Annotated in this window: 48 protein-coding genes and 6 tRNA genes (2 of these 54 cut by a window edge); 26 read left to right on the plus strand and 28 right to left on the minus strand. The window is 70.5% G+C overall.

Going from position 1 to position 57671, the window contains the following annotated elements; genetic code table 11:
• A protein-coding gene (locus BXA10_RS22325; RefSeq protein WP_139338085.1) for a glycoside hydrolase family 84 protein crosses the window boundary here: on the minus strand, nt 1-1555 show its 5' portion. The gene continues 818 nt to the left of window position 1, outside the view; 1555 of the gene's 2373 nt are visible here — the first part of the coding sequence; it begins with the start codon at nt 1553-1555; its stop codon lies off the left edge, out of view.
• Nucleotides 1556-1752: 197 nt separating this feature from the next.
• Here BXA10_RS22325 and BXA10_RS22330 point away from each other — a divergent pair, with 197 nt between their 5' ends.
• Nucleotides 1753-3945, plus strand: a complete 2193-nt coding sequence (locus BXA10_RS22330) for an FUSC family protein (RefSeq protein WP_076472765.1) — start codon at nt 1753-1755, stop codon at nt 3943-3945.
• On the opposite strand, the gene BXA10_RS22335 is transcribed toward BXA10_RS22330, so the two are convergent.
• From BXA10_RS22335 to BXA10_RS22365, 8 genes are all read right to left on the minus strand, one after another.
• Nucleotides 3887-4486: a TetR/AcrR family transcriptional regulator gene (locus tag BXA10_RS22335; RefSeq protein WP_076472766.1), complete on the minus strand. Its 600-nt coding sequence runs from the start codon at nt 4484-4486 to the stop codon at nt 3887-3889. The genes BXA10_RS22330 and BXA10_RS22335 overlap by 59 nt on opposite strands.
• A complete protein-coding gene (locus BXA10_RS22340) occupies nt 4476-4940 on the minus strand; it encodes an SRPBCC family protein (RefSeq protein ID WP_076472767.1) in 465 nt (154 codons plus the stop codon). Before BXA10_RS22340 ends, BXA10_RS22335 begins: the two co-directional genes overlap by 11 nt.
• Nucleotides 4941-4970: 30 nt before the next feature.
• Nucleotides 4971-5591 (minus strand): L-threonylcarbamoyladenylate synthase, encoded by a 621-nt coding sequence (locus tag BXA10_RS22345; RefSeq protein ID WP_076472768.1) that lies wholly within the window; start codon nt 5589-5591, stop codon nt 4971-4973.
• A 47-nt stretch (nt 5592-5638) separates the two neighbouring features.
• Complete coding sequence (locus BXA10_RS22350; RefSeq protein WP_084753156.1) at nt 5639-6943, minus strand: CynX/NimT family MFS transporter; 1305 nt, start codon at nt 6941-6943, stop codon at nt 5639-5641.
• Between the two features lie 315 nt (nt 6944-7258).
• A complete protein-coding gene (locus BXA10_RS22355) occupies nt 7259-7846 on the minus strand; it encodes a TetR/AcrR family transcriptional regulator (RefSeq protein ID WP_076472769.1) in 588 nt (195 codons plus the stop codon).
• Nucleotides 7847-7916: 70 nt separating this feature from the next.
• Entirely contained in the window at nt 7917-9116 is a 1200-nt protein-coding gene (locus tag BXA10_RS22360) for a cupin domain-containing protein (protein ID WP_076472770.1), read from the minus strand.
• On the minus strand, nt 9113-9247 hold the full coding sequence (locus BXA10_RS32465) for a hypothetical protein (RefSeq protein WP_281251445.1): 135 nt from the start codon (nt 9245-9247) through the stop codon (nt 9113-9115). Before BXA10_RS32465 ends, BXA10_RS22360 begins: the two co-directional genes overlap by 4 nt.
• A gap of 154 nt (nt 9248-9401) precedes the next feature.
• Nucleotides 9402-10313 carry a nucleoside hydrolase gene (locus BXA10_RS22365; protein ID WP_076472771.1) on the minus strand — a complete coding sequence of 304 codons (912 nt, stop codon included), beginning with the start codon at nt 10311-10313 and terminating at the stop codon, nt 9402-9404.
• A gap of 468 nt (nt 10314-10781) precedes the next feature.
• Between BXA10_RS22365 and BXA10_RS22370 the strand changes: the two genes are divergently transcribed.
• Both BXA10_RS22370 and BXA10_RS22375 read left to right on the plus strand, forming a co-directional pair.
• Nucleotides 10782-10991 (plus strand): hypothetical protein, encoded by a 210-nt coding sequence (locus tag BXA10_RS22370; protein WP_076472772.1) that lies wholly within the window; start codon nt 10782-10784, stop codon nt 10989-10991.
• 11 nt (nt 10992-11002) lie between these two features.
• Nucleotides 11003-11884 carry an SDR family NAD(P)-dependent oxidoreductase gene (locus BXA10_RS22375; RefSeq protein WP_076472773.1) on the plus strand — a complete coding sequence of 294 codons (882 nt, stop codon included), beginning with the start codon at nt 11003-11005 and terminating at the stop codon, nt 11882-11884.
• An 83-nt stretch (nt 11885-11967) separates the two neighbouring features.
• On the opposite strand, the gene BXA10_RS22380 is transcribed toward BXA10_RS22375, so the two are convergent.
• Nucleotides 11968-15087, minus strand: coding sequence for an amidohydrolase family protein (locus BXA10_RS22380; protein ID WP_076472774.1), 3120 nt, complete (start codon nt 15085-15087; stop codon nt 11968-11970).
• 242 nt (nt 15088-15329) lie between these two features.
• Between BXA10_RS22380 and BXA10_RS22385 the strand changes: the two genes are divergently transcribed.
• From BXA10_RS22385 to BXA10_RS22450, 15 genes are all read left to right on the plus strand, one after another.
• Nucleotides 15330-16121 carry a hypothetical protein gene (locus BXA10_RS22385; protein ID WP_076472775.1) on the plus strand — a complete coding sequence of 264 codons (792 nt, stop codon included), beginning with the start codon at nt 15330-15332 and terminating at the stop codon, nt 16119-16121.
• A gap of 235 nt (nt 16122-16356) precedes the next feature.
• Complete coding sequence (locus BXA10_RS22390; RefSeq protein WP_076472776.1) at nt 16357-17130, plus strand: maleylpyruvate isomerase family mycothiol-dependent enzyme; 774 nt, start codon at nt 16357-16359, stop codon at nt 17128-17130.
• Nucleotides 17131-17584: 454 nt separating this feature from the next.
• Nucleotides 17585-18982, plus strand: a complete 1398-nt coding sequence (locus BXA10_RS22395) for an FAD-dependent oxidoreductase (protein ID WP_076472777.1) — start codon at nt 17585-17587, stop codon at nt 18980-18982.
• Nucleotides 18983-19099: 117 nt separating this feature from the next.
• Nucleotides 19100-20260: an NAD(P)/FAD-dependent oxidoreductase gene (locus BXA10_RS22400; RefSeq protein WP_076472778.1), complete on the plus strand. Its 1161-nt coding sequence runs from the start codon at nt 19100-19102 to the stop codon at nt 20258-20260.
• Nucleotides 20257-21156, plus strand: a complete 900-nt coding sequence (locus tag BXA10_RS22405; RefSeq protein WP_076472779.1) for an RNA polymerase sigma-70 factor — start codon at nt 20257-20259, stop codon at nt 21154-21156. The genes BXA10_RS22400 and BXA10_RS22405 overlap by 4 nt, the downstream gene beginning before the upstream one ends.
• Before the next feature lie 565 nt (nt 21157-21721).
• A complete protein-coding gene (locus BXA10_RS22410) occupies nt 21722-22384 on the plus strand; it encodes an ABC transporter permease (protein WP_076472780.1) in 663 nt (220 codons plus the stop codon).
• On the plus strand, nt 22384-23580 hold the full coding sequence (locus BXA10_RS22415; RefSeq protein ID WP_076472828.1) for a betaine/proline/choline family ABC transporter ATP-binding protein: 1197 nt from the start codon (nt 22384-22386) through the stop codon (nt 23578-23580). Before BXA10_RS22410 ends, BXA10_RS22415 begins: the two co-directional genes overlap by 1 nt.
• Nucleotide 23581: 1 nt before the next feature.
• Nucleotides 23582-24382 (plus strand): ABC transporter permease, encoded by an 801-nt coding sequence (locus BXA10_RS22420; protein WP_076472781.1) that lies wholly within the window; start codon nt 23582-23584, stop codon nt 24380-24382.
• 44 nt (nt 24383-24426) lie between these two features.
• The gene (locus tag BXA10_RS22425) at nt 24427-25398 is read left to right on the plus strand and encodes a glycine betaine ABC transporter substrate-binding protein (protein WP_175649273.1); all 972 of its coding nucleotides are present in this window, start codon (nt 24427-24429) and stop codon (nt 25396-25398) included.
• A 492-nt stretch (nt 25399-25890) separates the two neighbouring features.
• Nucleotides 25891-25962, plus strand: a tRNA-Gln gene (locus BXA10_RS22430).
• Nucleotides 25963-26003: 41 nt separating this feature from the next.
• Nucleotides 26004-26095, plus strand: a tRNA-Ser gene (locus tag BXA10_RS22435).
• Nucleotide 26096: 1 nt separating this feature from the next.
• Nucleotides 26097-26169 (plus strand) — tRNA-Arg (locus BXA10_RS22440).
• A 38-nt stretch (nt 26170-26207) separates the two neighbouring features.
• A tRNA-Pro gene (locus BXA10_RS22445) sits at nt 26208-26281 on the plus strand.
• A gap of 5 nt (nt 26282-26286) precedes the next feature.
• Nucleotides 26287-26373, plus strand: a tRNA-Ser gene (locus tag BXA10_RS31605).
• A 38-nt stretch (nt 26374-26411) separates the two neighbouring features.
• A tRNA-Cys gene (locus BXA10_RS22450) sits at nt 26412-26486 on the plus strand.
• Between the two features lie 120 nt (nt 26487-26606).
• Here the strand turns inward: BXA10_RS22450 and BXA10_RS22455 are convergent.
• The 5 genes from BXA10_RS22455 to BXA10_RS22475 form a co-directional block, all read right to left on the minus strand.
• Nucleotides 26607-27521, minus strand: coding sequence for a serine hydrolase (locus tag BXA10_RS22455; protein WP_076472782.1), 915 nt, complete (start codon nt 27519-27521; stop codon nt 26607-26609).
• 409 nt (nt 27522-27930) lie between these two features.
• Nucleotides 27931-28551, minus strand: coding sequence for a hypothetical protein (locus BXA10_RS22460; RefSeq protein ID WP_076472783.1), 621 nt, complete (start codon nt 28549-28551; stop codon nt 27931-27933).
• Between the two features lie 232 nt (nt 28552-28783).
• Nucleotides 28784-29788: an alpha/beta hydrolase gene (locus tag BXA10_RS22465; RefSeq protein WP_076472784.1), complete on the minus strand. Its 1005-nt coding sequence runs from the start codon at nt 29786-29788 to the stop codon at nt 28784-28786.
• A gap of 14 nt (nt 29789-29802) precedes the next feature.
• Nucleotides 29803-31032 (minus strand): SGNH/GDSL hydrolase family protein, encoded by a 1230-nt coding sequence (locus tag BXA10_RS22470; RefSeq protein WP_076472785.1) that lies wholly within the window; start codon nt 31030-31032, stop codon nt 29803-29805.
• 189 nt (nt 31033-31221) lie between these two features.
• On the minus strand, nt 31222-32562 hold the full coding sequence (locus tag BXA10_RS22475) for a nicotinate phosphoribosyltransferase (RefSeq protein ID WP_076472786.1): 1341 nt from the start codon (nt 32560-32562) through the stop codon (nt 31222-31224).
• Between the two features lie 260 nt (nt 32563-32822).
• On the opposite strand from BXA10_RS22475, the gene BXA10_RS22480 reads away from it, so the two are divergent.
• A complete protein-coding gene (locus BXA10_RS22480; protein ID WP_084753157.1) occupies nt 32823-34049 on the plus strand; it encodes a PucR family transcriptional regulator in 1227 nt (408 codons plus the stop codon).
• A gap of 17 nt (nt 34050-34066) precedes the next feature.
• On the opposite strand, the gene BXA10_RS31610 is transcribed toward BXA10_RS22480, so the two are convergent.
• The 3 genes from BXA10_RS31610 to BXA10_RS22490 all read right to left on the minus strand — a co-directional run bounded on the left by BXA10_RS31610 (nt 34067) and on the right by BXA10_RS22490 (nt 35046).
• Nucleotides 34067-34240 carry a hypothetical protein gene (locus BXA10_RS31610; RefSeq protein WP_175649274.1) on the minus strand — a complete coding sequence of 58 codons (174 nt, stop codon included), beginning with the start codon at nt 34238-34240 and terminating at the stop codon, nt 34067-34069.
• A gap of 165 nt (nt 34241-34405) precedes the next feature.
• Nucleotides 34406-34612, minus strand: coding sequence for a helix-turn-helix domain-containing protein (locus BXA10_RS22485; RefSeq protein ID WP_076472788.1), 207 nt, complete (start codon nt 34610-34612; stop codon nt 34406-34408).
• Nucleotides 34612-35046 carry a DUF2975 domain-containing protein gene (locus BXA10_RS22490; RefSeq protein ID WP_245828371.1) on the minus strand — a complete coding sequence of 145 codons (435 nt, stop codon included), beginning with the start codon at nt 35044-35046 and terminating at the stop codon, nt 34612-34614. The genes BXA10_RS22485 and BXA10_RS22490 overlap by 1 nt, the downstream gene beginning before the upstream one ends.
• Before the next feature lie 336 nt (nt 35047-35382).
• Between BXA10_RS22490 and BXA10_RS22495 the strand changes: the two genes are divergently transcribed.
• Nucleotides 35383-36561, plus strand: coding sequence for a Cmx/CmrA family chloramphenicol efflux MFS transporter (locus tag BXA10_RS22495; RefSeq protein ID WP_076472790.1), 1179 nt, complete (start codon nt 35383-35385; stop codon nt 36559-36561).
• Nucleotides 36562-36703: 142 nt separating this feature from the next.
• Here BXA10_RS22495 and BXA10_RS22500 read toward each other — a convergent pair whose 3' ends face one another.
• The 3 genes from BXA10_RS22500 to BXA10_RS22510 all read right to left on the minus strand — a co-directional run bounded on the left by BXA10_RS22500 (nt 36704) and on the right by BXA10_RS22510 (nt 40013).
• A complete protein-coding gene (locus tag BXA10_RS22500; RefSeq protein ID WP_076472791.1) occupies nt 36704-36934 on the minus strand; it encodes a DUF2188 domain-containing protein in 231 nt (76 codons plus the stop codon).
• Nucleotides 36935-37085: 151 nt separating this feature from the next.
• Entirely contained in the window at nt 37086-37871 is a 786-nt protein-coding gene (locus BXA10_RS22505; protein ID WP_076472792.1) for a formylglycine-generating enzyme family protein, read from the minus strand.
• A gap of 225 nt (nt 37872-38096) precedes the next feature.
• The gene (locus tag BXA10_RS22510; RefSeq protein ID WP_076472793.1) at nt 38097-40013 is read right to left on the minus strand and encodes a Xaa-Pro dipeptidyl-peptidase; all 1917 of its coding nucleotides are present in this window, start codon (nt 40011-40013) and stop codon (nt 38097-38099) included.
• Nucleotides 40014-40420: 407 nt separating this feature from the next.
• Here BXA10_RS22510 and BXA10_RS22515 point away from each other — a divergent pair, with 407 nt between their 5' ends.
• Genes BXA10_RS22515 through BXA10_RS22535 form a run of 5 tightly spaced genes read left to right on the plus strand, consistent with a single transcriptional unit; the run spans nt 40421 to nt 44919 of the window.
• On the plus strand, nt 40421-41254 hold the full coding sequence (locus BXA10_RS22515) for a carbohydrate ABC transporter permease (RefSeq protein WP_175649275.1): 834 nt from the start codon (nt 40421-40423) through the stop codon (nt 41252-41254).
• Nucleotides 41251-42543 (plus strand): ABC transporter substrate-binding protein, encoded by a 1293-nt coding sequence (locus BXA10_RS22520; protein ID WP_076472795.1) that lies wholly within the window; start codon nt 41251-41253, stop codon nt 42541-42543. Before BXA10_RS22515 ends, BXA10_RS22520 begins: the two co-directional genes overlap by 4 nt.
• Nucleotides 42536-43546 (plus strand): ABC transporter ATP-binding protein, encoded by a 1011-nt coding sequence (locus tag BXA10_RS22525; protein WP_076472796.1) that lies wholly within the window; start codon nt 42536-42538, stop codon nt 43544-43546. The genes BXA10_RS22520 and BXA10_RS22525 overlap by 8 nt, the downstream gene beginning before the upstream one ends.
• On the plus strand, nt 43543-44424 hold the full coding sequence (locus BXA10_RS22530) for a carbohydrate ABC transporter permease (protein ID WP_084753159.1): 882 nt from the start codon (nt 43543-43545) through the stop codon (nt 44422-44424). Before BXA10_RS22525 ends, BXA10_RS22530 begins: the two co-directional genes overlap by 4 nt.
• 18 nt (nt 44425-44442) lie before the next feature.
• The gene (locus tag BXA10_RS22535; RefSeq protein ID WP_139338088.1) at nt 44443-44919 is read left to right on the plus strand and encodes a hypothetical protein; all 477 of its coding nucleotides are present in this window, start codon (nt 44443-44445) and stop codon (nt 44917-44919) included.
• A 27-nt stretch (nt 44920-44946) separates the two neighbouring features.
• On the opposite strand, the gene BXA10_RS22540 is transcribed toward BXA10_RS22535, so the two are convergent.
• On the minus strand, nt 44947-45918 hold the full coding sequence (locus BXA10_RS22540; RefSeq protein WP_245828373.1) for a hypothetical protein: 972 nt from the start codon (nt 45916-45918) through the stop codon (nt 44947-44949).
• Nucleotides 45912-46073 carry a hypothetical protein gene (locus tag BXA10_RS31615; RefSeq protein WP_175649276.1) on the minus strand — a complete coding sequence of 54 codons (162 nt, stop codon included), beginning with the start codon at nt 46071-46073 and terminating at the stop codon, nt 45912-45914. The genes BXA10_RS22540 and BXA10_RS31615 overlap by 7 nt, the downstream gene beginning before the upstream one ends.
• 588 nt (nt 46074-46661) lie before the next feature.
• On the opposite strand from BXA10_RS31615, the gene BXA10_RS22545 reads away from it, so the two are divergent.
• Nucleotides 46662-49013: a WD40/YVTN/BNR-like repeat-containing protein gene (locus BXA10_RS22545; protein WP_076472798.1), complete on the plus strand. Its 2352-nt coding sequence runs from the start codon at nt 46662-46664 to the stop codon at nt 49011-49013.
• 84 nt (nt 49014-49097) lie between these two features.
• Here the strand turns inward: BXA10_RS22545 and BXA10_RS22550 are convergent, their stop codons facing one another.
• From BXA10_RS22550 to BXA10_RS22570, 5 genes are all read right to left on the minus strand, one after another.
• Nucleotides 49098-52493, minus strand: a complete 3396-nt coding sequence (locus BXA10_RS22550; RefSeq protein WP_139338089.1) for a S8 family serine peptidase — start codon at nt 52491-52493, stop codon at nt 49098-49100.
• Nucleotides 52494-52796: 303 nt separating this feature from the next.
• A complete protein-coding gene (locus BXA10_RS22555; RefSeq protein ID WP_076472799.1) occupies nt 52797-55229 on the minus strand; it encodes a M14 family metallopeptidase in 2433 nt (810 codons plus the stop codon).
• Nucleotides 55230-55538: 309 nt separating this feature from the next.
• Nucleotides 55539-56441, minus strand: coding sequence for a DUF4231 domain-containing protein (locus tag BXA10_RS22560; RefSeq protein ID WP_076472800.1), 903 nt, complete (start codon nt 56439-56441; stop codon nt 55539-55541).
• Nucleotides 56442-56785: 344 nt separating this feature from the next.
• Nucleotides 56786-57343, minus strand: a complete 558-nt coding sequence (locus BXA10_RS22565; RefSeq protein ID WP_076472801.1) for a hypothetical protein — start codon at nt 57341-57343, stop codon at nt 56786-56788.
• 51 nt (nt 57344-57394) lie between these two features.
• Nucleotides 57395-57671, minus strand: the final stretch of a protein-coding gene (locus BXA10_RS22570) for a ThuA domain-containing protein (protein ID WP_076472802.1). Its footprint extends 3692 nt past the window's final position; only the last 277 of its 3969 coding nucleotides appear in the window; its start codon lies beyond the right edge, outside the window — the gene reads right to left on this strand; it ends in the stop codon at nt 57395-57397.

The raw sequence follows: 57671 nt of genomic DNA on the forward strand, positions 1-57671 counted from the left end.
CCAGGACCGGCGCCTGCGGCTGCCACGGGGCGCCGAAGCTCGGCGCCAGGTGGTTGAGGTCGCCGAAGACGAGCAGGGCCTGGGTGGCTGCGGGGTCGCCACCGCTGAGGTGGCGCATCGCCTCCCGCCAGTTCCGTGCCGGGTCGTAGTCGCGGTCGTTCCAGGTGAAGTCGGCGAAGCCGAAGATGGCGATCTTGCTCGCCGCGGCCTGGTTCATCGGATTCGACACGATGCCGGCCAGGTGCTCGGACAGCCCCGCTTCGCGCTTGTCGTACGGCGCCAGCAGCAGCCGGCCGCTGGTGTTGCCGTAGTCGTTGACCGGGTAGTTGTCCCACACGAACACCTTGCGGCCGAAGAGCTGCGAGACCTGCTCGGCCTGGCTGATGGTGATGCTGGGCGGTACGACGGCGGTGCCGGTCCACATCACGACGACCTCGGGATCGAGGTAGGCACGCCAGGACTGCTTGTACGACGTCTCGGTCAGGTCGCCGTACTGCGTCGGAACCGTCTGCAGCGCCTGCGTGCCCTCGTGGGTGTCGACGAAGGCGTCCTGCACGTAGCTCAGCAGTTCGGCCTGGGCCCGACCGACGCTGCCCTGGTTGGCGGCGCCGTAGCGGGCGCTGTCCTCCGGACAGTTGAAACGTAGCGAGATGTCGTCCAGCGGGATGGAGTAGGCGCGCACTCCGATGTCGTACATCGACTGGAACTTGGCGAGCAGGGCGGAACGGTCGGCCGCACCGCTGTAACAGATCGTGTTGCCGGGCGACAACGCGAACGTGAAGCGGACGTGGTGGGCGGCCGCCTGATCGACCAGCTCGCTCAGCTCGGCCAGCTTCGTCGCCGGGTACGCCTCGCGCCACCGCTCCCGGTGGTACGGGTCGTCCTTCGGCGCGTAGATGTAGGTGTTCGCCTTGACCGCCCCGTAGAACGCGAGCTGGTTCAGCCGCTCATGGTGACTCCAGGGCTGACCGTAGAAGCCCTCGATCGTGCCCCGCAGTGGCATGGCCGGGTAGTCCCGCACCGTGGCGCCGGCGATCCGCCAGCCGCCGTCGGGGCTGGGCACGAAGAGCTGCCGCAGAGTCTGCACGGCGTAGTACTGCCCGGCGGCGTCCGCGCCGCCGAGAGCGACCCGGCCGAGCGGCGCACCGGACCGGGTGACGTTCAGCGCGTACGCCTCAGCGTGCTCGGGTACGGCGCTCTGCAACGCGGCCGCGACGTCCGCGCGGTCCGCCGGGCCGAGCCGGATCGACAGCGGCGCCCGGCCGGACGGCTCGGCCACCAGGTCGACCCGGTCGGCGCCATGGCTGCGGAGCAGGTCGACGAGAAGCTGCCGCGCGGGATCGTCGGTACCCGAACCGACGACGAGTTCGACCCGGCCGGGGACGACGACGTCCGGGCCGGACCGGCTGATCTGCTGCGGCACGGGGGTGATCTGGGGTAGCGGGCCGGCCGGCGGCGCGCCGGTGACCGGTGCCGGCACGGCGAGCAGCGCGCCGGTCAGCGTGGCGGTGGCGACGCCGGCCAGCCGACGCGACAGGCGGGGGTGCGTCCTCACTGTCACCTCCGCCGCGCGTCGGTACGGAAGGGAGCAGGGCGGGCACGGTGATCATCAATGTCCATATCGGCAACCTACCGCTCGGAGAGCGGGGCGGCACGACCTCCGTGGGCGGGATTTGCACCGAACGCCGACCCCGCCACGGCTGCGGGATGGACAATTGGCCGGGACTGAGGTGCGTGCGACGGAGGTCCAGGGTGCTCGGAACCGGCCTCCTGGCCTGGGTGCATCACCGTGACCCGGGGTACGTCGTCCTACGGCGTGCCGCCCGGCTGACCCTCGTCGCGTCCATCGGCTTCTACGGCGGCCGCTACGGTGCGGGTGACCCGACCCTGGCCACGTACGCGCTCTTCGGCGCCGTCTCCATGGGCGCCTTCACCCAACTGCCGGGCCCGCCCGGTGAGCGCGCCCGGATCCTGCTCCTGGCGCTACCGGCGGCCTGGGTACTGATCTCCGTGGGCACCGTGCTGGCGGGTAACGTCTGGGCGGCATCGGGTGGGATGCTGGTCATCGGCTTCACCGTGGCGTTCGCCGGCACCGGTGGGCCGCGCCTGGCCGGCCTGGTCGGCGCGTTGCAACTGTTCTACATACTCGCCTCCTTCCCCCCGTACCAGCCGGACACCCTGCCGCAGCGGCTGATCGGCGTGACGCTCGCGGTGGTGCTGCTCGCCATCGCCGAGGTGCTGCTCTGGCCGGATCCGGTTCCCGTCTCGTACCGCCAGCGGGTCACTCATGCTGTGAACCGCCTGGCGGCGCTGCTCGACGGGACCACGCGGCTGCTCTCCGGCACCGGAGGCGACCCGCGCGAGCGGACGGCGTGGCAGGAACAGGCCGCAGAATCGGTGGCCCGGCTCAGACTGGCGGAGTTTCCGTCGGCGGAGCGGCCGACCGGTTCCGCCCTACGCGACCGTGGGCTGCGGGGGTGCGAGGCGGCGCTGCGGGGGATGGTCGTCAAGGTGCGGCGGATCCTGACGGAAGCCCCGGCGCAGCCGCCGGCCAGTCTGCCGACAGCGCGGCTGCTTCGGGCGTGCACCGACGCGACCCGGGCCGCGGGCGTGACCCTGCAGCGCGGGGGGCCGCCGGCGTCCCTCGACGACCTGGACGCCGCGGTCGGCGTGTCCGAGCGGGCGTTCCCCACGACCTCGGCGGACCTGCCGCGGCTGTGCCTGGACGCCGGGGCACTGGGCCTCGCCGACCAGGTGCGTATCCTGGCCCTCTGCGCCCGAGCCGCCGTCGGCATCCCGACCTCGGACGAGCATCCTGCGGTGGCCGCCTACCAGGGGGTGGTCGGCAGCGTGCGGCAGCGCGGGTGGCGCCTGTACTGGCGGCAGTTCGGGGCGCACCTGACGTTCCGCTCCGCCCTGTTCCAGACGGCGCTGCGACTCGCCGTGGCGCTGGCCGCCGCCCGGGTGATCGCCGGCGTGCTGCCTCTGCAGCACGGCTTCTGGGTGCTGCTGGCGACGCTCACCGTGCTGCGCACCTCGGCCGTGGACACCCGCACGGCGCTGCGGCCGGCCGTGCTGGGCACCATCGCCGGCGCGCTCGCCAGCGGCGCATTGATGCTCTTCGTCAACGGATCGATCGTCTACGTCGTCGCGCTGCCGGTGACCATGGTGCTGGCGTTCACCCTCGGCCGGCTACTGGGTCCGTCCTGGGCGCAGGCGCTGTTCACCCTGCTGCTCACGTTCGTCTTCGCTCAGCTCGCGCCCGCGGGCCCCCAACTCGCCGAGGCCCGCCTCGTGAACGTCCTGGTCGGTGCGGCTGTCGGAATCCTCGCCGGCGTGCTCGTGTGGCCCCGTGGCGCCCGCCACGACCTGCGGAGGAACACCGCCAGTTACCTGCGGGCGATCGGGGACCTGGTCGAACAGGCCGTCGAGGGGACGCTCGGCGGTCCGCGACCGGTTGGCGCGCTCAGCCGGGCCATCCGGGCGGCGGCGCTCGCCGACGCCTCCTACGCCCAGTACCACGGCGAACGACACGATCCGCACTCCGGCGGGGTGGACTGGCAGGCCGTCATCGCCGTGGGGCACCACGCGCTGCACGGCCTACCGGCGACGCTGTTCCGGAATCCACCCGGCTGCCTGGCCGACTGGCCGGAGACGGCCGCGCATCTGCACGGCGTCGCCGTCCAGGTGCGATCGGCGTTCGACGAGATCGCCGACCAGATCGCCCGCGGCGACGTGCCGCACTCCGCGCTCGTCCCGACCCGTTGCGTGGACGAGCTGAACCGCGTCCGTCCGTTGCTCGACGAACGCGGCGCAAGCCAACAGATCCGGCACCTCGTCGAGGTGAACTTCCTGCTCGCCAACCTCGGTGATCACATCGCGCAGGTCAGTTCGTCCGACCGTCCTCAGCCGGGACGGAGTTCGTCGCCGGAGGGGGCGAGGTGATGATCCGCGCGAACAGCTCGGCTGCCGCGTCGGCTGTCTCCCGGTCGCCGGTGATGAGCAGGTCGAGCAGGAGGCCGCGGGTCGCGGCCAGGGCGAGCCGGGCCCGAAGACGGGCTTCCGTCTCGTCGAACCCGAGCCGGCCGAACACCTCCTCGACCGGTCCGGCCCAGGCGGCGATCACCGAGGCACGGAACGGCTCGCCCCAGGACCGGTCGTAGAGCGCCTGCGCGTAGATCTCGAAGAAGAGCCGTTCCGCCGGTGCCAGATCGGGGTCGGCCAGGCGTCGCCAGAAGCTGCGGCTGACCTCGGTCGGATCATCCGATCCGGTCGCGAGCGTGCTGAGCGTCTGCCGCTGCTCCGCCTCGATCCGCCCGACGACCTGGGCGAGCAGGCCCTCCCGGCTGCCGAAGTGGTAGAGCAGCATGCGGTGACTGGTGCCCGCACCGGCGGCGATCTCCCGAAGGCTGAGCCGGCTGAAGCCCCCCTCCTTCAGGAAGGCGACGCACCGGTCGAGCAGCGCGACGCGCGGGTCAGCGGCCATCCGCCGTCGCCGTGTCGCCCGCTTCCGGAGCGTCACGCGACTCGGCGGCGGCCTTGAGGCCGGCCGCCTCCAGTCGCACGTACCGCCGGGTCTTCGCCGAGATCAGCAACGCGACCAGCCTGGCGAGTGGACCGGTCTGCCGGATGCCGATGCTGATCCGGGTCGCCCCGCCCGCCTCGCTCTCCAGCCGGTGGTACGCGACGGTACGCACGCCGGGCGCGTGCGCCTCCCAGACGTACGACTCCCCCTCGCGTACCTCGCGCACCTGCCAGATGTTGACCGGGAGGCCGGGCTGCCGGATGCGGAAACGGTTACCCACGGCGAGCGCCGGACCATCGAGCGGTTCGACGGACGTCATCGACGCCGTCCAGCGTGGATATGCGGTCACGTCCGCGAGCGCGGCCCAGGCACGGCCGCGTCCGGCCGTCGTGACGACAGTCTCCGCGTAATCCATGTACCGGATGGTACATCGACGCATCTGCCTCTATTCGAAGCGGGAGGTGTCTCCTGCCCCATGGCGCAGGATCTCCGGCTCGTCCTCGGACAGGTCGATCACGGTGGTCGGTTCCTTGCCGCACTCGCCGGCGTCGAGCACCGCGTCGACGAGATGGTCGAGCCGTTCCTTGATCTCCCAGCCCTGGGTCATCGGCTCGTCGTCGCCGGGCAGGATCAACGTGCTCGACACCAGCGGCTCGCCGAGTTCGGCCAGGAGCGCCTGGGTGACCGCGTGGTCCGGCACGCGCACGCCGACGGTGCGCTTGCGGGGATGCAGCATCCGACGCGGCACCTCCCGGGTGGCCGGCAGGATGAACGTGTAGCTGCCGGGAGTCGACGCCTTCACGAGGCGGAAGACCGAGTTGCTGACCTTGACGAACTGGCCGAGCTGCGCGAAGTCCCGGCACACCAGGGTGAAGTGGTGGCGCTCGTCGAGCTGCCGGATCTGGCGGATCCGGTCGAGGCCGTCCTGGTTGCCGAGCCGGCAACCGAGGGCGTAGCAGGAGTCGGTGGGGTAGGCGATTAGGCCACCGCCGCGGACCAGGTCGACGACCTGGCCGATGGCCCGGGGCTGCGGGTTGTCCGGATGCACGTCGTAGTACCTCGCCATGCGTCGAGACTAGTGCGCCAGGAAAGCCCGCAGCCCACGCGCCGCCGTCAGCTTGCGGTGACCTCGCGGGAGGCGTACCGGTTTCGGGCCGAGCCGAGCCCGGAGGCGATCGTGGGCACGCCGAGGGCGACCAGCACCGCCAGCGGAACCACCCAGCTGCCGGTGGCGTCGTGCAGCGCACCGATAGCGAAGGGGCCGACGGCCGCGAGGATGTACCCGGAGCACTGCGCCATGCTCGACAGTTGTGCGGCGTGCCGGGCGTCCGGCGCGCGCAGCACGATGAACATCACCGACAGGCTCAGACCGGCGCCCTGCCCCACACCCAGCAACGCCATCCACAGATAGGTGTTCGCTCCCGGCTCCACCAGGAGGCCGGCAAAAGCGACCATGGTCAGCAGGGCGCTCAGCAGCACCAGCACGCCGGGATGGAACCAACGGTGGGCCAGCATCGGGGTGAACAACGCTCCGACGATGGCGGCCAGGCTGGAGAAGGAGAGCATCCAGCCGGCCGTACCGGACGACATCCCCGTGCCGGTGAGAACCGTCGGCAGCCACGCCGCCGCGGAATAGAAGACCAGCGACTGGGCCGCGAAGTAGAACGCCACGAACCACGCCACGGGATGCGTCCAGAGCCCGCGTACCACCTGGTCACTGACGTCGCCACCGGGCGACCGGGACATACCCGCGCGCTCGCCCGCGGTCCGGTGCCGCAGCTGCGGCAGCCACACGAGCACAGCCAGCACGGCGAGGACACCCCACATCGCCAGGGCCGACCGCCAGCCGAAGTGCAGGGCGTTCTGGATCGGCAGGGTCACGCCGGCCGCGAGCGCCGCGCCGAGGAACAGCGACATGGTGTAGATGCCCGACATGAGGGCGACCCGGGACCGGAACTCCTGCTTGATCACGCCGGGGAGCAGCACGTTGGCCACGGCGATCGCCGCGCCGACGACCAGGGTGCCGATCAGCAGCATGCTCGTGGGATGCAGCAGCCGCAGGACGGTTCCGGCGGCCAGCAGCACCATCATGACCAGAAGTACGGGGTTCACCCCGAACCGGCGTCCGATGCGGGGCGCGAACGGGGCCAGCAGCCCGAAACAGAGCAGGGGAAGGGTGGTGAGCAGACCGGCCATCCCGGTCGACATGCCGGTGTCGGCACGCATGGCGTCGAGCAGCGGCGAGACCGCCACCACCCCGGGACGGAGGTTCATGGCGAGCAGCACCAGACCGACGGCGAGCAGAGCCGCCGATCGTGTGCGGACCGGCCGGCGGCGGCCGGCCGGGAGATCGGCCGGCGGCGCCGCCGAAGTGAGCGGTGCGCCGTGCTCCACGGCCACTGGTGGATCGATGGACATTCGGGTTCTCCTCGAGCAGTGGCTGCCGGCCTACGCGCCGGACAGTGATTTGGTCTCCGTGAATCGCCATGGCGGACGGGTCCCGCGCCGCAGCGCCTTTGCCGACCGGCGTGCCGTTTCCGGGCACGACGAAGCGCGGCGCGTCCAGGAAGACATCGGGACGTGCCGAAGCGAGCGGACGCGCGGGTGCGCGCCAGCTGGTTGTCAGGTGTGCCGGCGGGAGTCGCCGCCGAGTGGAAGGTCGATCAGCCGCCGACCGCGGCTCAGCGCCGGCGTCCCTGATCTCGGCGCGTCACCACGGCTGCGGCGGCCGACTCACCCGGCACTGGGCGCGGCGGCCTTGAGCAGCGCCAGGGCGCCCCGCACGGCACGTTCGTACGGCACGACCGACTGCTCCGCCCGGGCCAGGGCGTACCCGCCCTGCACCACCGCCGCGAGGGTGTCGGCCGTCTCCTCGGCGTCGAGTTCCGGGGCGAACTCGCCGGCCGCCCTGCCCTCTTCGATCACGTCGACGAGGAACTTGTGCAGGAGCGCGAAGGTCTCCCGGACCGGCTCGCGGAGCTGGTCGTTGACGACCACCTCCGGGTCGGCGACCAGCCGGCCCACCCGGCACCCGCGGAGCGCGTCGCGCTCCCGCAACAGGTACGCGGCGATCCGGTCGAACGCCGTCCCCTCGCCGGTGAGGACGGACCTCAGCTCCTCCTGCATCAACGCGGCGCTGTGTCGCTCGGCGGCCAGAACCAGGTCCCCTTTGCCCTGGAAGTGGTGGTACATGCTGCCCTGTCCGACTCCGGACCGGCGCAGGATCGCCGCCGGGCTGACACCCACGTACCCGCGCTCCCAGAGCAGCTCGGAGGTTCCCTCGATCAGACGCTCACGCGCGTCGTCCTGTTGTCTGGCCACCCCACCACCATACCTACTAGTACGTATGGCAACCAGGTGACGTACCTCGCGGCTGGGTTTCCGCTTCGCTCTACCCCGCGAACCTCTTGATCGACGGCGGCTCGTTGACGTCCGGGCCGAAGAACTTGAAGACCACCAGGTCGGTGTCGCCGGTGTTCTCCACCGTGTGCGGGGCCGCCGCCACCGCGTGACTCACCAGCAACTCGTCCCGGTCGGCGTCGCCGCCGCGCACGTCGAGCCCGCAATACCGCCCGGCACCCGACCAGACCAGGATCGAGTACACCCCGTTCTCGGTCGCCGTGTGCTGTCCCCCGGGCGGCACGACGAGCTTCTTCCCGCTGAACTTCGGGGTGTTGTAGAAGATCCACCACTCGGCGCCGCCGCCGTCGGTGGCGATCGGCTGCGGGCTCAGGTGGTTGTTCTCGTAGAAATACGGGTCGCCGTTGAGCTCCCACTCCACGAAGTTGAGCGGGAAGCGTTCGCCATGCGCCTCGCGGTCGGCCGGGCGTACGTCGTGGAAGAGCAGTTCCTTGGAGATGATCCGGCCGGCGTTGAGCGCCTGGAACATCGCGAAGACGTCCGAGTCCTCCTGCAGCTCCACGGTGAGCGCCGTACCCGGCCCGTGCAGCACCCCGGAGGGCACCTGGAACCCCTCGTCCGGCACCTGCAACTCGGCACGTGAATGCCGCAGAATCAGGTCGCTGTCCCAGTCGACCAGGTACGGCAGGAGCACGTCGTACGCGCCCTCACGGACGATCCACGGATGCACCCCGAAGAACGTCTCCGGGTGCGGGCCGGCGTCGACACCGGACGGGAAGTAGTACGCCTCGTCCTTCGACCGGCGGCCCAGCAGCTCGGCGAACCGTTGCGGCGGATGGATGTGGTACGGAATCCGCGCGCCGTAGTCGAGCAGCTTCGCCAGCCGCCCGAGACCCTGCGGATGGCTCGCCGCGTACGCCTCCCCCATGATCGCACCGGGGTCGGCCGCCACGGCATCCCGCAACGTCATCCGGGGCCGGCCCGACGAGTCGACGACCCGGCTGAGCCCCTCGTCGTCCGGGCCGATCCGGTTGTCCGCCTTCGTCGTCGAGCCCAGCCACCGCTCGCAGAGGAAGCCCCGCTCCCCCAGGTCGTACGCGTCCTCGGGCAGACCGAACCGCCGGCCGGGCGGCACCAGGTCCCGCGCCACGAACGCCGGCGCGAGCCGCAGCACTCCCCCACCGTCGTTCAGCAACTCCTCGACCAGTTGGCGGGGCGACGAGACGCTCATCCCCTGGGTCCACTCATCAAGGCGCCCTGGATGAACCGGCGCTGGAACACCGGGAACGCGACGATCATGGGAAGCGCGGCGACGGCCGAGCCGACCATCGGCAGGTTCCAGGACGTCCGATTCTTGAGCACGAACAATGCTAGGCCGAGCGGCGCGGTGCATTCGTCGGAACGGGCGAGGACGATCAGCGGCCAACCGATCGATGCGGTACCTCACCCCAGGCATCGCGCCGGCTCACCTCGGCAGCGCCCGGCTCGCCCTACGCGTGCTTCACCCGTCTGACGCTCAGCGGCGATCGACCCGGGCGCCGTGCGGCGCGGCGTCGAGGATCGTCAGGTAGTGGTCGAGGAAGGCCTCCGGGCGCACCCCGACCGCCACCTCGTGCGGCCCCCGCCCGCCCTGCTCCGCGGCCCGCCACGTCGTAACTCCCGCCGCCGGCCAGGCCGCAGGGTCGACCGTCACCTCGCCGGAGGCGAACACGCACAGCTCCGGGTCGAACAGCGTCGCCGCAGCCAGCGGATCGTGGAACGTGACCTCGCGACGCTCGGCGAACCACGACGCGGCCATGTCCGCTACCGGACGCAACAGCGGGGTGGTGCAGTGCTCCAGGAACGCGTCGGCCTCCATCCGCACCCGAGTCGTCACGTCGAGACCGAGCGAGCGGTGCACCGGCACCCGGGCCGCGTACACGCGCGCCGCCGCGTGCGGGTCGCAGCGGATGTTCCACTCCGGGCCCGGCACCGTGGTGAACGCCCCGCCCATCAGCACCAGCGACCCCAGCAACGACGGGATCTCCGGGTCCACAGCGAAGAGCAACGCGACGTTCGTCAGCGGGCCGATCGCCAGCAACGTGACCTCACCCGGCCGCGCCCGGATCGTCCGCCGCAGGAACTCCACCGCCTCACCCGCCGGAAACGACGACTCGTGGTCCCACCTGGGCAGGGCGGTCGCCTGCGGCGGTGGACCCTGCACCGGCGGACCGGCCAGCGGCTCGGCGGCCCCCGGATAGATCGGCACCGTACGCCCCGCGGCCCGGCACAGCACGCTCGCGAGAGCGGCGCGGCGCGCCGGCTCGGCGGTCACCGTGGTGATGCCGAGCAGTTCGCAACGCGGCTGCGCGAGCAGGTACGCAAGGCAGGCGGCATCGTCGATGTCGTTGCCGATGTCGGTGTCCAACAGGACCGGAGTGCTCTCCATGGCGGGTCGATTATCCAAACGGACGGGCCGGAGGCAGCGGGACTCAGCCCGGTCTGCGCGGCCCGCGCGGCCAATGTACGGCCCGCTGCGACGAGTGGACGGTTCCCCACGATGAGTGGCACACCGGTCCGCGCCCTTCGCGGCAGGTGTCCGACGTATCGGTGGCGTGAAAAACCGGTCCCGGCGCGTACCGAGGGCGTCAAGATCCTTGCTCACGGCCGGGCAGCCGAGGTGTGCTCGTGACGTCGGGGCAATCGAACCCCGACAGGGTGAAAGGACGACGTCGGTCCCCTCGAAACGGCGAATCTCTCGAACTGTTCAAGGCGGGTCGGTGCGGTCCAGACAGCGCAACGACACCGCCTCGGCGGAGCGCAGGTCCGCCACCCGTCCCTTTCAGCCTCCACGCGGCAGGTCCCCGCCGGTTCGGCCGGGACCTGCCGCGGCCCCATCCGGCAGAAAGCAACGACTGTGTACGACATCATCGAATCGGGCATTACCGCCGCCGATCCCGCCGGGTACGTCGAGGCCACCGTCCGGCCCGACGGACGCCTCGCGGCCCTGCGGATCGACCCCCGCGCCACGTACGACCTCACCGCTGCCGAGCTGGCCGGTGCCTGCATCGAGGCGATCCAGCACGCCTGCTCGGCGCTGCCCGATACCAGCCATCACCCGCGCTGAGGCGAGAGACCATGCCCACCATCACCGCCGACCCCGTACCCACCGTCACCGCGCTACCCGAGCGGAGTCGCAGCCCGCTACGGCACCCGCCCCGCCGCAGGACAGCGTTCGTCACCGGCGCCGCCGAGGGCATCGGCTACGCCGTCGCCGCACGGCTGACCGCCATGGGATGGCGGGTGCTGCTGCACGCCCGTACCGCCGCCGAGGGCGCGGTGGCCGTCGACCGGCTGATCAGTCAGGGCGCCGACCCGGAACGGCTACGGCCGATCGCGGCCGACTTCACCCGGTTGGCCGAGGTTCGCGACCTCGCCGACCAGGTCACGTCCCCACTGGACCTGCTGGTCAACAACGCCGCCGTCGCCGGTGACACCCGGCGCGTGCAGACGGCCGACGGCCACGAGCTGACCTGGCAGGTCGACTATCTCGCCCCGTACCTGTTGACCCGGTTGTTGCTGCCCGCACTGACCGCGGCCGACGGGCCCCGGGTGGTCAACCTCTCGTCGAGCCTGCACCGGATGGGAAACCTGCCCTGGGACGACCTCGACCGCGCCGGGCGCTACTCACCGGTCGCGGCCTACGCCCAGGCGAAGCTGGCCCTCACCGTGTTCGGCGCCGAACTGGCCGAACGCGTCGACGGGCTGACCGCAGTGAACGTGCACCCCGGCGTGGTGCGGACTTCCCTGACCCACCTCTACAGCCGCAGCGGCGCCCCCGTCGAGGACGGCGCGTTGGCGGTGCTGCGCGCAGCGGTCAGTGACACCGTCAACGGCGGCTACTACGAGGGCACACTGCGGGCCGTCCCGGCCCCGATCGTCGGCGACCGCTCCTGCGCGCGGCGACTCTGGCGGCTCAGCGACCGGTTGGTCGGTCTGGACCTGCTCAGCCACGCCTGACTCCTCGCCCGGCGCCCGCTACCCGCGCCGCCGGACCCCGGAAGCACACGGGGCCCGGCGGCAGAGCGGGTGCGGCTGAGTCGTCAGCCTTCGGCGCAGCACGAATGGCGACCCGCTTCGACGTAGTGCGGGTCGTGCCACCAGTACCGGGCGTTGTCCGGGTGCGCGGGCAGCGGCGGCAGTACCCTGCTCACCGCGGCGGCCGGCACCGCACGTTCGCCCGCGAACGGCGCGAGCAGGTCGTCCACGCGGTGCAGCACCCCGTTGGTCATGGTCTGCCGCACGTTGGCGGCCTGGTCGATGTCGGTGAGCGGATCACCGCCGAGCACCACCAGGTCCGCGTAGCTGCCGGGCGCGAGCCGCCCGATCGGCTCCTCCAGGAACTCCCCGGGCGCCCGGGTCGCGGTCGTCAACGCCTCGTACGGGGTGAGCCCGTACTTCACCATCGCCCGCAGGTTGAGGTGCAGGCTGACCGCGTTGAACGCGATAGGCGAGTCGGTGCCGGTGAGCACCAGCCCGCCACCGCGGATCATCGCCGCCGCCTGGGCGACCTGCCGGGCCAGGTTCTGCCGGTTGGCCGTCTGGTCCGTGGTCTGCGCGGCGACGGCCGCGGCCTGCAACGCGGCGTACTGCCAGGACGGGTAGAGGGTGCGCACCCGCCGGTCGGTGACCAGCGAGGTGTCCTCACGCAGCAGCGTGTTCGCCCCGAACAGGGTCGGTGTGCGGGCCGCCCGCGAGATGTTGAAGATGTCGATGACGTCCTGGTATCCGGCGCCGATCGCGGTGACGGTGCGGGAGTAACCGAACCGGTTCGTCGCGCCGGTGTGCTCCATGCCGTCGCTGCCGAACGCGAACGCCGGGTAGTGGTAGTGCGAAGTGGAGTGCACACCCCGCCGGTGCGACCACGCGATCACCGCCCGCTGCCAGACGACCGGCAGCCGGACGTACGCCTTCATCAGGTCGTAGTCCAGCGCCTCGGCCCGCTCCAGCTCCAATTCCAACTGCCGCTCGTCGAAGGTCGGGCGCATGAAGTTGTAGTAGATCCGCGACCCGTCGACGGCCTCACCGGTGCCGAAGTACCGCGGGCCGATCCGGGCGCCGGACTGGATCGACTCCCGCTCCTCCACCATGTGATAGGCGGGGCTGCCGGGCGATCGGGTGGTGGTCACGCCGAGGGAGAGCCAGAGGCGGTTCTGCCGAGCGCCGTAGGCGTAGCCCTGCATCTCCCGATGATGGTGCATGTCGACCAGACCCGGGATCACCACCCCGTCGCGGGCGTCGACGATCCGCCCGTCCCGGCCCGGCCGGGACCGCTCGACCGCGGCGATCCGATGCCCCTCGACCACCACGTCGACGTCCGCGCGCAGCCGCCGGCTGACGCCGTCCCACAGGTGTCCGGCCCGGATCACCGTACGTCCGCGCGGCCGACTGTTGGCCCAGCTCAGACCGACCGGGACGGTGCGTGGTGCGCCGCCGTCGGCCGACACCAGCCGCAGCCGCCCATTGTTCAGGTACAGCAGCTGGGCGGAGTCGCCGCTCCAGCTGGGCGCGTCGGTCACCTCGTGGGTCACCTGGCGGGGCGTGCCGGCGAAGGTGCCGTCCGGGTGGACGTCGACCACCCAGAGGACGCTTGCCACCACGAACGCCATCCGCCGGCCGTCGGGCGACCAGACCGGCCCGTCGTCCCCTCGGGTCTGAATGGACCGGTGCGGCATCGGATCGACGTAGCGGGCGGCGCCGGAGATCCGGTCGACCAGCAGGATCTTGCTGAGCCCCTCCCGGTAGCGGGCCGAATAGGGTACGACGGCGGCGAGGGCGATGACCCGCCCGTCGGCCGACCAGGTGGGGCGGCCGGGTTCGAAGGTAGCGCCGAAGACCGGCTGCACCTGCCCCGACGCCACCTCGACGGTGTAGAGGGCGCCGTTCTGGTCGAGGAACGCCAGGTGGGTGCTCTGCGGCGACCAGGTCCCGGACAGCGCCGCGGCGTCCGGCAGGTCGGTCAGCTGTCGCTCCGCGCCGGTCCGCAGGTCACGCAGCCAGATGTCCAGCTTTCCGCCCCGGTCGGTGGAGTACGACAGGTACCGCCCGTCGGGTGACCACGCCGGGTCGCACTTCCACCACTGGTCGCGGGTGAGCGGGCGGGGCGACTGACCGATCGTCAGCAGGTAGACGTCGTTGAGCGCCCGGAATGCCACCTGCCGACCGTCCGGGGAGAGCACCGGGCTGCCGATGCCCACCACCGGTCTGCGGGTGGTCGAGTCGAAGTCCCGCCGCCGCTTGCGGTAGCGGGGCGTGGCGACGGTCACCGGGGCGACGAAGCCGATGTCGTGGTGGCGGTCGTTGTCGAGCCGGCGGCGCCGGATCCGGCCGTCCGCCGTGTAGACGAACTCGCGCCCCGAGCGCCAGGAGACCCGGAACGGGTAGGCGTCCTCGCCGGTGACCAGCGGCGCGTCGTTCCGCCACAGTTCGCTGCGGCCGTCGAGCAGCCGGTGGTAGACCAGGTCACGGCCGTCCGGGGTCCACGCCGGGCTGTGCAGAACGGCAGCGGTCGGGGCGGTGACCGCGGTGGTCCGGGCACCGCTGGTGAGGTCGACCACGTCGATTCGGGTGTTCGCGACCACGAACGCGATGCGGGTTCCGTCCGGCGACCAGGCCGGCTCGTACTCCTCCAGCTGACTGTCGGCGACGACCCGGGTCTGCCCGGTGTCCAGGTCGAGCAGGTGGATTCCGTAGCTGCCGGACCGGTCGGAGGAGAAGGCGATGCGTCGCCCGTCCGGGGAGAAGCGGGGCTCCCGGTGGTCGTACGGGCCGCGGGTGAGCTGCCGCAGCCCGGAGCCGTCCGGGCGGATCAGCCACAGGTTGAAGTTGCCGTCGCGATAGGACTGGAAGGTGATCGTCGAGCTGTCCGGCGCCCACTCCGGCTGGGCGATGTCGAACAGGTCGCTCGTGAGCCGGCGCGCCGGACCGCCCGACGCTGGTAACACCCACAACACGCTGACCAGGTCCATCGCGATCATCCGGCCGTCCGGGGAGAGCTGGGCAGCCACGTCGGTGCCCTGCCGCAGCGTGACCCGCCGCTCCCGATCCTCGGTCTCGTGGCGCTGCCCCGCCCGCGCCGACGTCGCGACCGCGATCCCGCTCCCCGCCAGTGCCGCCGCGCCGGCCGTTCCCGCCAGCAGATCCCGCCTCCGTACGCCCGTCATGATGCCTCCCCGTCGAAGCTTCGATCGAACATCTCCGATCCTTATGGCCGGGCGGAAGGCGACGCAGCTCCCAGCGGTCGGCGAGCGGTAAGCGGACAGGCACGAGCGGTGACCGGTCGGCTCTGACCGTTCAGCGGCACGCGACCGAGGTGGGACTGCTCGGGTGTCCGTCGGCACAGCCTGAACCGTTCACCGGCGCCGGCCGTGCTGATCACGAAGCCAGTTCCGAGATGGAGTCACCGATGTCGCAGCCAGTCGATCCGCACCAGAGCCCGTACTCCGCGCCGATTCCCGCGCCCGGCAGCCCGGCACAGTTCCCGGCCGCGACCGGTGCTCCGGCGAATGGACGGGTCTACCCGAGCCGGAAACCGTGGCTCCGGATCGGTCTGATCACCGTAGCCGCGGTGGTGGCGCTGTGCGCCGCGGTGGTCGGCCTTTCGTTCGCCATCGCTCCGAACGGGACCGCCGGCTCGTCCGGCGGCGCGACGAAGCAGGCGGCGGGACCGCAGAGCAATGCGTCGGCCACGGCAGGTGCCCCCGGAGTCGGTGGCGCGGAAGCCTCCGCACCCGCCGGCTCGGCAGCTCCCGGCGGCGCCGGGACCATCACCGTGGTGGCTCCCGCGACGCTGGGCGGCCAGCCGCGGATCGACACCACCGGCAGCGGCGTGACCACCGACCCGGCAGAACCCGAAGTGACCGCGGCCGCGCAGGGCGCCTACGGCGACACCGCCACTGAGGACATCACCTTCTTCACCGCGTTCGCCTCGACCAGCGAGACACCGGAGGCTCGGCTCGACCTGCTCACCTCGGAACTGAGCAAGAAGTTCAGCGCCCAGAACTTCGTCGAGGCGGACCCCGGACCGCTGGGCGGGCTGGGCCGATGCAGCGACGGGCTGTTCAACGGAGTGCTGGCCGGGGTCTGCGTCTGGTCCGACGCGGGCAGCAGCGGGGCGTTCATCCGTACGCGGCAGAGCGCGCAGGTCTTCGCACCGGACTTCCCGGCGCTGCGGGCGGAGGTCGAGCAGCGGTCGTGAGCCTGCCTGGCACCGGGATGGGGAGCCACTGGTGCCACGGGCAGGACCCGCGTCGTGTGGCAGGGGCCGCAATGAACGGAGAGGCCGGCGTCCGACGGAAGCCGGCCTCTCGCGTCGCAGAAGGCGCGCGGCTCGTCGCGCCGACCAGCGCCAGAAGTTTTCCTTATGGCCGCACTCGGTGATCCCTCTGACCCTGGGGAAAGACATCCCCGCCATCCCGTCGTTGCAATGCAGCATGAACACCGCGACCTGGCTCGACGCCTTGAACACCAGCTCCGAACGGCTCCTCAAGACCGTCCGCGACCTGCCCGACGACGTTCTCGCCCGGCCGTCCTTCGCCGACCGCTGGAGCGTCGCACAGGTGCTGTCCCATCTCGGCAGCGGCGCCGAGATCTCCACCATGCTGGTGCAGCGCGGAATCGACGGCGACACCACCACACCGACCGTTGACGACGTCCGGCCGATCTGGCAACGCTGGGACGCGCTGTCCGCCCCCGCCCAGCGGGAGGCCTGGCTCGGCGCCGACCGACGCCACCGGGCACTGCTGGCGTCGCTCGACGCCCAGCAGCTCGAAGCGGTCCGGGTGCCGTACTTCGCCGGCCTGCTCAGCCTTCCCACCTACCTCGGGTACCGGCTGTCCGAGCAGTCGGTCCACGCGTGGGACATCGAGGTCGCTCTCGACCCCGCCGCGACGATCCCGGCGGCTGAGGTCGAGCTGCTCTGGGACCGCCTGGATCTCGTCGCCACCCGGTTCCGGGACGCGGACGTCCTTCAGCGCCTCGCCCCGAAGCAGCTCGCGCTCGGACTGCCGGACCGGACCCGGACGCTCGACCTGCACGACGAGCTGCACCTGATCGACAGCGCGCCGCAGAACCCGGCCGCCACCGTGACCGGTACGGCCGAGGCACTCCTGCGGCTGATCTACGGCCGCAACCGGCCCGAGGACGGCGTCAATGTGACCGGCGACGTGGTTCTCGACGACCTGCGCCGGCTCTTCCCCGGCTTCTAGGGCGTGTGTCGAAGCCTTCGGTCGAGCCGAGGCGGAGTCCAGGCGGCGGTCCGGCAAGTCGGGGATTCGTCCGGATACCGGTGTTGTATCCGGACGAAGCGCCGACGCCGCCGGTCGTCGTCTGGGCGCGCCGCAGGCCGGCCAGGGACTTCGACACACGCCCTCGGGCCGCCGTCCCGCCGGCACGGGTGAACCCGCCGGCGGGACGCCGCCTCTTCATCCTCCTTATGGGTGCCATAAGTGCGGCCGATACCCGGCCACCGGGCTTGCCGACTACCGTGAGCCGGGCCATCTGACCGGGTGGCGGCGGGGCAACGCGTCGACATGACGCCCGAGGCCCGGTCGAGCGCCTCCCCACGTGCCGGCGGGGCCGTGCATGCCCAAGATCGGCCCGCGTACGACCTCGTGTCGGGTCCGCCGCTGATCGACATCGCACTTCTCAGGAGCCGCAGCCATGGGTAGCACGAGCAGCACGTTGAAGGCCGACGTCCTCATCATCGGTTTCGGCAAGGGCGGCAAGACCGCGGCGGCCACGTTGGGCCGGTCCGGCAAACGAGTCGTGCTGGTGGAGCAGTCGGAGCGCATGTACGGCGGCACCTGCCCGAACGTGGGGTGCGTACCGACGAAGGGACTCGTGCACCGGTCCCAGCGGCGCCGCCCCGAGGATCCGGCGCAGGACTGGTACGCACGGTCCGTCCAGGAGGTCCAGGAGACCCGGGAGATGATGCGGCGCGGCAACTTCGACACGTTGAGCAGCATCGACACGGTAACCGTGATCACCGGTCGCGCCACCTTCGCCGACCCGCACACGGTCACCGTCGTCACTCGCGACGAGCAGCTCACCGTCACCGCCGACACCATTCTGATCAACACCGGGTCCGAACCGGTCGTCCCCGACATCCCCGGCCTCGCCACGAGCAGGTACCTCGTGTCCAGCACCGAGCTGATCGAGACGGCCACCCTGCCGGAACGGCTCGCGATCCTCGGCGGCGGTTACCTGGGTATCGAGTTCGCCGCCATCTACCGCCGGTTCGGTGCGCAGGTCACCATGCTGGAGCGCAGCGACCGGATCTTCGCTCGTGAGGACGACGACGTCGCCGCGGTGGCCACGCACATCCTGGTCGACGAGGGCATCCACATCGTCACGGCGGCGCGGGTGATGGAGGTGCGCGACGGCGGCAGCGCCACCACGATCGTGTACGACAAGGACGGCGAGCAGCACACCGTCGAGGTCGACGCCATCCTGGCCGCCGCCGGCCGCGCACCGGCGACCCGTGACCTCCACCTCGAAGCCGCCGGTGTCCGTACCACCCGGGCCGGGGCGGTCGAGGTCGACGAGCACCTGCGGACGAGCCAACCCCACATCTTCGCCCTGGGCGACGTACGAGGCGGGCCGCAGTTCACCTACCTGTCGCTCGACGACAGCCGAGTCGTCCTCGACCAGCTCACCGGCGAGGGCCTCCGATCGACGGCCGACCGGATCGTCCCCCGCACCCTGTTCATGACCCCGCCGCTGGCGAGTGTGGGCCTGACCGAGCGGGAGGCCCGGGAGGCGGGACACCGGGTGAAGATCGCACGGGAGGCCGTCGCGGAGATCGTGGCGATGCCGCGCGCGTACGCCGTCGAGGAGACCCGCGGGGTCATGAAGTTCGTGATCGACGCCGACACGGATCAGATCCTCGGCGCCGCCCTACTGAGCATCGACGCGCAGGAACTCATCAACACGGTCGCGCTCGCCATGCGGCACGGCATCACGGCGGCCGAACTTCGCGACGCCGTCTACACCCACCCGAGTTCGACCGAGGCGTTCAACGAGGTGCTGGCCACCATCGTGCGTACCGACGAGCCGTAGAACCTCCCTGGCCCAGCGGCCAGCACCGACCCAGATGTGATCCAGGTCACCCGGGCTCACGATCCAGCCCCACTGCCCCGTCCCGTGTTCGTCGTCAACACGAAAGAGGGCAGACAGATGCACAAGATCGTGATCCTCGGCGCCGGGTACGCGGGCCTCACCGCGGCGGTCAGCCTCGCCGGGCGCACCCGGCGCCGCGAGGACATCCAGATCACCATCGTCAACGCCGAGGAGCGGTTCACCGAACGGTTGCGGCTGCATCAGACCGCATCGGGGCAGCGCCTGGCCGACCTGCGCATCCCGGAACTGCTGGCCGACACCCGGGTGGAGTTCGTCCGCGGCTGGGTGACCGGCATCGACGTCAGCGCCCGCCGCGTCCGGATCGACGACGAGCGGGATCTCGAGTACGACCGGCTCGTCTACGCGCTGGGTGCCACCGCCGACACCGACGCCGTACCCGGGGTCGACGAACACGCGCACACGCTCGACAGCGCCCACAACGCCGAGATGCTGGCGCGAAGGCTGGCGAGCCTCGGCAGCGGCACCGTGGCGGTGTGCGGAAGCGGGTTGACCGGGGTCGAGGCCGCGGCCGAGATCGCTGAGCAGCACCCCGGCCTCGACGTGGTGCTGCTCGGCAAGCGGGAACCAGGGTCGACGATGGGTCCGAAGGCCAGGGCGTACCTCCACATCGCTCTCGCCCGACTCGGTGTACGCGTCGTCAGCGGCGTGGAGGTCGTCAAGGTGCGCCCCGGATCGGTGGATCTCGTCGACGGGGCGAGCATCGCGGCAGACATCGTGCTCTGGACCAGCGGCGTGCGGGTCCCGCCGTTGGCCGCCGCGGCAGGCCTGCGGGTGGACGACACGGGTCGCGCCGTCACCGACCCGGCCCTGCGGTCGGTGTCCCATCCGCAGGTCTACGTCATCGGCGATGCCGCCGCTATCCAACAGGGCTACGGCGTCATGCACGGCACCTGCCAGAGTGGCATGCCGACCGGCGTTCACGCGGCGACGTCGATCATGCGGGAGCTCGACGGCAAGCAGCCCCGGCCCTTCCGGTTCGGGTACGTGCACACCCCGGTCAGCCTCGGCCGCCGTGACGCGGTGATCCAGTTCACCCGTCCCGACGACAGTCCCAAGCGGTTCTTCCTGAGTGGCCGCCCGGCCGTCTGGTACAAGGAGACGGTGAGTTACGCACCGTGGCCGTCGTTCCAGCGGCTGAGTGCATTCCCCGCCATGGGATCCTTCGCCTGGCGCCGGGGCGGGCGGTTCACCCGGTGACGGACGAGCCTAACGACGCCTTCGACGAACACCGGAGGCTGCTGTTCCACGTCGCGTACCGCATCCTCGGCAGCGTGACCGACGCCGAGGATGCGGTGCAGGACACCTGGCTGAAATGGTCGGCGGCCGACCGCTCGCGGGTGGCGGACCCGAAGTCGTACCTGGTGCGGATCGTGTCGAACCTGGCGATGGACCGATTGCGTTCGGCGCGGGCCCGACGCGAGACATACGTCGGTCCGTGGCTGCCCGAGCCGATCCTGACAAGTGGCGACACGGCCGACGCGGTGGCCAACGCCGACGCGCTGTCGATGGGGCTGCTGGTGGTGCTGGAGACGCTGACCCCGCTCGAGCGCGCGGTCTTCGTGCTCAAGGAGGCCTTCGGCTTCACCTATGCCGAGATCGCCCACGCGGTCGAGCGTTCCGAGGAGACGGTCCGGCAGGCCGCCCACCGCGCCCGTGGGCATGTGCAGGCCCGGCGGCCGCGTTTCCAGGCCGATCACAACCGGCAGCGGGCGGTCACCGAGCGCTTCCTCACCGCCGCCATGGGCGGCGACATCAACACGTTGATGCAACTGCTCGCGCCCGATGTGACGCTGTGGACCGACGGTGGCGGCAAGGTACGGCAGGCGATGCGCCCGATCATCGGCGCGGACCGGGTGGCGACCTGGTTCGCGGGCATCGCCGCCCGGCCCTACCAGGGCATCGAACCCGCCGACATGATCGTCGAGCTGGTCGAGCTCAACGGGCAGGCGGGGATGGTGTTCCGCGGCGCCGGCAGGGTCATCGCCACGCTCTCCCTCGATTTGGACGACGAGGGCACCGTCACCGGCGTTCACAACGTCGCCAATCCCGACAAGCTCCGCGCCGTCGCCACCGGAACAGTCCACCACTTCTAGCCATGTCTGCACGGGGCCGCACCCGTGCGGTCGGCCGGCGACGGTGACCGTGGCTTGCCGGCGGTGCGGCCCTGTCGCAGCCGGTGTCGACTCGGCTTGGCCTGCTTCATTCCCCATTCCGGATCACGTCACATTCCTGGCGCCGGCGGCGGGCCGACCGGTGGCACTCCGCGCCTTCCCGATCGCACGATCAGGGGCTTTTCGCAATGACCAGGGCCACTGTCGACAACCGTTGCCTGTCGGATGTAAAGGACCGACCAACTGCTATCGGTTGTCCGTTTCCCGCACCACGAGGGAGCATTTGAGCAACTCGATCCGGCCGTTCAGACATGCCTGGACCTGCTCTACAGCCGACCCGTAGAACGAGGTCGCGGAGCTACCACCGCCCGCTGCACAGGTTCTCGACGCTACACCGGGACCCCGCGGACGGCAATTGGCATGGTCCCTTCACGAGGGTTCAGCGGCACCAAACGGGGCAGCTGACAGCAGTTGCGCGACGGGAATCCCGACACCGGCGAGGGGCCCTCGTCAAACGTGAAACACCATCCGTTAGGGTGGCTTGCCAATGACCTTCCTCGACTACATCTCCGGCGTGCCCGCATATCTGGAACGAGAGTGGTCTGACCTGCTCGAGCTGACCTTCGAGCATTTGCTTGTGGTGCTCGTCACGATCGTCTTGGCGACTGTGATCGCGCTCGGGTTAGGCCTGGCGACTTATCGCAATCAGAGCGGAGCCAGAGCAGTACTCACGGTGACCGGCACGTTCCTGACCGTCCCATCGTTCGCCCTGTTCGGACTGTTCATTCCGATCTTCGGTCTCGGGGCGGTGCCCACGGTCGTCGCGTTGGTGCTGTATGCACTGCTGCCCATCGCACGCAACACGATCACCGGGCTGCGTTCCATCGATCCGGCTGTCGTCGAATCGGCACAGGGAATGGGACTCTCCCGCCGCCAGCGGCTGCTCCGCGTCGAGCTACCGCTCGCCTGGCCGATCATCATGACCGGCGTACGCGTGTCGACCCTGATGATCGTTGGGATCGCCGCCATCGCGGCCATCGTCAACGGGCCGGGCCTCGGCGGACCGATCTTCCAGGGGCTCTCGGCGATCGGCACCCAACGCGGGTTCAACCTCGCCTTCAGCGGAACCCTCTTCGTGGCGGTGCTGGCGCTGCTGCTGGACGGCGTCCTCGGCATGCTCTCCAAGTTGACGACATCGAAGGGGCTGTGATGCCTGCGCATGAACAAGAGACCGCTACCGCGGCGTCAATCCGCCTCGAGTCGCTGACCAAGCGCTATGCGGGTCAGGCCGAACCGGCCGTGGACAACATCACAATGGACATACCGGCAGGCGAGATCGTGGTTCTCGTCGGACCTTCTGGCTGCGGCAAGACCACCAGCCTGAAGATGATCAACCGGATCATCGAACCGACCTCCGGACGCATCTTCATCGACGGCGAGGACGTGACCCACGTCAACGCCGACCAGCTGCGCCGCCGGATCGGCTACGTCATCCAACAGATCGGCCTGTTCCCGCACATGACGATCGCCGAGAACATCGGCATGGTGCCCAGGCTGCTCGGATGGAACCGGGCCCGGATCTCCGAGCGGGTCGACGAACTGCTGGACCTGGTAGGCATGGAGCCGTCGGCCTACCGCGCGCGGTACCCGAAGGAACTGTCCGGCGGCCAGCGCCAACGGGTCGGGGTCGCGCGGGCGATGAGCGCCGACCCTCCGCTGCTGCTGATGGACGAGCCGTTCGGCGCCATCGACCCGATCACCCGCGAACGCCTCCAGAACGAGTTCCTCCGCCTGCAGAGCAACATTCGGAAGACCATCGTCTTCGTCACCCACGACATCGACGAGGCGATCAAGCTCGGCGACCGGATCGCGATCCTCACGAAGGGATCGAAGATCGCGCAGTACGACACTCCCGAGGCGATCCTGACGGCTCCCGCCAACGACTTCGTCGCGGACTTCATCGGCTCGGGGGCGTCGCTCAAGCGCCTGAGCCTCAGCCGGGTCCGAGACGTGGAGCTCAACCAGTGGGCAGTCGGCCGGCTCGACGACGACCGGGCACAGCTGCGGCAGTCCCTCACGGAAAGTGATCACGGGTCACTGCTGCTGCTCGACGAGGACCAGCGGCCGGTTCGCTGGGTCACCGGCCACGATCTGACCCGCTCGGGTGAATCCCTCGACCGGGTGGGGCTTCCCGCGACGGCCACTGTGGAACCCCACGCCACACTGCACGACGCGCTGAACGAGATGGTCACCTCGCGGGTCGGGTGCGCGATCGTCGTCGACGACCAGCGGCGGTACCAGGGCATCGTCGACATGCGTACGGTGATGCGGGCCATCGACGAGATGCGGGAGAGTTCCCAGGCCCGCGACCGGCACGCAGCGGTCCAGCCGATGGAGGCCGGTTAAGGTGGCCATCCCAGCATTCGGAGTCAGGACCCGCGAGGCCGCGCCCGACGCCGACGATGTACTCGCCGAACTCGGCGGACCGTCCCGGTTCTGGCGCCGGCTGGGCACCCCGGCCCTCCTCGCCGCCGCCTGCGTGGCCCTGTACCTCTACGTGCGAAACCAGGATCTCGACCGGATCTCCCAGGCGAGTCTCAACGCCGACACGATCCGCGCGAAGCTGATCGAGCATGTGGAGCTCACCTTCGTCTCGACACTGATCGTCGTCCTCCTGGCGGTACCCCTGGGGGTGATGCTGACCCGGCCGGCGGTCCGTAGGTTCTCCCCGGTGGTGCTCGCCGTCGCCAACATCGGACAGGCGATACCGTCGATCGGGGTCCTGGTGCTGATGGCGATCACCGTCGGCATCGGCTTCGACCAGGCCGTCTATGCGCTGGTCATCTACGCCGCGCTGCCGGTCCTCCGTAACACCATCGTCGGCCTGAACCAGGTCGATCGCATGCTCGTCGAGGCGGGCCGGGGAATCGGCCTGAGCGGCTGGCAGGTGCTCCGCCGCGTCGAGTTACCGCTGAGCGTGCCGGTCCTGCTCGCCGGCATCCGTACGGCACTCATCATCAACGTCGGCACCGCCACCCTGGCGACCTTCGTCGGTGCCGGCGGCCTCGGATTCCTTATCGACCAGGGGATCCGCTTCGACCGGATGCCCGTTCTCGTCACCGGAAGTGTCCTCACCGCGGTTCTGGCGCTGCTCCTTGACTGGGTGGCCGGCATGGTCGAGGACGCTCTTCGCCCCAAGGGGCTATGACCTCCGCGGCTACATCCCGAGCCGCCAGATATCAGAGGAGGAACATGAGGAACACGAAGAAGCGCGGCCGTTGGCCGGTACTCACCGGCGCGCTGACGCTGGTGATGCTCGTCGCCGCGTGCGGCAGCGACGGCAACGACGATGTCGCGGGCAGCGGCAGCATCGGTGAGAAGTTCGACCTTTCCGGCGCGACAGTCACCGTCGGCTCCAAGGAGTTCACCGAGCAACTCATCCTCGGAAACCTGACCAAGCTCGCGCTCACCGCCGCCGGCGCCAAGGTGGACGACCAGATCGGGTTGCAGGGAAGCACGACCGTCCGCGCCGCGCTGACCTCCGGCGAGATCGACCTCTACTGGGAGTACCTCGGCACCGGCTGGGTCACCTACCTGCAGAAGGAGAAGGGCATCCCCGGGGCCAAGGCGCAGTTCGAGGCGGTCCGCGACGCCGACGCCGCAAACGGTGTCACCTGGCTCGACCCGGCGCCGTTCAACGACACCTACGCGATCGCGGCGAGCAAGGAGACCGCGGAGCGGCTCGGCGTCACCTCGATCTCCGACATCGCCGCGCTGGTCGCCAGCAACCCCGCCGACGCCACCTTCTGCGTCGGCGGCGAGTTCTCCACCCGTCCGGACGGCCTGCCCGGCCTCGAGAAGGCGTACGGCTTCAAGCTCGCGCCGGCAAACGTCTCCAACGTGCAGGACGCCCTCGTCTACAACCAGGTCGACAAGGGCGAATGCGCTTTCGGCTCGATCACCTCCACCGACGGCCGGGTGGCTTCGCTCGGTCTCACCGTGTTGACCGACGACAAGCAGTTCTTCCCGCCCTTCAACGGATCGATGAACGTCCGGACCGACGTACTGAAGGAGCACCCCGAGATCAAGGAGATCTTCGCGCCGATCGCCGCGGAGCTCGACGACACAACCATGGTCGGACTCAACGCGAAGGTCGATGTGGACGGTGAGGATCCGGCGGACGTCGCGAAGGACTGGCTGACGGAGAAGGGCTACATCGGCTGAAAGCCGAGCCCCGCCGCGGTTCGGGTGCCTTCGGACACGCGAACGATCAAGGCCGTGACCCGTGGAACCGCGGGTCACGGCCTTGATCGTTTTTCTGGCCGAAACGGACGCTCCCGGTTTCCGTACCTGGTGCCCATCACCTCGCCGTGCACAGCGCACCGCCGGAGGTAAATGAATTGCCGGCGCGATCACCCCGCGCCTACCGTCTACGTCAACCGATCAGCAAGGAGTAACCGGTCATGATGCGCCAGCCGAGCCCCGCGCCGCAGCCGCGTTCATCGCTGCGCGGCGGACGGTGCCCAGCCGTCACCGCCTCCTCTGTTCCCAGCCGCCGATGCCGGTGGAGTGGCTGACCGCTTTCGAACGCGCGCAGCCGCCCACCCAGCGAAGGGACCGGGCGGCTTTTTCGTACCCGGAGATGGTCACTGACAACTCCACAGCGGATGGCAAGGGAAATCTGGCCGGCGGTCTTCCACACCCGCCGCCGCCCCTTCCCGGATGGTCTAGTCGGCATGACGCCGCCCTCTGGTGGCGGAGAGCTGGGTTCGAATCCTGGTCCGGGAGCTGCTCCACCCTCGACGCCGGAGACGGTACGAGGACATCATGAAGGGTTGGCCGAGTCTGGTTTATGGCGCCGCGTTGCTAACGCGGAGCGGGTTCGACCCCGCCGGGAGTTCGAATCTCCCACCCTTCGCCAAGCCCCCGTAGCTCAGTGGAGAGAGCGCTTGACTACGAATCAAGAGGCCGGACGTTCGAACCGTCCTGGGGGCGCTACGTATCTCCGGCTGTCGTCGAGACGGCCGCTCGGGCGGGTAGTGGCGCAGTTTGGCAGCGCGCTTGCTTTGGGAGCAAGAGACCGCAGGTTCGAATCCTGTCTACCCGACTTCAGGTGAGGCCACCCGATCTGGTGCCGGGCGCCGTCTCGAAAACGGTCTGGGCCGAAAGGCCGTGTGGGTTCGAATCCCACCCTCACCGCGCATGACACTCGACGATCCGACCGAGCCATGCCGCAGGATCGCGTGCCCGAGTGGTCAGGGCTTCGCCTGCAAAGCGAATGAACGTCGGTTCGAATCCGACCGCGATCTCCAGGTCCTGCCTTCCGCTGTGGCGGCTTGCCGGTGTCCCGGCCGGTCGGGATCGCGATGAGCCTCGCGGCGCTGGTGATCGCCCTCGTCGGGGTGGGCTGGTTCGCCCTGCGCCGGGACTGATCAAGCAGTCGGCGCGGTGGGGATCTTTCGCAGTTCGTCGAGGGTGTACTTGGCCACGGCCTCGACCTTCCGGATGCCTGCCGCCTGCGTCCTGTGGTGGTTGGAGAGCACGGCCACGAGCCAGTCGTGTCCCGGTTCGACGAGCCGCCCGATCGTGTTGACCTGCCACAGCCCGCCGTCGGCGCTGATCGTGTCCCACCCGTTCTTGACGTAGACCTCGGTGGTCCCCGGATCGGCGGCCGCGGGAACTCCCCAGTCCTGGTCCTCCTCGACCTGGCTCATCAGGTCGAAGAGGTAGGCCCGACCGTCCTCGTCCAGTGGGCCGTCCGCGTAGGTGAGCGAGGTGAGCAGACGGATCTGGTCGGCCACGGTGGTGGTGGTCATCCCCCACGACGCCTTGGGGTTGGTCTCCTTCATGCCGAAGGTCCTGTTCGCCGTGGTCAACCCCGACTCTCCGCCGATCCGGTGGTACAACGCGGTCGCGGCGTCGTTGTCGCTCGCTGTGATCATCTTCTTGGCGTTGCGCCGGTCGCTGTCCGTGATCTTCTGGTTCCTCAGTTGCGCCCGCACCAGCAGGGCCGCCAGGATGTCGACCTTGACGATGCTGGCCGTCTGGAATCGGGCGTCGCCGACGGTGACGGCGATGTCGGACTCCCGATCTTTCACTGCCACCGCGACCTGGCCGTTCCCGACTCGCTGCACGTACGCCTCGATCTTCACCCGAGCTGCGGCCAGGTAGTCGGGTGTGGGACTGGGCGTTCGCGCGGCGGAAGCTGCTCGGCCTTCCGGGTCGGACGCCGACTCGCCGCCACTGGTCAGGCGCCAGACGGCGCTCGCCCCGGCCGCGCCGCCGCCCGTGATGGCCAGCACCGCCGCGGCCAGCAGTCCGCGACGTGACGGTCCGCGCCCGCTCATTCGGCGCGCTCCGCCAGCGCGTCGCCGAGGACTCCCGCGCGCCCCATCCGGCGTGGGACGTACCGATGGGCCGGGGCGGATGACCGCTGGTCGTTCGCCGGCCGGGTTCTTGGAGTGTTCATCAGGGTCCCCAATCGCGTGGCGCCGGGAACGGCGCAGTCGTGAAATGGAGACGGCAGGGCAGGAGGTTGCACATCGTGACTTACCTAACCTGGCGAGGACTACGTGCTCCGGAAGGCAGGACGAAGGCAGCCTGGGCGCGGTCCAGTAACCGGCAGGCGCATCGGCGGACACGTCGACGACCGATGAGCGGGCGCTCACTCACCGACCGCCATACGTTAAATCTATCCCGGTTTGTCCTATTTATCGGGCACTGCCGGGAAATCCTGCGGATCCCGCGGGCACGCGGTCAGGGACGGCCGCTCGGGTGCGGCAGCGTCGCGCCGGGGTACAGGATGAGCGGCTCGTACGGCGAGATGCGCTGCCGCCGGTAGAAGGCGTTGGTGGGCGGCAGCGCGAGCAGCACGAGGGCGACCAGCAGCGCGGGGGAAGCCACGTACCCGGAGACTGCGCCCACGGGTTCGGCCCACCCGGGCATGAGCCGGCCGGCGAGCGCGTGGACGCTGTCCCAGTCGGTGCCGTCCAGAGCGCTGACGCCGTCGTCGGACGGCAGCAGGTTCAGTACGAGCCAGAAACCGGCGAACACCAACGTCACCGCGCCGAGTATCCAGGTGACGATCCGTGTCCAGTTCCAACCGCCGAGATTCGCCAGCGCCAGGGCCAGGAAGGCGAGGGCGGAGAGCGCCACGACCAGGCCCACGGCCATGAGGAAGACCATCGGCAGGGCGGCGAAGCCACTCGGAGTGCCCACCCTCTCGTGCGCCCTGAGGTAGGCGCCCTGCACCGCCGCTTCCGCTGCCGCCTGGGCGAGTCGAGCCAGGCCACTGAGCGCCAGCATCAGGCTGGACCCGATGACGACCGGAGGTACCCGGCGGCGAGTGACATCGGTCGCGGCGATCCCCGTGCTCATGTTCGTGAATGCTAGACCGGAGCACTCCCCCACCGGACGGCCGGACGGCCGCCAGGTGCCGCCCGGCGGCCGAGCGACGACGCCGGGCGTCCGGGACGTCGACGGAGGACAAGCACCGGCGACCAGGACCGAGAGGCCGGGCAGAACACCCAGTCGCATTCACGTGCCGTGTCGGCCGTGCATGGGCGATGCCCGCCGCTGACCGGCCGGTCGGCGGCGGGCATCGCCCGCACTACTCGACGGAGTGGCCCGCCACGCCGCGTCCCGTCTTCAACGCGTCCAACAGCATCGGCAGCGCCCGGTGCAGCTCGCGCTGCCAGTACGGCCAGCTGTGCGTGCCGGGACCGTAGAAGTCGGTCTCGACGGAGACGCCGGCCTCGCGGAGCCGGTCGACGGTGTCGACGTTCTCCTGGTAGATGAGCGCCTCGAGGCTGTTCGTCACACCAGGCGGGTCGAACGGTCCGCCCGCCGTGCCGTCACCGCTGGCCACGAAGAGCGCCGTGTGGCGCAGCCGCTTCGCGAGATGGTACGGATCGTGCGCCTCCCAGATCCGCCGCTGTGCCACCGGGTCGCCCCAGAGGTCGTACGGGTCGAGCCCGGTGCGCCCGAAGAACGGCAACCAGTACGAGGCGTCCTTCAGCGGGTGCAGCACACCACTGAACGACGCCGCCGCCCGGAACATCCCCGGGTTGCGGGCCGCGTACGACAGTGCGCCGAATCCGCCCATCGACAGTCCGGCCACCGCCCGCTTCGGGCCGGCGCCGTATCCCCGCTCGATGATCTGGCGTACCTCACGAAGGTGGAACGTCTCCCACGCCGGGGCGTCACCCCGGCCGCCGTTCCACCAGTCGCTGTACCAGCCGGCGGCACCGGCCTCCGGCATGACGACGAGGACGTCCCGAAGTTCGGGGATGCTCGCGACGTCGGTCGAGCGGGTCCAGCTCAGGTACGAGTCGCAGCAGCCGTGCAGCAGGTAGAGCACGGGCCATTTGTCGCCGCGGCTGCGCTGTTCCCAACCGTCGGGGGTGAGCAGCCGCACGTTCGCCGTCGTGTCGAGGGCCGGCGACTGGATCGTGAGGTCGACCAGGCGCGGACCGACGACGGTCTCCTGCGCCACGTACGCCCCGTCGGCGGCTCGGATGGGCACGGGAGCCGCGAGGGCGGCCTGTGGGGCGGTGAGCCCGCCCAACACGAGCCCGACCGCGAGAGCGGCGCGGAGCGCCGATGATCTCTTCATGTCGTTTCCCGCTCTCAGCAGACGTCGCGCGGGTTCACGGCTCGCGCCATGGCCGTGAAGCCGACGTCGCCGGGGTGCAGGTGGTCTCCCGAGTCGTACGCGGGGTTGATCCGGCCGGGGTGCGCCGGGTCACGGGTCACGGCGTCGAAGTCGACCACCGCGTCGAACTCGCCGGAGGTACGGATCCACTGGTTGACTGCCTGCCGATCGGCCTCGCCGGCATCGCTGTAGTAGCCGGCGCCCTCGTACGGCGTGATCGTGGCGCCCACGGCACGGATACCCGCCTGGTGCGCCCTCGCGATGAACTGCCGGTACACCGCGATGAGCTGCTCCGGTTCGAGGGCACCGCGGCTGTTGCCGATGTCGTTGATGCCCTCCAGCAGCACGACCGAACGGACGCCGGCCTGCCCGAGCACGTCACGGTCGAACCTCGCGAGGGCGGAGTCGCCGGCCGAGCCCGCGTTGGCCAGCAACCGGTTGCCGCTGATACCGGCGTTCAGTACGCCGCACCGCCGGGCCTCGGGTCCCTGCACCAGCCGGTCGGCCACCTGGTCCGGGTAGCGCAGGTTCGCGTCGACGGTCGAGATGACCCCGTCGGTGATGGAGTCGCCGAAGAAGATCACCGATCCGGCCGCCCGCGAGACGACGTCCACGCCGGAGAGGAAGTACCGCGCGGTGTCCAGCCGGGTGTACGCGCCGCCGGCGTCCGAAGTGGCGTCGCCCGTGGCGCGGAAGGAGGTGGCGTAGCCGGCCGGGTGCCAGGTCGTCGGACCGGTCGGGCCGGGGAGATAGGTGCTCACGACCAGGTCGGAGTCTGCGGCAACCTTGATCGGCAGAGGGTCGGACCACCATTCGGCTCCAGCGGGGATCGTCACCGAACGATCGCCGTCGAACGTCACCGGGCGCAGGTCACTCCCGTCGACCTGCGGTGTTCCCGATCCGCCGGTACGTGGGGCCACCGTGACGGCGCCGACGGTCAGGGGCGTGGTTCCGTAGACGTTGCTGATGCGTACGCGGATGCTGTCGCCGCCGATCGACAGGTGCGCCACCTGCCGCAGCGTGGTGTCCGTGAAGCCGGTCGCCGACGTGCCGGTGGTCCTCGGTTCGGCCACCGCCGCCATCCAGCTGCCGATCCAGTCGGCCCGGCCGGGGGGCTGCGCCGTGGCGCTCGCGGGCAGCAGACCGATCGCCGTGGTAAGCGCTGCGGCGACGGCCAGACGTACTCGTAGACGTTTCGATGTCACGCTCAGCTCCTCGTCCCGAGTTCCTGATGGGGTGGCCGGCCGGCGCGGGTGATGAAATCACGTTCCGTGATCATCCGACAGCGCATCGACGATGATCGGTGAAGTTGGCGCGACGAACGGGCGGCCCGGTGAGCTGAACGGCGAGTGTGACTGCGACCAGCGGTAATCGACGCGTGCCGATCGACTGGGTCAGTTTCCGCCGGCCCGGCCCGCCCGCGCGGCCACCTGCTCGTGCAGCGCCGCCAGCGCCGGGCTGACCGTCGCGGTCAGCGGCTCCGGCTCCGCCAGTCGCCGCGCCGGCTCGGGCAACCAGGCGAGTTCGGCGTCGAAGCGGCGGCGGGCGGCCCGTACCGCCTCCACGGGGTCGGCCGGATCGAGCCGGCGACCGTCGCGCATCACCTGAACGAGCAGCGGCTCCCGATCGGCCGGTACCGGCTCGTCGCGCAACCCGACCACGTCACCGGCGGCGCCGGCCGGGTCCCGGAACACCTGCTTCGGAGCGGGCAGTGTGGCCTTGCCGGGGGAGAGCTTCAGCACCGGCCGGTCGCCGATGCAGACCAGCTTGTACGCGCTGTCCAACGACGGCGCGTCGTACGCCACGCCCATCTTCGTCCCCACCCCGTACCCGTCGATGGGTGCGCCCGCCTCGACGAGCCCGGCGATGACGTGCTCGTCGAGGCTGCCGCTCGCCACGATCTGGGCCCGGGGCAGCCCCGCCTCGTCGAGGATCGCCCGGGTCTGCCGGGCCAGCGCGGCGAGGTCGCCGGAGTCGAGCCGCACACCGAGCGGCCCGGTCAACCCCAGTTCCCTGACCACGTCGACGACGGCCCACACTCCGGCCGGCGTGTCGTACGTGTCCACCAGGAAGATCGGGTTGACCGGGAAGTCGGTGGCGAACGCCCGGAACGCGGACCGTTCGTCCGGAAACGCCTCCACATAGGAGTGCGCCATCGTGCCGGACGGGACGAGCCCGTAACGGTGCGCCGCCTCGACGTCGCTGGTCGCCGCGAAGCCGGCGATGGCCGACGCCCGGGCGACGCCGGCACCGGCCTCGATCCCGTGCGTACGCCGGAACGCGAAGTCGATCAGTTGGGCGTCGCCGGCGGCGATGCGGCAGCGGGCGGCCTTGCTGGCGATCGTGGTGTGGAAGGTGATCAGGTTGAGTACGCCGGTCTCCACCAGCTGCGCCTCCGCGATCGGCGCGGTGACCTCGAGCAGCGGCTCGTCGGCGAACACCACCCGGCCCTCCGGTACGGCCCAGACGTCACCGGTGAACCGAATGGTCGACAGCGCGGTCAGCGTCGACTGGTCGAAGCCGCCGACGTCGCGCAGGTAGCTGAGGTCGTCGGCGTCGAACGCGAACTGCTCCAGGAACGTCAGCGCCTCGGCCAGCCCGGCCGCCACCAGGAAGCCGCGCCGCGGCGGTAGGCGGCGGGCGAAGAGGCTGAACGTCGCCCGCTCGGTCATGCCGCGCCGCAGGTAGCTGCCGGCCATCCGCAACTCGTACAGGTCGGTGCGCAGCCCGCTCATGTCGCCTCCTCAACCACGGCACCACTGTGGTGGACGCGGCGCCGGGATGTGTGGGAAACGGGAGAACCCGGACGGCGCCGGCCCGATCGGCGGGCGGCTCGCCCAGCTACGGGCCGGTAGGCGGTTGTCCCCGTCGATGGCGACCAGCATGATCGTTCTGTGCGGCCTTGGCGCGGCCGGGCCACGAGGCTCGGTAGGTCGCACCGGTGGGTACTTGTCCACCGAGAGTGGTCCAGCGAGGGGGTGACCGGAGGGATCCCATGCAGGATGAGTTGCAACGTCTCGTCGACGCGCTCGCCGCGTACGCGGGGCGACCCGCGCTGATCGAGGACCGGCGCCAACGGGTGGTGGTCTACAGCGAACACACCGGCCCGATGGACGACGTGCGTCGCGCCTCGATCCTTCGCCGGCAGACCACCCCGGAGGTGATGGCCTGGTTCCGCAACGTCGGCATCATGGACGCCCGCGAGCCGGTGCGCACACCAGCCTCCAGGGAACTGGACCTGCTGCCCCGGATCTGCGTGCCGATCCGCCACCAGGACCTGCTGCTCGGCTTCGTCTGGTTCATCGACCCGGACGGCACGATGGCCGACGCGGACATCGCTGCCACCGGACTGATGAGCGAGCTGTCACTGGCGCTCTACCGGGAGAATCTGCTCGGCGAGCTGGCCTCGCAGCGGGAGACCGAGGCGGCGCGCACGCTGCTCTCCGACAACGAGCCGACCCGAGTCCGGTCGGTACGCGCCCTGCGCGAGGCCGGCATGATCGCCGACGGGTCGGCCACCGCGTTGGTGGCGCAGCTCGTCCCTCCCGACGAGGAGCCGCTCGACGAGCTCGCCCGGCTCGCCCTGGAGCAGGCGCTGGTCACCACCCGCCGCTGGGTCGGCACCCGGGAGGCGCTGCACCTGGTCCGCGACGACCACGGGGTGCTGCTGCTCGCCGGCGGCCGGGGCGGCGGACGGCCCTCCCCCGAGGTCGCGGCGAAACTTCTCGACGACAACCTGCGGCACACGACCCGCGGCCTCGGCTCGGTGGAACGTGCCGTCGTCGGCATCGGGCAGACGCGCTCCGGCCTGGCCGAGGCCTTCGGGTCGTACGGTGAGGCGCTGCAGGCCGCCCGGGTCGGCGTACGACTTCCCGCCCTCGGAGCGCTGGTCTCCTGGTCGGGTCTGGGCGTCTACCGGGTGCTCTCCAGGTTGGAGGGGCGGCACCTCGACATGGCCGACGTGCACCCGGGCCTCGAACGGTTGCTGCGAGAGCAGCCGAACCCGGTGCTGTTGCGGACCCTGGAGCGCTACCTCGACCTGGCCGGCAACGCCCACGCCACCGCCGAGCAGCTCCGGCTGCACCGGACCACCCTCTACTACCGCCTACAGCGGATCGAGGAGCTCGCCGAGACCGATCTGAAGGACGGCAACGAGCGGCTCTGCCTGCACCTGGCGCTCAAGCTGGGCCGGCTGACCGGCGCGTACCGCCCGGAGGACTGACGGCGTGCTCCTGCTGTTCACCGGCGCCGTCGGCGGAGGACCGTCCGTACGCCGAACACGATCGTGGCGATCACGAGCGCGGCGCCCAGGGCCTGCAGGCCCGGCGAGTCGTCGGCCTCACCGAACACGACGCCGGCGACACCGAGCGCGATGGCGAGGATCGCGGCGGCGCCGACGACGAAATACCTCATCGGATCTCCTTCCGGCGGACGAGCCCGCAGCCCGCAGCCCGCAGCCCGCAGCCCGCGGTGATCATGAAGTTTTGGTCGCCCGGCACGGCGTGTCGTGACCACAACTTCATGATCAGCGGGACCGGGCGTGGGGCGCAGAGACGGTCGGCATCCTCGGCAGGACGGTCATTCCTCGACCCACTCGAGCAGGTCACCGGGTTGGCAGTCGAGCACCCGGCACATGGCTTCGAGCGTGCTGAACCGGACGGCCTTGGCGCGGCCGTTCTTCAGCACCGCTACGTTCGCGGGCGTCAACCCGACACGTTCGGCGAACTCACCGACGCTCATCTTGCGTTTGGCCAGCTGGACGTCGATGCGCACGACGATCGGCATCAGATCACCGCTTCCATGTCGGTACGCAGCGTGGTGGCCTGGCGCAGCAGCGCACGCATCACCACGATCAGCAGCCCGAACACCGCGACGCCGATCAACAGCAGGAACAGCAGGAGTGGTGCGCCGGGATCGTCCGCCCTGAACCCGACGTAGAGGAACACGCCCAGCAGCACCACCCACGCGGCGGCGATGGCCCACACGATGGCGTCCACCCAGGCGAGGGACGCCTGGGTGAAGATCTTGTCCTTCTTGACCATGGTGAGCAGCTTCCAGGTGGCCACGATCACCACCTGGACGCAGAGCACCCAGAAGATCGTGATGGCGGTCAACGGCCACCTGAGGTAGGCGTCTTGCGGCGATTCCTTGGCCATGTGGGCGAACTGCCCGGGCAGCGACATGGTCTGGAACAGGACCAGGATCCCGAACAGCAACACGAGGAAGACTCTGAGAGCGGCTACCGCTCGACGTTCCGTAACCATGTATCGACTATCGCTCGCAACCTATCGAAAGTCAATAGGTTCGGGATGCGACGGCGAGACCACGGACGGAATTCGGTTGCGCGATGACCGGCGGGTCTGAGTAACGTCTGCGGCATGTCGAGCCCCGAGGCGTCCAAGGCGGGGGCTTTCGGTCACCCCGTCAGCCCCCTGAACCACTGAGTTCCAGCGCCGCTCCCCAGCAGCCCACGCTGCGTGGGGCAGTCGCGCACCCCCGGACGCTGACCGCGGTGACGAGACGTCTCCTCGTTCTCCCTCACCTCGGAGCACTCGATGCCTCTGCCGCTGTACCTGCTTGCCGTGGCGATCTTCGCCATGGGCACCTCGGAATTCATGCTCGCCGGCCTGGTGCCGGACATCGCCACAAGCCTCGATGTGCCGGTCGGAGCCACCGGGTTACTGATCACGGCATTCGCCACCGGAATGATCGTCGGCGCGCCACTGACTGCGGCCCTCGCGCGCCGCTGGCCGGCCCGGGCCAGCCTGCTCGGCTTCGTGCTGGTCTTTGCCGTCGCCCACGTCGCGGGCGCACTCACCACGAGTTTCGCGGTACTGCTCGGCACCCGGGCACTCGCCGCCCTGGCCAACGCGGGCTTTCTCGCTGTCGCACTGAGCACTGCGGCCGCGCTCGTCGCATCCGATCAGAAGGGGCGCGCGCTGGCGGTGCTGCTCTCGGGTACGACGGTGGCGACCATCGCCGGAGTCCCCGGCGGCGCGGCGCTCGGCACGGTTCTCGGCTGGCGGGCAACCTTCTGGGCGGTCGCTCTGCTCTGCCTTCCCGCTGCCGTCGGCGTCGTGAAGGGCATTCCCGCCCGGGTCGGGCCGCCGCCTCGCGACAGTCCGGTCCGGTCGTCGCTACGCGACGAGATCGCCCAGCTCGCGATGCCCAGACTGCTCCTGGTCATGCTGCTCGGCGCCCTCGTCAACGCCGCCACCTTCGCCACATTCACCTTCCTGGCACCGATCGTGACCAACACCGCCCGCCTGAGCCAGCTGTGGGTCCCGGTCGTGCTGGTGCTCTTCGGTGTCGGCTCCCTCGTCGGCGTCACCCTCGCGGGACGGCTCTCCGATCGGCGTCCCGGCATCGTGGTCGCCGTCGGCGGCCCGCTGCTGTCACTCGGCTGGGTCGCGTTGGCGGTTTTGGCCACCCGGCCGGTGGCGCTTCTCCCCCTCGTGTTCGTGCAGGGCGCACTCTCCTTCGCGTTGGGCAGCACCCTCATCGCCAGGGTGCTGCACGAGGCAGCAGGCGCCCCCACCATGGGAGGGTCGTACGCGACCGCGGCGCTCAACGTCGGTGCCGCCGGCGGTCCCGTCGTTGCGGCAGCGACCCTGGAGGCCGGAGCCGGCGACCTCGGCCCGGTCTGGGTCAGCGGTCTCCTGGTCACGGCCGCACTGCTCATCGCCCTGCCGCTGCGGCCGGTCATCGCACTCCGCTTCCGGGCGATCCGATGACCACGCGGAAGCCTGCGGGGCGCCGGGCGAGCGACCAGCACCCACCCAGCTAGGTACCTGGACACACCTTCTGCCGATCGGCCACGGTCAGCGGTGGCGTCCGGAGGTCCGGACGCCACCGAACCGTGAGCGGCACCGGCGGTCAGCCCTCGATCTCGCGCGGGTCGCGGCTGCGGGGATAGGTGTTCTTCTCGCCGATGGTGCCGTCCTGCTTCTTGATGACGTGCTCGGCGTCGCGCTGAACGGCGGTCTGCCGGCCCGCGGCCTCCGCTTCCGCTTTGGTGCCGTGGGTGCTGCTCGCGCGCTGGTTGCCCTCGGGACGGTTCTTCCACTGCCCGTCCTCGTGGTACGTCTCGATGTCACCCTTCGACATGATCCGTGGCCTCCCTGATTCGCATGGTCGGTCACGAATATCTGCCCGGGGCGTACCCCCTCAAACGTCCGTCACTTCATCACGAGGTCACGCAGCGCCCGCAGCGCCGCCTGGTCGCTGACCTTGGCGTGGATATTCTTGTCGGGACCGATCAGGACGATGTACGGACATCTGTGATCGCCGCCCGGCTCGGCAGCGGGGCGACCGGGCGAACCGCCGTGAACTGGGCGTGCTCGTACCGGGTGGCAGAGAGCAGCAGCAGCCACTCGTCGCAGCCTTGCCACGGATAGAGGTCCGCCGCTCCGCCACGTACGGTCCGGGGCCCGTCGCCGGTGCGTGGCCGCGCGTCCGCCGGCGCCCCCGTGAACCCGGGGATCCACACGTCGGCGCAGAGCTCGCCCGCCGACCCCATCGCCGCCAGCCCGAACGCATTCTCCCCTGCGGCCGTCCGCGTCTCGTCGCCGAAGTCGTCGAGCAGCTGGTCCTCGCCCGGTTTCCCGTCACCGCGAAAGGTCAAGGTGGTGGTGCCGGCCCGCGCCGCGTACTCCCACTGCGCCTCGCTGGGCAGCCGAAACGGCAACGACTCGAGCAGATCGTCCAGGTCGTCCTCGAGCCGGGCGGTGGCCGTTTCCGTCTCGGCGTACGGGTCCTCGTACTCAGGCAGCCAATGCCGGACCTGCGCCACTGTCAACGGGTGCCGGGCGATCAGGAACGGCTCGACCCGCACCTCGCGTACCGGCTGCGAGTCACAGGCTCCGGCAAGGAACGGCTCGATGGTGTCCTCGACCCCACCACTGCGTTCGATGGCACGTACCGCGTCCAGTTCCGCGTCGGACAGGCCCATCCGGAACATGCCGCCCGGAACCTTCCGGAACACCACACCCGACGGTGTGTGCCGCCATGCCGGGCGCCCCGACACGGTCTCCTCGATCCACATGGCGCGGAACGCTAGCAGCCAGGCCTGACAGCGGTCGGGTGACCGCCTCGGTCATGCCGAGCGGGAGACGAATCCTGCCCGTTTTCCCGGCGGGGTCACTCGCCGTCAGCACGATCGGCCGGGCCGGGAAGCTCGGGACAACGGCGCGGATCGGGTACCCGAACCGGCGCGGGCGGGGCGACCTCGTCGCCCCGCCCGCTCGTCACTCGGCCTGATGTACCGATGTCACAGGCCGGCCTTCTCGGCCGCCTTCCGGCCGCCGACCACCGGCAGCTCGATCCGGCTGCTGTCGAAGTGGACGGTGATCTCGGCCTGGTTCTGCTTCGCCCGGCTGCTGTAGCCGGAGTAGGAACCGAGCAGCACCACACCGATCTGGTTGCCGGCGTCGAAGACGTAGTCCTCCGGCAGCAGCGGCACGTCCACGGCGTTCTTCTCACCCGGCACCAGCGGCGTCGAGGTGGACAGCGAGTCGATGTTCAGCCCGTCCAGGATGCCCTTCGTGACGAGAGCCTGCGGATCGGTGGCCACGTTCTTGGCGGTCTCCCGGTAGCAGGCGTCCTCGGCGTACCCGCCCCAGGTGGCCTGCTCGCCCCAGCAGTCCTCCTCGGTAAGCGTCCGGATGCCGTCGCCGGCGGTGCCGAAGCGGGTCTTGGTGCCGTAGTCGACGAGCAGACCGGCGAAGCTGGTGTCCTCGCCGTTCACCGACGCCTTGATCCGCACGACGGGGGTGCCGGAGATGTGCAGCGGCGCCCGCAGCGGCTCGGACAGGAACACCAGCCGGTTGGCCGTGTTCGCCTGCGGGTCCGACGGGTGCCGGATCGCGTTGGTCTGGCTCATCGACGGCGTGTCCTGGAAGGTGCGGGACTCCTTGCGGCCGGGCTGCGGACGGACCGAGAGGGCACCCGCGGCACCCTCGGCGCCGGGCCGCAGGAACACCTCGGTCTTCTGGGCGGTGGGAACCGGCCAGTCGCGGTAGGTCTCCCAGACGTCCGGAGCCCGCTCGATGTCGGCCCGGGGCTCCTTCATGATGTCGTTCTTGACGTCGTACAGCCAGAAGTCGAACCAGCGGTGCAGGGTGTCGACCCACTCGCCACGGCGGAAGTCGAACGGGTCGACGTGTCCGGTACCGGTCATCCAGAGCTTGCGGGGCACGTTGTGCTCGGCGAGGGCGTCCCACCACTTGCTGAAGTGGTCCGCACGGACGTTGTCGTCGTTGATCCCGTGCACGACGAAGACGCTGGCGCGTACCCGGTCGGCGTGCGGAACGTAGTCGCGCTCGGCCCAGAAGTCGCTGTAGTCGCCGGTGGTGTCGTCGCTCGCCACGCCCATCTGCTCACGCACCGGCGCGCAGTACGCCCGCCGCTCCGGGTTCGTGACGGTGTTGGCGAGACTGCCCGAGTAGTTGTTGCCGCGGGTGATCAGGCCGTTGCTGCGCGAGTAGTCGTACCAGCTGGAGATGCCGGAGATCGGCACGATCGTGGACAGCCCCTCCACGCCGGTGGCGGCGGCCGCGTTGGCCAGGGTGCCGTCGTACGACTTGCCGATCATGCCGGTACGGCCGTTGTGCCAGTCGGCCACAACCTCGTCGCCGGCGGCGTTGGTGCCCTTCCTACGACCGTTGAGCCAGTCGATGGCCGTCGGCGCGCTGATGTTGTCGGCGGTTCCGCCGGTGACCGGGCAGCCGGTCGAGTGGTTGGTCCCGATCATGTCGAGCAGGACCACCGCGTAGCCGCGCGGGACGAAGTAGTTGTCGTAGAAGAGCGGCCACTTGTCGTTGAGGCCGTCCCCGTCGACGTCTTCCTTGCACTCGCTCTCGTTGCCCCGGCAGACGGTCGAGTAGTACGGGCTCGCGTCCATGATGACCGGTACGCGGAGGCCCTCGTCGCTGGCCTTGGGACGGATGATGTCCATGGCGACGACGTCGCGCTTGCCGTCGCTGTCGGTGTCGACGTCGGAGGTGACGAATACCCGTTCGCGGATCGCGTCGGCGTACCCGAACACCGGTTGGGTGACTCCGTCCTGGACAACCGGCCGGAGACGTTCCGCGGACGGCTTCGCCGTCGCGGCAGCCGCCGGCAGGCCCACGGCGACGGTCAGCCCGACCACCACCGACGCCCGCCACCAGCTCCTCGTGGTTCGCATGGTGCTCCTCCCCTTGTCCGGCACCGGCGCCGTCCCAGCCGTCCCGGGCAGGGGCGGCGGGCCGCCGGTGCGGCTGCATCGAACCCTAGAAATCCAGCCGGGACCGGTCATCGGACAGGTGCGGGAGTTGATCGTCTTCACCTCCTACGTCTGTCGTAGACGTTCGCTACGGACCGTGACCGGCCGCCGCCACGCCGTCCCCACATCTCCGGGCAGCCGGCCTGCAACAGGCGTAGGACCACCCGGCCCCTGATTCCAACAGGTGCCCGATGACGCAAACGGCGTACGGCCATAGGTTCGGCCGCAGCAGCACGCCGAACGGCCGGCCCGGCAGGGCCACCGTCGGCGGGACCCGAACGAGGCACGCCGATCGGCGAGAAGGGCGGGACGTGCGGCCCGAAGGCACCGTGATTCCCCGATTCATCGGGCGGTTCGTGGTGCCGGCACTGTTCGCGACACTCTTCGCCGCTCCGCTGTGGTTCATGGTGGCCGGCTCGCTCCGGCCCGCCGGAGAGCCACCGCCGCGAACGCTGGAGTTGCTGCCGCCGGACCCGAGCCTGGCCGCGTACGCCCGGCTGCCGGAGCTGATCCCCCTGTTCCGTTACCTGGCGAACTCGGCGCTGGTCGTCGCGATCGCCGTACCGGTGACCGTGGTCGTCGCGTCGCTGACCGGCTTCGGGCTACGACTGCTCACCCCGACCGCCCGTCGCCGCGCCGTTCTCGGCCTGCTGGCGGTGCTGCTCGTACCGGTCACCGCCGTCTGGGCCACCCGCTTCGAACTGTTCCGGCTCGCCGGCGTCGTCGACACGTACGTGCCGCTGCTCGCCCCGGCGCTACTCGCCGGCAGCCCGTTCCTCGTGCTGCTGTACGCGTGGGCGTTCGGCGGCGTACCGGACAGCCAGCTCGGCGCCGCCCGGCTCGAAGGGGCCGGCTGGTTGACGATCTGGCGGCGCGTGGCGCTGCCGCAGGTGCGTCCGGCGACGCTCGCGGTGGCCGTGCTCGCCTTCACGTTCCACTGGTCCAACCTGATCGACCCGCTGCTGTACCTGCACAGCGGCGACCGCTACACGTACCCGCTGGGCCTGCAGTTCCTGCGGCTGCTGAACCCGACCGACTGGCCGCTGCTGATGGCCGGTTGCGTCGTGGCGACCGCGCCGTGCGTGGTGGTGTTCCTGCTGGCCCAGCGGATCCTGCTGAACGACGATCCGCTGGCCGCACTCAGATCTGGAGGTCGTAGGTGAGCCGATTCCGACGGTACGCCGCCCTGGTCACCGCCGCTCTGCTGCTCGGCGTCACCGCCTGCGACAGCGGCGGCGAAGCAACCGACGACGACGGGATCACCGTCGTGCTCTTCGGCGACGCCGAGGAGATCGCCGGTTACCGGAGCATGATCGACGCGTTCGCCGAAACCAACCCCGACGTCCCCGTCACGCTCTCCCCGGTCGCCACCCAGGACGAACTGATGGCCCGGCTGACCACCTCGTTCGCCGGCGGCCAACCACCCGACGTGTTCCTGCTGAACTACCGCCGGTACGGCCAGTTCGCCGCCCAGCAGGCGATCGAGCCGGCCCAGTCGTACCTCGACCGCAGCACCACCCTCAAGGAGAGCGACTTCAGCCCGCGGGCGCTGGACGCCTTCCGCTACGACGGGAAGGCCCTGACCTGCCTGCCGCAGAACATGTCCTCGCTCGTCGTCTACTACAACGCCGACCTCTTCGCCAAGGCCGGCGTGCCGCTACCGAAGGCGGGCTGGACCTGGGACGACTTCCTCGCCGCGGCCCGCGCCCTCACCGGCGACGGGAGGTACGGCGTCGGCGTCGAGCCGTCCATCCCCCGGCTCGCGCCGTTCGTCTGGTCCAACCGCGGCGACCTCGTCGACGACCCGGCCCGGCCGACCGCGCTGACCCTCACCGGGAACCCGGCCGCCCGCAAGGCCGTCGACTGGTTCCTCGACCTGCAACTGAAGCACCACGTCGTACCGCCTGACGCCGAGGAGCAGAGCGAGTCGAGTGAAGCCCGGTTCCTGCGCGGCACGCTCGGCATGTACCTCAACAGCCGGGTCGCCGTACCCACGCTGCGTACCATCGACGGCTTCACCTGGGACGCGGCGCCGCTGCCGGTCGCGCCCGGCGGGGTGCCCGCGTCGATCCTGCACAGCGACGCCTACTGCATGAGTGCCGGCGCGCCCGACCACGACCGGGCGTGGCGGTTCATCGAGTTCGCGATGGGTGAGCAAGGGCAGCAGATCCTCGCGGGCTCCGGCCGTACCGTGCCGTCCCGCCTCGACGTGGCCAACTCCCCCACCTTCCTCGACCCGCAGGAGCCACCGCGGTCGTCCCGGGTCTACCTCGACGCCGAACCGCACCTGCGCGCCACCCCCCGCACCGGCACCTGGTCCCGCGTCGAACGGGAGGCGGGCGCCCTGCTCGAGGAGGTCTTCTACGGCCGGGTCGACCGCGAGGAGGGGCTGCGGACCCTGGAGGAGAAGATCAACCCGCTCTTCAACCTGCCGGTGGGCGCGGGTGGGTGAGCACGGCGCCATCCGGCTCGAGTCGCTGACCAGATCGTACGGACGAGTGGTCGCCCTCGACGACGTCGACCTGGAGGTACGGGCCGGGGAGATGATGACCCTCGTCGGCCCGTCCGGCTCCGGCAAGTCCACCATCCTGCGGCTGATCGCGGGGCTCGACCGTCCCGACGGCGGCCGGATCCTCGTTGACGGACAGGACGTCTCCCAGGTCCCGCCGCACCGGCGGGCCGTCGCGATGGTCTTCCAGGACTTCGCGCTGTACCCGCATCTCACCGTCCTCGGCAACCTGCTGTTCGGACTGCGGGTACGCCGGGTCCGCCGTGACGAGGCCGATCGCAGGGCCCGCTCCGCGGCTGAACGACTGGGCATCGGCGACCTGCTCGACCGCTACCCCGACCAGACCTCCGGGGGACAACGCCAACGGATCGCCCTGGCCCGCGCCCTGTTACGCGAGCCCACCGTGTACCTGCTCGACGAGCCGCTGGCCAGCCTCGACGCGCCGCTACGTTTCGCCACCCGCGCCGACCTGCTCGCGCTGCACCGGGACCTCGGCACCACCACCGTCCACGTCACCCACGACCAGGCGGAGGCCATGACCCTCGGCGACCGGGTCGCCGTCCTCGACCGCGGCCGGATCCGCCAGGTCGGGCCACCCCAGCAGGTGTACGACGAGCCGGCCGACATGTTCGTCGCCGGCTTCCTGGGCAGCCCACCGATGAACCTGGTGCCCGGCGGCGCTGTGCTCGGCGGCTCCCGCGGCCTGATCCTCGGCATCCGTCCGGAGGACCTGACGCTCGACGTCGACGGGTCGATCGAGGTGACCGTCGACGTGGTGGAGGCGCTCGGCAGCGAGAGCATCCTGCTGACCCGTGGCGCCGACGGTACGCGGCTGACGGTACGCGCCGGACCGCGCTGCGGCGCGCGGCCCGGCGAGACGGTACGACTGCGGCCAAACCCTGATCGTGTGCACCATTTCGACGCCGAGACGGGACGGCGGAGGTGACCTCGGATCGCGGCCGGAAGCCACTGACCGCGTGGGCGTTCCTCGCCCCGTACGCGGTGGCGGTCGGGCTCCTGATCGCGGTGCCGGCCCTGCTCAACCTCGGCTACGCGTTCACCGACCACACCGGACTCACTCGCGACCCGCAGTTCGTCGGTCTCTCCAACGTCCGCCGGATGCTCGACGACGGGTTCCTGCTGGACAGCGTACGGGCGTCTGCGATCCACCTGGCGCTGGCCGTACCGCTGCGGCTGCTCGCCGCCGTCGGACTGGGCCTGCTGCTCGCCGCGCCGCGACCGGGCGGACGCTGGTTCCGGGTCGCCGTATACCTGCCGACGGTCGTGCCGGACGTGGCCCTCGCGGTGCTCTTCCTCTGGGTGCTCAACCCGCTCTACGGCCCGCTGAACCAACTGCTCGGCCTCTTCGGGCACTCCGGTTTCACCTGGCTCTCGGACCCCGGCACGGCACGGGTCGGCGTGGCGCTGATGCTGATGTTCCCCATCGGTGAGGGCTTCCTCGTCGTCCTCGCCGCCCGGCGGATGCTGGACGGCCGCCTCTACGAGGCGGCGGCGCTGGAGGGCTGCGGCCCGTTCGGCCAGTTGCGCCGGCTCACCCTGCCGCTGCTCGCGCCGGTTCTGCTGCTGCTCGCCGTGCGCGACACGATCCTGACGTTGCAGGTCAACTTCGTGCCCGCCTACGTCCTCACCGACGGCCGACCCAGCAACGCCACCCTCTACCTGCCGGTCTACATCTTCGACCAGGCGTTCGAGTTCTCCGGATTCGCGTATGGGGCGCTGATCACGAGCGTCCTCATGGTGGTCACCGCGATCGTCATCACCGCGCTGCTGCTCGTCGTACGACGGTGGCGGGTACTGCGCTGAGCGTGCCATGCTGCGGCGGTGAGACTCCGGATGCTAGCCGTCGTCGTCACCGTCCCGCTGCTGCTCGCCTCCTGCGGCACCGACTCCGGCTCGGGGCAGCGGGCCGCCGGCCGAGGAGCGGACATGCTGGCGAACCTGCCCAGCTGTGACCGGGTGCCGCTGGACGCCGACGCCGAGGTGGACACCCCCGTCACCGGCCTGCTCCTGCCCGAGGACGCGCGGGTGACCTCGGTCGTCGAACAGGGCGCGCTCACGACCGTCGAGGCCACCGTCCGGATGACACCGCTTGACGTCCGCGCCCACTACGAGCAACGCGGCGACATCGACCTGCTGCGCGCCGAGGACGAGATCTTCGAGACCGAGGTGCTGATGCGGGCGCAGCAGCGGCGGACGTACCTGCGTGCCACCGCCCTCTGCGCCGACGGCACGACGCTGACCGCCGTGGTGGGGCCCGACTCGGACGACGCGGGCCTGCCCGAGTTCCAGAGCCGTTGAGCGCCACCGACCGGGCCGCTGCCGCCGTCAGGCGATCGACTCCCGCGGCGGAAGAGCGGCGTCCGGTTCGACCCGGGCGGACCGCCCGGCACTGATCACGTACGCGAGCGCGTACGGAGTGATCGCCAGGTAGAGGACGGCCTCGGTCACCACCACGTCCGTGATCAGGAAAATCTCCCACGGCGTCGGCCTGGGCAGACCGAACGACCAGTCGGTCCAGGTGGCGAGGATCCAGAGCGGCGCGGACACCCGATCGACGGTGTCGTACTGCGGCATGCCGTCGACGATCGTGCCCGGGTCGGCGGGGAACTGGTTCACCACGGTGAGGACGACGGCCAGATCGGCGGCGACGAGCGCACCGACGATGCCGAACCACCACGCCGCGCGGACCCGGCCCCGGCCGGCGAGCGCGGCCGCGCCCCAGAGGACGAGGGTCAGGAAGGTCAGCCAGCCCAGCAGGCCGGGCGTGGCGCGGACCAACCCTTCGACACTCATCGCGTACTCGATGCCGACGATGACGACGCCGACCGGAAGCATGATGCCGAGCGCCGTGCGCAGCGGCCCGGTCAGTGCGGACCGGCGGCCCCACCTGGCAGCGAACCGGGCCAGGACAACCGCCAGCCCGGCCGTCATCGCCGTCCACAGCGGCAGCTGCGCCTGCGTCCACCAACCGACGGCGGTGAGCAGGAACTGGCCGACCACGACGTTCATCACGATCGCGCTGATCACCACGATCGCCACAGCACCCAGTGGGGCGAGCAGCAACGCGGCGGCGGTGCGGCCGATCGGCCCGCGTACCGGCCGCCGGCCCGCGAGCGGCCCGTCGGTCCTGTGCAGCGCGAGGCTCGCCGCGAAGCGCAGCATCCGCAGTCGCCGCCGATCCGTGGCGAGGACGTGCAGCTCGGCGCGCCACTCCCGGCGCAGATCGTCGCGCAGCTCCACCGGCCAGCGCCGGGCAGCCGCGTCCAGCAGGAGTTCGGCGAGCCGCCGGGTCACCACGCCGGTGCGCCCGTCGGCTCGGCGTCACCCCGGACCGGCCGCGGGTTCAGGGCGCGCAGCTCGGCGAGGGCCTGCCGGGCGCCGGTGGCGCCTTCGGCGATGAGTTGGTAGTAGCGGCGTGCGGGACGCCCCACCAACGGGAGCGTCGACCTCACGCGGTCACTATATCGGATGTCTACATTGGGGTGTTGCCCCCGGATCGAACCATTGCCCCCCGGCCGCCGAGTGGTCACGCGACTCCTCGTCACTCTGCGCAACCGTGGTGGTGTCACGCTCGGTTACCCGGACCGACCCGGCCCGGGATCCCACCTCGCACCCTTTTGCTCTGCACCCCAATACGCACCACGGCGCTGAGCTGCCAATTGCCGAGAGGACACGATGAGTCCCGCTCTCGACTTCGATAGCGGAGCGTGACTGGCGCGTCCGCGGGTGCAGAGCAAAGGAGGCGGGGCGGGTGGCGGCCGGGCGGGGCGACAATCACGGCACGTCACCAAGGCCGGCGTCCAAGGGCACGGACCTGACCTATAGACGTATACGTCTAACAGCAACGTCGGAGATCAGCATCGACAGCTGTCCTAAGCGGAGAGCGTCATTCGGCGACAGATGCTTGGTGACCCAGGTCACTCGACTGTCTACCGTGGCTCGTTGGAGACCGCTTTCCCGGTCGTCACGACGCGTGGACAGGGAGACACCGCATGAAGCTCACGCTCGTCCGAAGATTCCGAAGATCTCGCAGCCTCACGATGACCGCGGCGGTCGCGCTGCTGGCCACGGTCGCACTGACCGCGTCCTCGACACCTCGGCCCCTCGAAGAGGTGTCGCTGGCCACCAGCACCCCCACCGGACCGATGGAACTACCCGACGAGTGGATGACGGCGCAGCGGATGAGCGACGGCAGCACCGAGCTCTCCACCGCCAAGTACGCCAGCGCCCGCGGCGAGGCCGACCGGATCGCCGGGCACACCCGCACGGCGTACCGCCACCTGGCCGAGCGGAAGTGGAACTTCTTCGGGCCGAGCAACATCGGCGGCCGGGTCGTCGACATCGCCGTCGACCCGCAAGTGCCCGACCAGGTCTTCATCGCCGCCGCCTCCGGCGGCGTCTGGCGCTCCAGCGACGCCGGTGCCACGTTCGAGACGGCCTGGCCCGACGGCTGGACGCAGAGCATGGGCGCGGTCGCGATGACGAGCCAAGGCGTCCTGCTCGCCGGGACCGGCGAGGCCCAGCCCGGCGGGGGTTCGATCACCTTCGGCGGCGACGGCATCTACCGCTCCACCGACCGTGGCAAGACCTGGCGGCACGTCGGCCTGAAGGACAGCCACGCCATCGCCCGCTTCGCCATCGACCCCAGCAACGAGGACCGCATCTTCGCCGCCGCCGCCGGCAACCTCTTCGTACCCGGCGGCGAGCGGGGCGTCTACCTGTCCGAGGACGGCGGGCAGAGCTGGCGTCGGGCACTCGCGCCGCCGAACCCCACCACCGGCGCGACCGAGGTCGTCATCGACCCGAGCAACCCACGCCGGGTGTACGCGGCGATGTGGGACCACCTGCGCGAGCCGCACCAGCGCACGTACGGTGGCCCCGGCTCCAGCCTCTGGCGATCCGACGACGGTGGCCGGAACTGGCAACGGATGACCAACGGCCTGCCCACCGACGCCGACCAGGGACGCTGGGGCCTCGCACTCGCGCCGAACGACCCGCAGCGGCTCTACGCGTACGTCGGCACCGCGCTCGGCCCGTTCCGCGCCTTCTTCCGCTCCGACGACGGTGGCGACAGTTGGACGCAGACGCCGGTGACCGCCGGCCAGGCGTCCCAGTCCACCTTCAGCTGGTGGTTCGGGAAGCTCTTCGTCGACCCCAGCGACGCCGACCACGTCTTCCTGACCGGCGTGAACCTGATGCGCTCCACCAACGGCGCGCAGAGCTTCTCCTCGGTGGGTGGGGTGCACGCCGACCAGCACACGATGCGCTGGGATCCGAAGGTGCCCGGCCGGGTCTACCTCGGCAACGACGGCGGCTTCTACCGGTCGCAGGCCAACGGCGCGAGCGGCTGGGTGAAGTCCACCTACGAGCCGTACACGCAGTTCTACACGGTCGACGTAGCCGAGACCGACCCGGTGCTGAAGGTGGGTGGCGCGCAGGACAACGGCTGCAACCGCGGCTACACCGGCGTCGGCGGCCCGTGGAGCGCCATCGGCTGCGGTGACGGCCTCCAGGTGATCATCCACCCGGAGCAGCCGAACATCGTCTTCGGGTGCAGCCAGTACGGCTCCTGCTACCGCTCGGAGAACTCCGGCGCCGCGCCGCGTCAGAACATCGGGACCGGGCAGACGACCTCCGACCGGCGTAACTGGCTCACGCCGCTGCAGTTCGACCCCAGCGACCCGAACGTCATGTACTACGCCGGCAACATCGTCAACCGTTCCACCGACAACGGCCGCACCTGGACGCCGATCAGCCCCGACCTGACCGGCGGCGGCCCCAACGACCCGTCCGGCTACCCGTGGGGCACCGTCACCACCATCGCCGCGGCACCCACCGACGGGAACAAGCTGTACGTCGGCACCGACGACGGCCGGCTGTGGTGGACCGACGACCTCGGTGGCAGCTGGCACCGGGTGGATCCGGGACAGCTGCCCGGCACCTGGGTGACCCGGGTGGCGGTACACCCGACCGACGAGAACATCGCGTACGCCACGTTCTCCGGCTTCCGTTCCGGCAGCGACCGGTCCCACGTGATGATCACCCGCGACGGTGGTCGGACTTGGCAGGACATCGGCCAGGGCCTGCCGGACGCGCCGGTGAACTTCGTCGCTCCGACCGCCGACGGGCTCCTGCTGGTCGGCACCGACGTCGGGGTGTTCATGTCGGCGTGGAACGGCGGCGATTGGGCGGCGCTGGGCCGGAACCTGCCGCAGGCCGCCGTGATGTACCTGCGCTACCACGAGAACAGCCGGCAGCTGACCGCGGCGACGTTCGGCCGCGGCGTCTACGACCTCACCGTCCCGAAGTGCCCCGCGGCGTCGACCCGGTTGCCGCTGAAGCCCACCGGGGTCGGTGTGGTCGGCGTGCTCGCCTCGTGCGGCAAGCGCTGACCGTACGCCGGAACGATCGACCGACCGGAACGACAGTGCGGCCCCGGCACGATGTGCCGGGGCCGCACTGTCCGCGCGAGACGGTCAGTCGGCCTTGTAGGCCCGGATGATCGTCTGGTCGATGCCACTACCGCCACTGGCGTCGGCCTTCACCCGCAGCGAGACGGCCTGACCCGCCGCCGGCGACGGCAGCTCGACGTTGTAGGCGTCGTCGTGCCGGGTCGCCCGGGCGACCTGCCAGGTCTTGCCGTCGTCGGTCGACGTCCACACCTGGAAGGAGGTCACCTTCTGCGCCGGCACACCCTGGGTCTGCCGGACAGTGAACTCGCCGGTGCCACCGACGAGGTGGTTCCCGGCGTCCATCGGCAGCGCGTAGTCGACCGCGAGCAGCGGCAACGGCACGCTTCCCGTGCCGGACGGACCGGCGGAGCGGAACGTCCAGGACGTGTTGACCTTCGTCGAGATGGGCAGGATCAGGCTCGTGTCGAGGTCGAAGGTCACCCGGTAGTCCGCCGCCTGCTGCGGCACCGTGAAGTCGGCCCGCGAGGCGTCGCGCTCCTCGACCAGCTTGCCGTCGCGGTAGAGCGACATCTTCCGCTTCAGGCCGATGCCGCCGCCCTGGAGGCAGTCCGACCGACCGTGCTGGTCGGTCATCATGACCAGATCGAGGTGCAGGTTGCCCCGCGTCCGCGAGGGTGCGGTGGCGCACGGAAGCGCGTCCCCCTTGTTCACGATCCCGTCGACCCAGTCGGAGTGCAGCGGCTGCCGCGCCCAGATCTTCGAATCCCGGCTACCGGGCTGGTAGCTGCGCGCCTGCTCCTGCGCGGGCAGGCCACCGTAGACGGCCTCGTCCATGTAGAAGTAGCCCGGCGAGAGGTAGGAGGTGCGGTTCGCCGGCAGGTCGAAGTTGCGGAGCTGGGTGAGGTACACCCCGTCGGGCGCGAACATGGCACGCCGCAGCGAGGTGTACATCTCCGGCGAGTCCATCTGGTTGAACCGTTCGTCGACGCGCGCGAGCTCGGCCTGCTCGGCCTTGCTCACCCGGTACGTCGGGTCGGCCGGAACGCCGCCGGTGTACTCGTGGGCGAGGTCGTAGGCGTACGGGTCCGCCGTGCCCTTCGGCGACTGGAGGAAGAAGGCGGAGTACGCCCGCAGCGACCCGATGCTGGGCTCACGCAGCGGCGACACCGAGACCTTCGCCCCACCGCCGAGGCCGGTGACGCTGTTCCACCAGGACTGGCCGTTCTTCGTGGTCTGCTGGTAGATGAACGAGGCGAGGAGCGGCGTGGTGGGCGCCCCGTCGACGACCGCGGTCACCGGCCGGGCCGTCGCCGGGTCGAGGGTGATGCTCCGGTCACCGTTGATCGCCACGTCGGTGTCGCCGACGTACGCGCCCTGCTGTGCGTCGGTCGCCGGGTCGTACGAGCTGTATCCGCCGGTGATCGCGTAGCGGCCCGCCGCGACCCGCACCGTCACCGACTCGCCCTGTTCGATGAACGCGCCGCCGGCGGAGATGAGCGGGTCGTCGAGGTTGGTCACCAGGACGCCGGCCCAGTTCTCCGCGCCCTCAGCGGTACCGGCCATCGGCTTGGTGTTCACCGTCAGGTCGAAGCTCCGCGGCTCGACGTAGAAGCTGACCGGCGTGGTGGCCACCGGCTCGTGTCCGGAGACCCGGGCCGTGACGGTGGCGAGGTAGTAGCCCGGGCTCGCGGCCAGCGCGGCACGGTTGATCCGCAGCGTGGTGCTGGCGGTGGAGCCCCGCTTGACCTTCACCTTGCTCGTGGTCAGGGTGACCGCACCGCGCGGCGCAGCGGTTCCGTCGTGGTTCACGGCGGTGACGTCGAGGTCGAGGTTGACGGTGGCCGGCGTGCTGTCGCCGGTCCAGGTCAGCGTCGCCGTCTCGGTGCCCGACTGCGGGTAGCTGAACGTGCCGAGGTCGACCGTCGGCTGGTCGCTGGTCGGGCCGGAGAGCGCCCGCTCAGCGTTGAGCCGGCCGGCGCCGACGGCGTACGGGTCGACACCGGTCATCGGGTCGGCCGCGCCGACGAGCGCCGCCTTGAGCCGGTCGGCCTTCCAGTCCGGGTGCCGCTGGGCCAGCAGCGCCGCGGCGCCGGCCACGTGCGGGGCGGCCATCGAGGTACCTGTGGAGCCCTCGTAGTACTGGTCGATCGGGTCCTGCAGGTTCGTACCGGCCGCCCGGGCGGCCACGATGTCGACACCCGGCGCCACGAGCTCCGGCTTGGCCACCGACGTGTCCACCAGCGGTCCCCGGCTGGAGAACGCCGCCAGCTTGCCGTTGCGGTCGACCGCGCCGACGGTCAGGGCCGTCGACGCCGATCCCGGCGCGGAGATCGGGCCACCGCTGTTGCCGGAGGAGACCACGAACAGGGCACCGGTCTTGCGGCTGGCGGCGTCGACGGCCAGTGCGAGCGGGTCGTTGCCGTCGTCCGGGGCCTCACCGCCGAGGCTCATGTTGATGACGTCGGCCCGCTCCGCCGCCCACTCGACCGCCTTGATGATCTGCGAGTCGTCGCCGAAGCCGTTGTCGTCGAGGACCTTCCCGATGACCAGGTTCGCGTCCGGGGCCACACCACGCCGATCCCCGTGCGCGGCGGCGCCGGTGCCGGCGATCGTGGACGCGGTGTGCGTACCGTGCCCGTTGTGGTCGACGGCGTCGCCGCCCTCGACCGTGAAGTCGGCCTTGTCCACCACGCGCCCGGCCAGGTCCGGGTGGGTGAAGTCCGCACCCGTGTCGAGCACCGCGACCCGGACACCCTTGCCCGTGTAACCGGACTTCCACGCGTCGGGCGCGGAGATCTGGTCCAGATTCCAGTCGAGGTCACTGCCGCCGGGCTTGCCGGCCTTCGGCGCGGCGGCGATCGGCGCGGCGCTGGTGGCGAGCCCGGTTGCCCGGACCTTCCGGTCCAGCCACACCTTCTTCGCCCCGGCCAGCAACGAGTTCGTCGCCAGCTTCGCGGTCGCGTCGCTCTTCTTCGGTACGTGACCGGCGACCGCCCCGATGAGCGGCAGCTGCTGCACGTCGGCCAGCGCGGCCACCCGCGCCGCCTGCACTGCCGGCTGCACGATCAGCGGCAGCGCCGGGGTGCTCTCGTCGTCGAAGCCCTCGGCGATCAGCGTGGTCACGTCGAACAGATCCGGGTCGAGGACCGCGCCGACCTTGGACGCGACACTCGCGGGGATGACGTGCAGATGTCCGTCCGGGCCACACGACTGGTGGAACACCGCGTCCGGCTTCGCCGGCTGCACCGATGCCTGCGGGCAGCCGGGGCCGCTGCTTCGTACGGTCACCACGTCACCGGTCAGCAACGTGATCGTGTGTGTCGCCCCGCCGACCTTGGCGCCCGCCGCGCCCACTGGGACGGCGTTGCCCGGCTCGGCTGACGCCGGTCCGCCTGGCACTGCGCCCAGTGCCGTCGCCGTCGCGGCGACAGCCACCAGCCACCGTGTTCTTCTGAGCATCTTGCTCCTTACTGGACCTGACACCGGTCCCCACCAACGGGGACGGAATTTGATCTCCAAGCTAATCCCAGAAGTGATCTTGGGGAACAGCTGAAACCCAAACGTCATCTGTGGCAGGCCAGTCTGGAAATACGTTCGGCTCGGTCGCTCACGCAGGGGTGCGGAAGCACGGTGGGTGGTGCCAGCCGAAGGTGCGGTGGTCGCGGACGTTGACGCCCCCGCCTCGCCTGACCCCGGTGGCCAGGCGGACGACGGCCGCGGTGCCCGAGAGAGCACCGCGGCCGTCGTCATGAGGTTTGCCGGTCAGCTGGTCGGCGGGACCGCCTGACCCTTGCGGTAGTTCTTGCCGTTGCCGTCCGGCCGGTAGTTGTTCTCCACGTTGCCGGCGGCGTCGACGGAGAACCAGTTGACCTGGGTGCCGGCCGGCACGGTCAACGTCTCACCGCCCTCCCGGATGCCCGCGGAACCGTAGAGCGTGGACTCGTACGTCGGCGCGGCACCGTCGAGGGTGTAGAAGACCGCCGCCGGCTCGGAGACGTCGAACGTCACGTTCACCATGCCCGGGCTCGAACTCGGCGCGACGGTCAACGTGCTCGTCGGCCGCTTCTTGTCCGCTTCGAAGTCCCGCGCGACGCGCATGAGCTCGACCAGGCCGTTGGAGAACTCCATCGTCTCGGCGTGCGCCTCCTCCCACTCCGGTTGGAAGGAGGTGCCGACCTCGAAGTTCCAGGCGTAGATGCCGTACTTGTACCAGAGCATGTCGCCGGAGTTGCCCGCCGCCGAGTAGAGCACGTCGGAGATCGGGCCGGTACGGGCCGGAGTGACCGCCATGTTGCGGTGCTGCTTGATCGCGGTGAGGATCCGCGAGGAGGCGCCCCAGAAGAACGACTCGTCGGCGAGCGACGGCCGCGGCGCCGACGTCCGGTCCGGCAGGGCGTACGCGCCCGGCGACCACATGAAGTAGTTACCGGACGAGTGCAGGTTCATCGAGAACTTGATGTTCGGCTGGGAGGCCAGCCAGTCGAGGTTGCGGTTCTCCGGCTCGGAGAGTTCGCTCGGGCCGGCGTACGTGCCGCTGGTGCAGCTCGACGAGGCACCCGAGTAGCCGTCGAAGAGGCTGTACTCGGTGTAGTTGCGGTTGTTGTCCACGCCCCACGAGTCACGGCCGAGGAAGTCGGCCGCCCCGGTCAACGGGCAGTGGTTGGTCATGTTCTTGCGCTGGGAGTTGAAGTCGTAGAACGAGTAGTGCCCGCCGTCCGGGTTGATCGACGGGGCGATCCAGATGTCCAGGTTGTTCAGCAGCTGCTTGGTCCTGCCGTCGTGGGCGTAGTTGCGCAGCAGCCGCTCGGCGGTCTCGACGCTGACCAGCGGCGGCACCCACTCGCGGGCGTGCTCCTGGGCGTACGCGAGCACACCCGTCTTCGAACCGTCGCGGTGCTTGCCGATCCGGATCGCGTACACCGGGTGCGGGTCGCGGGAGACCGAGGCCGGGGCGCTCAGGTCGTCGGTGAGCTGGGTCCGCGGAGCCGGCGCGACCACGCCGTCGCCGGCGCTACCCCGATAGGTGTACGCCCGCAGCAGCGTTCCGGCGCTGCTGTTGAGCGCGGCGACGACCTGGGACGCGGTGCTGGTCACCGCACCCGAACCGCTGGTGCCGAGGCTGACCCGGACGTGCTTGCCGGTGACCGTCACGCCGAGCGCCGCGTTGCCGGCGCCGGGGTCGACCAGCTCGACGGAGATGTCGTTGCCGCCCTGGTGCCCCCAGGCGAGCGAGTCCACGGCGACCCGGCTGGCGTTGGCCGTGCCGAGCACCGCCTGGGCGTGCCGCCGGTAGCCGTTGGTCTTGTACGGCAGCTCGACGACCTCGGCCAGGTCGGGGAACTCGGCGGCGAGCTGGTGGATCCGCGAGTACAGCTCGGTCGGCGTCAGGTAGCTCGTGACGAAGTCCTTCTCGTAGCCCGGTCCCTCCGGGTCGGTCCCCGGCGTGGGCAGCCACTCGCTCACCTTCGCGACGGCGACGTCGCCGGTCGGGCTGGTGATCCGGATGTACTCCGGACGGCTGGTCACCGTCGCGGCGCCCCGGTGGTAGAGGTAGACCCCCGCGTCCACGAAACGGGAGATGGTCTGGATGCCACCGGAGCCGATGGCGGTGCCCGGCCCACTGTCCCGTTCGACGGTGAGCGTGTTCGTCGCGGTCTGACCCTGCGCCCACTTCGCCTCGACCGAGAGGATCTGGCTGGTCCCGGACGTGTAGTAGTCGGCACGGATGATCTTGACGTCGGAGACGTCGGACGCGGTCTGGCCGGCCGTGGCGGCGGCGAACTCGCGGTTCTCCGCCCTGTGCTCGGCGATGGTCGCCTCACGCTCGGCCACGCGGGCACGCGCGTCCTCAGGCCGGTACAGCACATCCCCGAGCGTGAAACCAGCCGCGGTCAGCCGGTCCGCCTCGCTCGGGGTGATCACCGCGCGCGCGACGACGCCGTTCTCCGTACGTTCGACGCCGTGGTCGAGGTCGACGCCCGTGGCGACGAGCGCGTCCAGCTCCGCGGTGCCGTCGAGCAGCACCTCGACGACGCTCGCCTGCTGGCCCGCGATCGGGTCGGCCTCGGCAGGCGCGGCGGCCTGCGGCGTGGTCGCCGACGCCGGGCTCACCAGCAGCAGGGCCGCCGTCGCCGCGGCCAGGACCGTCGGTACGGGAAGGCGGCGTCTCCACCGCGGGGACAGGGGATACGACATTTTTCTCTGCCCTTCTGGCTTTTCGGTCGGCCGGTGGCCGAAGGTGATGGCCGAGGGGCACGCCCGGGGTACGCGGCTCCACGACGGGTCGCGCGCGGCCGTTGCGGTGGCCGGGCGCACGACAGTGAACGGAACAGTGGTGAGGGAACCGGCCGCCGGGTGGACGCCGCGCATCGCCGAAGTGCGGCAGCGTCACAGGATGGTGATGATTCGGTGGCGGTCGGTGATCCGAGATCATCCTCAGCGTCACAACATGATCTGTCAATCCCTCGCTGGGACCGTCGACATCAGGCCAGCGGACAACGAATCTCAGCGGTGCGCGGTGCCGTCCTCCTCGATGGTCCGCGCCATCCACGCCTCGTTGGACAGTGAGATGATCCGCTCCGTCTCGGCCACGAACGCGTCGTCGTCGGTCCAGCCGACCCCGTCGCGCCGCGACCGCCCGAGCCGCGACAACTGGTCCGCCGTGCGGGCGTACTCCAGCTGGTGGGCCTCGAACTGCTGGGCCGCACCGTAGCCCACCAGCGCCGTGGTCACCGTGGCGACCACACCCACCCACGAGGCCAGCCCGAGGCCGTCACCGAGTACGCCGACCACACCGGACAGGATGGCCCCCGCGATGGTCAGGACGTTGGTCGCCGTCCGGATCCGGGCCGCCCGACGGGCCATCCGCCGCGCACCCGGGAGGTAGTACGCCTCCACCTGCTGTGCCAGGCGGTGCGTCAGGTACGAGTCCACGCCCGTCACTGCGGGCAGCGGTCGACGGACGAGCGGCAGGTCCACCGTCAGCCCGACCAGATCACCGGCGTCGTCGAGCAGGGCGTCGAGCCGGCGTAGCAGTACGACGTCACGCTCCTCCCCCGAGAACGGCGCCACCCGGGCCAGGTAGCGGTAGACGTCGGCCTTGAGCGCCTCGGACACCGACCGCAGCCTCGTCCACGCCTGCACCGCCTCCCGACTGGTCGACCGGGCTGCCACCGGTACCAAGGCCAGCGCCACACCAGCGAGCACCGCGAGCGCACGGCCCACGCCGGCCTGAACCCCGCCCAGCTGCGCCGCGGCGGTGCCGCCGGCAGCCGCCACGATGGTCAACCCGGCGACCGCCCGCCGTCCCTGGACGATGCGGCGCTGCGCACGCCCGGCCGCCCGGGACCAGACCCCCTGCTGCTGCCAGACCGCGTCGACCGCGATCGGCGCATCGACATCCGTCACGTCGGCATCGTAACGCTGAACGTTCGCCGTCCCGGGTGCCGGCGGCGTCGCGGCCGACGTCGACGCACCCGCCCACGCCCGCGCCGGAAAACACCGTTGCGGAGTTGCCGTGCCCGGGCGTGGAGACGGGTACCCGTCGCTGTCGAGCTGCCCCGTCTCTGGCACGGCCCGGACCAAGGCCCCTTCGCCCCTCGTTGCTGCCGGTGGCGCTCGTGTGGTTGCCGGTCCGTGGCGCTCGTGTGGTCGGTTCCGGCCCGAGTCGGACCCGATCGCCGGGAACGATCAGAACGCCGCTGTCGCGTTTGCCCGCTCGGGTCGCGGGAAGACCCGGCCGACCCGGCCGATCACGCCGATGGGACCCGTCGCGGCCGACGTTCGGTGGAACCGGGGAACCCGGGGCAGACCTGAGGAGGAGCGAGGATGACCGCAGGCAGGAGTGCCGTCCCGCCGGGCAGCCGCCCGACCGGGGCCCGGAAGGCCACCGGCGCGAAGAAGGCGCCGATGAACCGGAAGGCGGCGGCGAAGAAGGCCGCCACCGCCACGAAGCGGGCGACCGGCGCGAGCCTGGCGAAGTCACCCGGCGAGAAGCCCACGGCGACCACCGCCCGTGTCGCGCGGAAGAAGGACACCTCCGCCACCACCGCGACGCCCACGCGCAGGCCGACGGCGAAGGCGGCCGCCGCGAAGAACACGCCGCCGAAGAAGGCGCCGGCCACGAGAGCGGCCGCGAAGAAGGCCGCGAAGAAGGCGCCGGCGCGCGCCCGGACCACGTCCGCCACCCGGGCGCCGGCGAAGAAGGCGACCACCATGGAGTCGTTCGGCAACCGGCGTACGGCGCGCAAGGCCTGACCGACGTCGCCGCCCACCGTTACCGGTCGCCGGGCCGGCTCGCCGGTGCGCACAGCAGTGCCGGGTACGGAGGGTGGGTCCCCCGTACCCGGCACGCTCCGGGGTTACAGCTCGCGGACCCTCACGTCACGGAACTCGGTCAGGTCGTTGTTGCTGTGGTTCTGCAATCCGATGAACCCGCTGAGGAACTGCCGCAGGTCCGTGGGCGGATCACCCGCTCGCGACGAGTTCTTGCCCGGGGTGTTGTCGAACTCGTTGATCACCACGCCGTTCCGGATGATCGTGTAGTGCTGGCCGACGACCCGGACCTCGTAGTCGTTCCACTGGCCCTTCGGGGTCACCCTCGCCTGGTCGAGCGGGACCGGGTCGAAGTTGTAGATC

The sequence above is a fragment of the Micromonospora avicenniae genome, assembly GCF_900156065.1.
Lineage (GTDB): Bacteria > Actinomycetota > Actinomycetes > Mycobacteriales > Micromonosporaceae > Micromonospora > Micromonospora avicenniae.

What these genes read in the sequence shown, in the direction of transcription:
- BXA10_RS22475 (WP_076472786.1), bottom strand. Translation starts at nt 32,562, where the DNA reads ATGAGCGGGCTGCGCACCGACCTGTACGAGTTGCGGATGGCCGGCAGC.
- BXA10_RS22500 (WP_076472791.1), bottom strand. Translation starts at nt 36,934, where the DNA reads ATGTCGAAGGGTGACATCGAGACGTACCACGAGGACGGGCAGTGGAAG.
- BXA10_RS22335 (WP_076472766.1), bottom strand. Translation starts at nt 4,486, where the DNA reads ATGGCCGCTGACCCGCGCGTCGCGCTGCTCGACCGGTGCGTCGCCTTC.
- BXA10_RS22400 (WP_076472778.1), top strand. Translation starts at nt 19,100, where the DNA reads ATGCACAAGATCGTGATCCTCGGCGCCGGGTACGCGGGCCTCACCGCG.
- BXA10_RS22510 (WP_076472793.1), bottom strand. Translation starts at nt 40,013, where the DNA reads ATGCGAACCACGAGGAGCTGGTGGCGGGCGTCGGTGGTGGTCGGGCTG.
- BXA10_RS22380 (WP_076472774.1), bottom strand. Translation starts at nt 15,087, where the DNA reads ATGACGGGCGTACGGAGGCGGGATCTGCTGGCGGGAACGGCCGGCGCG.
- BXA10_RS22555 (WP_076472799.1), bottom strand. Translation starts at nt 55,229, where the DNA reads ATGTCGTATCCCCTGTCCCCGCGGTGGAGACGCCGCCTTCCCGTACCG.
- BXA10_RS22455 (WP_076472782.1), bottom strand. Translation starts at nt 27,521, where the DNA reads ATGAGCGGGCGCGGACCGTCACGTCGCGGACTGCTGGCCGCGGCGGTG.
- BXA10_RS22415 (WP_076472828.1), top strand. Translation starts at nt 22,384, where the DNA reads ATGCCTGCGCATGAACAAGAGACCGCTACCGCGGCGTCAATCCGCCTC.
- BXA10_RS22460 (WP_076472783.1), bottom strand. Translation starts at nt 28,551, where the DNA reads ATGAGCACGGGGATCGCCGCGACCGATGTCACTCGCCGCCGGGTACCT.
- BXA10_RS22425 (WP_175649273.1), top strand. Translation starts at nt 24,427, where the DNA reads ATGAGGAACACGAAGAAGCGCGGCCGTTGGCCGGTACTCACCGGCGCG.
- BXA10_RS31610 (WP_175649274.1), bottom strand. Translation starts at nt 34,240, where the DNA reads ATGAGGTATTTCGTCGTCGGCGCCGCCGCGATCCTCGCCATCGCGCTC.
- BXA10_RS22505 (WP_076472792.1), bottom strand. Translation starts at nt 37,871, where the DNA reads ATGTGGATCGAGGAGACCGTGTCGGGGCGCCCGGCATGGCGGCACACA.
- BXA10_RS22360 (WP_076472770.1), bottom strand. Translation starts at nt 9,116, where the DNA reads ATGAGCGTCTCGTCGCCCCGCCAACTGGTCGAGGAGTTGCTGAACGAC.
- BXA10_RS22495 (WP_076472790.1), top strand. Translation starts at nt 35,383, where the DNA reads ATGCCTCTGCCGCTGTACCTGCTTGCCGTGGCGATCTTCGCCATGGGC.
- BXA10_RS22340 (WP_076472767.1), bottom strand. Translation starts at nt 4,940, where the DNA reads ATGGATTACGCGGAGACTGTCGTCACGACGGCCGGACGCGGCCGTGCC.
- BXA10_RS22390 (WP_076472776.1), top strand. Translation starts at nt 16,357, where the DNA reads ATGAACACCGCGACCTGGCTCGACGCCTTGAACACCAGCTCCGAACGG.
- BXA10_RS22365 (WP_076472771.1), bottom strand. Translation starts at nt 10,313, where the DNA reads ATGGAGAGCACTCCGGTCCTGTTGGACACCGACATCGGCAACGACATC.
- BXA10_RS22550 (WP_139338089.1), bottom strand. Translation starts at nt 52,493, where the DNA reads ATGCTCAGAAGAACACGGTGGCTGGTGGCTGTCGCCGCGACGGCGACG.
- BXA10_RS22395 (WP_076472777.1), top strand. Translation starts at nt 17,585, where the DNA reads ATGGGTAGCACGAGCAGCACGTTGAAGGCCGACGTCCTCATCATCGGT.
- BXA10_RS22485 (WP_076472788.1), bottom strand. Translation starts at nt 34,612, where the DNA reads ATGCCGATCGTCGTGCGCATCGACGTCCAGCTGGCCAAACGCAAGATG.
- BXA10_RS22465 (WP_076472784.1), bottom strand. Translation starts at nt 29,788, where the DNA reads ATGAAGAGATCATCGGCGCTCCGCGCCGCTCTCGCGGTCGGGCTCGTG.
- BXA10_RS22385 (WP_076472775.1), top strand. Translation starts at nt 15,330, where the DNA reads ATGTCGCAGCCAGTCGATCCGCACCAGAGCCCGTACTCCGCGCCGATT.
- BXA10_RS22375 (WP_076472773.1), top strand. Translation starts at nt 11,003, where the DNA reads ATGCCCACCATCACCGCCGACCCCGTACCCACCGTCACCGCGCTACCC.
- BXA10_RS22545 (WP_076472798.1), top strand. Translation starts at nt 46,662, where the DNA reads ATGACCGCGGCGGTCGCGCTGCTGGCCACGGTCGCACTGACCGCGTCC.
- BXA10_RS22345 (WP_076472768.1), bottom strand. Translation starts at nt 5,591, where the DNA reads ATGGCGAGGTACTACGACGTGCATCCGGACAACCCGCAGCCCCGGGCC.
- BXA10_RS22350 (WP_084753156.1), bottom strand. Translation starts at nt 6,943, where the DNA reads ATGTCCATCGATCCACCAGTGGCCGTGGAGCACGGCGCACCGCTCACT.
- BXA10_RS22480 (WP_084753157.1), top strand. Translation starts at nt 32,823, where the DNA reads ATGCAGGATGAGTTGCAACGTCTCGTCGACGCGCTCGCCGCGTACGCG.
- BXA10_RS22410 (WP_076472780.1), top strand. Translation starts at nt 21,722, where the DNA reads ATGACCTTCCTCGACTACATCTCCGGCGTGCCCGCATATCTGGAACGA.